Here is a 56,496-nt window from a genome sequence, read left to right as displayed (position 1 = left end):
GCTGCCCGGACGAACCCAGCGGGAAACACGGCGGAAAACACACGGCCGGGACTCCCGTCGCCTCCCCGGGCGCGTGCTCCACGGGATACGTTCTTCGCATGGCTCAGACGGACGCGTTCGGTGAGGAGCTCGCGGATTTCGTGCGCCGCGTCGCGGAGCTGAAGGCGGCCCGCTCCGTCCCGGCAAACGAGCTGCCGCCGGTCCTCGACGCGGCGATCTTCGAGCTCGACCACGTCGCCGACCAGCTGTGGCCGTGGTACGAGCGGCTCGCCGCCGGTGGTTCCGCAGGCGCTTCCGTCGGCAGCCGTCCGTCCAACGATCGTGAGGAACAGCAGTTGCTCCGGGCGGTCTTCCAGCGGTTTCCGCTGCCGGTGGCGCTCGTGGACCGGGAGACGGTCGTACGCCGGCTGAACGTCGCGGCGACGGAGTTCACGGGTGTCCGCGCCGGATACGCGACCGGCCGCCCGCTCACCGGATTCCTCGCGCAGGCCGACCGGGCCGCGTTCCGGTCCCAGGCGGCGGCCGTGGCGCGGGGCGACGGGGACCGCAGCCTCACCGTTCATCTGCAGCAGCGCCCTGCCGTACCGGTCCGTGCGTCGCTCACCGCGTTGCGGCCGAGCTCGGAACCGCGGACCGCGGTCCTCGTCGTCCTGCAACCGGCAGCCGGCGGCCGGCCTGCCAGGCCCGGCGGCTCGCCGCGCTCGGGCGCGGTGCCCGATCTCGCCGAGACGACGCGGCACGCGGCACTGATGGACCTGGTGGACGCCATGGCCACGGCCTTGCTGTCCGCCCCGCCCGGGGACCGGGCCGGGGCGCTGGAGCGGGCGGCCGGGGTCCTGAACGGACGGTTCGCCGACTGGGTGGTGGCCGACGCGGGCGCGGAGCGTCTGACGCGTACGACGGTGCTGGGCCCTCCGGGCGCGGACATCGAGGCCGTCGCGGAGCAGGACCCCGCCGCGTGCCCCCTCGTCGTCGAAGCGGCACGCGGCGGGTCCGCGGCCCTGCAGGTGCGTCCGGAGGATCCGGAGGCGTTCGGCCGGGACACGACCGGTGCCCCCGTCCTCGTACGTGCCGATGTGACGTCGCTCCTGTGCGTGCCGCTCGCCACGGGCACGGGCGGGGCGGTGCAGGGAGTGCTCACCCTCTTCAGGACAGGTGCGCGGCTGGCGTTCTCGCTGGCCGAGGCGAAGGCGATCGACATGATGTCGCGCCACATCGCCCTCGCGATGCGCCGCGAGGGGTGACGGCCTGTGCGCACCGGACGGTGCGCACAGGCCGTGCCACTCGTACGTGTACGGGTGGGCGATTACGCCGCCTCGCTCAGGACCTGGTCGCGCATCTTCTCGCAGCAGCGGCTGATCAGCCGCGACACGTGCATCTGGGAGATGCCGAGCTGCTCGGCGATGCGGCTCTGCGTCATGTCGCCGAAGAACCGCATGTAGAGGATCGTGCGCTCCCGCTCGGGCAGCTGCTGCAGACGCGGCTTGACGGCCTCGCGGTCGATCACCACGTCGAGCGCCGGGTCAGGCGCGCCGAGCGCGTCGCGCAGCGCGTATCCGTCCTCGCTGCCCGGCAGTTCGGCGTCCAGGGAGAGCGCGGTGAAGCTCTCCAGCGCCTCCAGGCCGACCAGCACGTCCTCGTGGCTCATATGGGCGTGCTCGGCGATCTCAGCGACGGTGGGCATCCGTCCGGAGACGGACTGCGACAGGTCCTGGCAGGCGAAGCGGACCCGGTTGCGGAGGTCCTGGACGCGGCGCGGCACGTGCAGGGTCCACATGTGGTCGCGGAAGTGCCGCTTGATCTCACCGGTGACGGTGGGCACGGCGTAGCTCTCGAACGCGGAGCCGCGTGCCGGGTCGTACCGGTCGACCGCCTTGACGAGCCCCAGCGCGGCGACCTGGCGCAGATCCTCCAGGGACTCGCCGCGCCCGCGGAACCGTCCGGCGAGCCGTTCGGACATGGGGAGCCAGGCCTCGACGATCTCCTGGCGCAGTGCGTCGCGCTCAGGCCCGTCGGGCAGCTCGGCGAGCTTGCGGAAGGCTTCTGTGGTGTCGGGTGCGTCGTCGTGCGGGTGCTGCTTCTTCGCTTGTGCCTGGGTTCGCATGGTTGCGTCGCGCTCCCTAGAAGGTGCGTGCCTGCGATGTAGCCGGTCACCGTGGGAGAGCATTCGAGCCGCGCGGGGCACACCCGGGGCGAATGACCATTTTCCTGATCACCGGGTCTCCCACGGACGTGCCTCCGGTCCGAAGCACTGACCTGCGCCTGCCCCTACGCGGAGGACGCAAACACGAGCCGGCGCGGAACGCCGAGGTTTCCGCGCGGACCCCGTGGTGACCCGCTGCCGTGGTCTCACCGTCCGTCCACGCCCCGTTCCGGGAGGTCTCCTCATGAGCACCACGGTCGCCGATCACATCCTCGCCAGGCTGCGCGAGTGGGGTGTGGAGCACGTCTTCGGGTATCCCGGGGACGGCATCAACGGCCTGCTCGCCGCCTGGGGCCGGGCCGAGGACCAGCCACGCTTCATCCAGTCGCGGCACGAGGAGATGTCCGCGTTCGAGGCGGTCGGCTATGCGAAGTTCGGCCACCGGCTGGGGGTGTGCGCGGCCACGTCCGGGCCGGGCGCGATCCACCTCCTCAACGGCCTGTACGACGCCAAGCTCGACCACGTGCCGGTGCTGGCGATCGTCGGGCAGACCCACCGCAGCGCGATGGGCGGCTCGTACCAGCAGGAGGTCGATCTGCACACGCTCTTCAAGGACGTCGCCTCCGATTTCGTGGAGACGGTGACGGTGCCCGAGCAGCTGCCGAACGTCCTGGACCGGGCGATCCGCACCGCATACGCGCGCCGCTGCCCCACCGCCGTGATCATCCCGGGCGATGTGCAGGAGCTGGAGTACTCGCCGCCCACGCACGAGTTCAAGATGGTGCCCTCGAGCCTCGACCGCAGCGGCTGGACGGCGCTGCCGTCCCAGACCTCGCTGGAGCGGGCCGCGGAGGTGCTGAACGCCGGCGACAAGGCGGCGATCCTGATCGGCCAGGGCGCGGCGGGGGCGCGGGCCGAGGTCGAGGAGATCGCCGAGCTGCTCGGCGCGGGCGTCGCGAAGGCTCTGCTGGGCAAGGACGCGCTGAGCGACGAACTCCCTTACGTCACGGGCGCGATCGGCCTGCTCGGCACCCGCCCCTCGTACGAGCTGATGCGCGACTGCGACACGCTCCTCACGATCGGCTCGTCGTTCCCCTACTCGCAGTTCCTGCCGGAGTTCGGCACGGCGCGCGGCGTGCAGATCGACATCGATCCGCACATGGTCGGGATGCGCTATCCGTACGAGGTGAATCTCGTCGGCGACGCGAAGGCCACGCTGCAGCGGCTGATCCCGCTCCTTGACAGGGACCGCGGACGCGAGTGGTTCGACGAGATCTGCGCGGGTGTCGCGCGGTGGCGTGAGGTGATGGAGCGGCGCGCGGGCCTGTCGGCGGACCCGGTGAATCCCGAGTACGTGGCGCGGGCCCTGGACCCGATGCTCCCGGACAACGCGATCATCACGTCCGACTCGGGGTCGGTCGCCAACTGGTACGCCCGGCATCTGACCATGCGGGGCGAGATGCGCTCGTCTCTCTCCGGGACGCTCGCCACGATGGGTTGCGGGGTGCCGTATGCGATCGGCGCGAAGTTCGCGCATCCGGACCGGCCCGCGATCGCGCTGGTCGGAGACGGTGCGATGCAGATGAACGGCCTGGCGGAGCTGATCACGGCGGCCAAGTACCGGCATCAGTGGGAGGATCCGCGGCTGGTCATCGGGGTCTGGAACAACCAGGACCTGAATCAGGTGACCTGGGAGCTGCGCGCCATGGGCGGCGCCCCGTCGTTCCTGCCGTCGCAGGAGCTGCCGGATGTGCCGTACGCGGCGTTCGCGCGGTCGATCGGGCTGACCGGCGTCCGGGTCGAGAAGCCCGGGGACGTGGAGGCGGGCTGGCGCGCGGGCCTCGAGGCCGAGGGCCCGGCGGTGATCGAGTTCCTGACGGATCCGTCGGTGCCGCCGATTCCGCCGCATGCGACGTGGGAGCAGCTGGAGGCGACGGCCGCGTCGCTCCTCAAGGGCGACGCGGGGCGGATGTCGGTGCTGCGGCAAGGGCTGAAGGCGAAGGTGCAGGAGTTTCTGCCGGGGGGCGGCAGGCCGCGCTGACCATGAACAGTTCGCTGCGCTGCTGAACTATTCAGCGCCGTTCCCGCGGCCCCGCCAGGGCCCTCTCCGTGGCCACCGCCGGGGGCCCTCGCGCCGAGGGGCCCCGGCAGCACTGCGCTTGCGAGGACCCCCGGCAGCACTGCGCACCTGCACGTCGCCGTTCGGGCTCGTCCTCAGACGCCGGACGGGCTCGATACGGCGGCGTGGGGCTGCTGCTCCGGCTCCTCGGCTGGTGGCAGGATCCACTCCTCGTACCGGCCGAGCGCCAGGACCGCCCCCAGCATCAGCACCGGAATGATCACTGTGAGCACCATCATGGCCGTGCCCCCTTCCCCGTTGGTCCCGGATGGTCCCGAGAGTGGTTGCGCGGGGTGTTTCCGTGCGTGGGGTGTTCAGGCCGGGTCTCCCAGTGGCCGCAAGGCAAACCACGGTTGCGGGAGAAGCCCGGGCGCGTGTCGACGAGGGCCGGCCGGGTACTCGTAGACGACTTCCCCGAGCAACTGGAGGGAACGATGCAGCGAGGCAGCGACCGGCTCAGCGTCCACAAGGACGAGGAGATGAAGCACGAACTACAGGGGCGGCTCAGGACGTGGCACCCCACCAGGACCGAGGAGTGGAACGACCCGGAACCGACCGCCGACGACGACCCGGAGGTCGTCAACGGACCCGTGACGCCGAGCCGTTCACCGGAGCCGGTGGCCGTCATGCGCTACGAGCTGGCACGGCATCTGGGACGCTCCGCCTTCCCGGCCGACTCCGCCCGCCTGGCGCGCATGCTGCGCAAGCGGCACGCGCCCGACGCGCTGATCGAGCCGGTGGAGCGGCTCCGCCGCGGCACCGTCTACCAAACGGTGCAGGAACTCGCCCATGCCCTGGTCCGTGAGCAGGAGGGGCCGCGGCACGCGCAGGGCCGGTGAGAGGCATGAGGCCTCGCCACAGGGGTACTGCGGGCGGGGTCACGGTCGTCGGCCGTACCCCTGCCGGCGACGCCGGCCGCGGAACGCAGAAAGGGCCCAGAGACATGGCCGATCTGGTGAGGGAAGTCATGACGCCGGGCGTCGTCGCGGTACGTCCGGACGCCTCGCTCGTCGAGGCCGCCCAGCTCATGCGGGCCCAGGACATCGGCGATGTCCTGGTCACCGACGAGCAGGGCGTGATCGGGGTGCTCACGGACCGGGACATCGCGCTGCGTGCGGTCGCCGACGGAGCGGACCCGCTGACGGTGAGCGCCCAGTCCGTGTGTACCCCGGACCCGGTCGTCATCGGGCCGGACGACGCCGTGTCGGCCGCCGTGCACCTCATGCGGGACCACGCGGTGCGCCGGCTGCCGGTCGTCGAGGACGGCCTCCCGGTGGGGGTGGTGAGCCTCGGGGACCTCGCGGTCGCGCAGGACCCGTCCTCCGCGCTCGCCGACATCAGCCGTGCCGAGCCGGGCAGTTCGCCCGCGGCACGCTCTGCGCACCCCTGAGCCTGACGGCGCGCACCCCACCGCCGTCAGGAGCGGCCACGGCCCTCTTACGGCCGCCGCCCCAGCAGGCACAGCAGCTTCGTCTGCACATCCGCGTCCGGCGGCGGCTCCACCGGTGCGGCGAACAGGCCGCTCTTCTCCAACTCCGCCGCGTACGGCGTGACTTCGCGCACTGTGAAGTCGACGAGGTGCGCCGGAAGGCGTTCGTCGGCGCCGATCGCGCGGGACAGGTCCCAGGCGTGGACCACCAGGTCCGCGATCATTTGTGAACAATAGTTCGAACCGCGGGTGTCGCCGTACGAGAGATGGACGATGCGGTCGAGGGCGCCGTGGGTGTGGAAGGCCCTGCGGGACGCCTCAGCCGCGTTCTCCCAGGACGCGACGGGCTCGTGGCCGAGCATGTCGCCGTCGAAGGTGTCTCCGATCGCCTCGATGGTGGCGCCGTGCACGACCAGCGGCGACACCCACAGCTGCTCGGCCGTGAGGTGATTGACGAGGTCACGGACCGTCCACTCCGCACACGGCGTTGGCGCGTCCCACTGGTCCGGACGGATGGCCCGTACCCGTTCGGTGCACAGGTCCAGCGCTTCGGAGTGCCGCACGAGCAGCGGATTCTCTGCCATCGCGGTCACCGCCCGCACTCCCTCTCCCGCGCGCCCTCACGGGTACGGCCCGAGGCGACGGGCCGGCGCGGGTGGCGGCGCAGATACTCGCCCTCCAGCTGCGCCATGCGCTCGTTGTGGGCGCGCAGCGCGTCGTTGGACCCGTACAGCAGCGTGTCGTGACGGGTGCGGTGGATCGTCTCCAGCTCCTTCATGAGCTGCTGGTCGTCCAAGCGGACCGGGTCGACTCCGTCCATGTCGGCGCCCCATTCGTCATCGTGTCGTTCCATACGTACCGGGTACCCGAACCGCCACGAACGGCACAGGACGGCGTCCGGGAGGAAGCCATGGATCTCGAGTTCCTCAATCCACTCTACGAACATCCCGGACCCTGGGCCTCCGTGTACGCAGACACCTCACGGCACACCGAGTCCACGCCGGACGAGCGATCACTCGAGGCCCTGTCCGTGTCCCGCAACCTGGCCGAGCAGGGGGCCGACGAGGAGACGTGCCGGGCCGTCCGCACGGCCCTCGAGGACCTGCGCCACTCCACCGAGCCGTTCGGGCGGGCCCTGTTCGCCACGGCCGGGACCGTCGTCCTGGATCCGCCGCTGACCGTGGCCCCTGGCGGCACCCAGGCGCACTGGGGGGTCCTGCCGCACACGGCTCCGCTGCTGGAGCTGGCCGGGGAGGACCCGGTGTGCCTGGTCGCGTACATCGACCGGCGGGGCGCCGACTTCGAGCTGCGCGGCGCGCGGGGGACGCAGGACGCCGGTGCGGTGGCCGGGCGGCAGTGGCCGGTGCACCGTACGGCCTCGTCGGACTGGTCCGAACGCCACTTCCAGCTGCGGGTCGAGAACACCTGGGAGCGCAACGCCGCGGAGATCGCCGACGCGCTCACCGTGTGCGAGGAGGAGACCCGGGCCGACCTGCTGATACTGGTGGGCGACGACCGCCAGCGGCGCGCGGTGCACGAACGTCTGCCGCAGCGGCTGCACCCCCAGACGGTGGAGGCCGCGCACGGGGCGCCGAGCCGGCTCCTCGACCAGGAGGTCGACCAGGCACGCGCCGACCATACGCGGCGCCGGGCGGAGGAGGACCTGGAGCGGTTCCTGGCCGCGCTCACCCCGGACGAGGAGGGCCGCACGGGCGCCGTGGAGGGGGTGCCCGCGCTGGTCGAGGCCGCGCGCGAGCACCGCATCGCCGAGCTGCTGGTCCGGCCGGGCGCGCCCGACGCCCGGCGCGAGGTCTGGGTGGGCCCGGACCCGGACCAGCTGGCCGTGACCCGTACCGAGGTCAGGGAGCCGCTCGGCGAGCCGGCGCCTCAGCCCGCCCGCGCGGACGACGCGCTGCTGCGCTCCGCGGTGGCGACGGACGCGGAGGCCCGTTCCCTGTCGACGGCCCGCCCACTGGACTCCCCGGCGGGCGGCCTGGGAGCGCTGCTGCGCTGGAGGTGAGGCCGCCGCACCCGTTGTGGGCAATCGTTCCGCTGGGCGGAACGGGTGGGCACAACACCACGACGGCGGGTACCTCGCGTATTACGTTTCCCCCCGGTCCGGGGGCCCCGGCGTCAGCGGGTGCGCTCCACCCGCCGCTCGTCCCACACCGGCTCCGCCGCCTCGCGCACGCGACCATCGCTGCCGAAGACCAGATAGCGGTCGAACGACCGAGCGAACCATCGGTCGTGGGTCACGGCGAGCACCGTCCCCTCGTACGCCTCCAGCCCCTCCTGAAGCGCCTCGGCCGACTCCAGGTCCAGGTTGTCCGTCGGCTCGTCGAGAAGGAGGGCGGTGGCGCCCGCGAGTTCGAGGAGCAGGATCTGGAAACGGGCCTGCTGCCCGCCCGACAGTTTCTCGAATCGCTGTTCCGCCTGGCCGGTCAGCTCGTAGCGGCGCAGCCGGGACATGGCGGCGCCACGGTCCTTGGCGTGCTCGCGCCACAGGATGTCGAGGAGGGTGCGGCCTTCCAGTTCCGGGTGGGCGTGCGTCTGCGCGAAGTGACCCGGCACGACGCGAGCGCCCAGCTTCCACTCCCCCGTATGGGCGACGTCGTCCCCGGCCAGGAGCCGCAGGAAGTGGGATTTGCCCGAGCCGTTCGAACCGAGCACCGCGACCCGCTCGCCGTAGAAGACCTCCAGGTCGAACGGCTTCATCAGGCCCGTGAGCTCGAGGCCCTTGCAGGTGACGGCGCGTACGCCGGTGCGGCCGCCGTGCAGACGCATCCTGATGTCCTGCTTGCGTGGCGGCTCGGGCGGCGGTCCCGCCTCCTCGAACTTCCGCAGCCGCGTCTTCGCCGCCTGGTAGCGGGATGCCATCTCGTCGCTGCGCGACGCGTACTGCTGCATGTCCAGGACGAGTTTCTTGAGCTGCGCGTGCTTCTCGTCCCAGCGCCGCCGCAGCTCCTCGAAGCGCTCGAACCGCTCGCGCCGTGCGTCGTGGTACGTGGCGAAGGAGCCGCCGTGCACCCAGACGTCGCTGCCCGCCGGGCTCGGCTCCACGCTCACGATCTTCTCGGCGGCGCGGGCGAGCAGCTCGCGGTCGTGCGAGACGAAGAGCACCGTCTTGCGGGTCTCGCCCAGCCGTTCCTCGAGCCAGCGCTTCCCGGGCACGTCGAGGTAGTTGTCGGGCTCGTCGAGGAGCAGCACCTCGTCGGTTCCGCGCAGCAGCGCCTCCAGGACGAGGCGTTTCTGCTCGCCGCCGCTGAGCGTGCGCACCTCGCGCCACTGCGCCTTCTCGTACGGGACGCCGAGCGCGGCCGTGGTGCAGATGTCCCAGAGCGTCTCGGCCTCGTAGCCGCGCACCTCGGCCCAGTCGGAGAGCGCCTGCGCGTACTGGAGCTGGGCGGCCTCGTCGTCGACCGTCATGATCGCGTGCTCGGCGGCGTCGACGGCCTTCGCGGCCTCGCGGATCCGGGGCGGCGCCACCGAGACGAGCAGGTCGCGCACGGTCGTCGTGTCGCGCACCGACCCCACGAACTGCGGCATCACGCCGAGTCCGCCGCTGACCGTGACGGTGCCGCCATGCGGCTTGAGCTCGCCGGAGATCAGCCTCAGCAGGGTCGTCTTGCCCGCGCCGTTCGGCCCCACCAGGGCGACCGCCGCGCCTTCGCCGACCCGGAACGAGACATCGCCGAGCAGCGCCCTCCCGTCCGGCAGGTAGTACTCGAGATGCGCCGCTTCCAGATGCCCCATGGTCGCGGATTGTGACGGGCCCCGAGGGGCGGCGGCAACGGCTTTTTGCACCTGGTGGCAGTCCGCGCGATGCGGGTACCCGTGCTGCATGTCTACCGGCACACCGACCGATGTCGACCTCACCGTCCCCGAGTTCCAGCGCCACACCGTCCTGAGCCGGCTGGTGGCCGTCGACTGCCGCCTCTTCGAGGCGGTCGCATCGCGGCACTGGCCGGGCGCCGACCGGCTCCTGCCCCGGTTGAGCCGCAGCGCCAACCACGGGCTGCTGTGGTTCGGCACGGCCGCCGCGATCGCCGCGACGCGGTCGCCGCGGGCCCGGCGTGCCGCGCTCCGCGGGACGGCATCGCTGGCGCTCGCCTCCGCGACCATCAACACCATCGGCAAGCGTTCCGTACGCCGGGCCAGGCCGGTGCTCGACGTGGTGCCGCTGACGCGGCAGCTGAAGCGGCAGCCGATCACCACGTCGTTCCCCTCGGGCCACTCGGCGTCCGCCGCGGCCTTCGCCACGGGTGTGGCCCTGGAGTCGCGCCGCTGGGGCTCGGCCGTCGCTCCGGTCGCGGCCGCCGTCGCCCTGTCCCGCGTCTACACCGGAGTGCACTTCCCGAGCGACGTGCTGGCCGGTATGGCCCTTGGGGCGGGCGCGGCCTTCGCGGTACGCGGCCTCGTCCCGACCCGCGACCAGCTGCAACCGGCCGCCCGCCCGGTCGCCGACGCCCCCGCGCTGCCGCGCGGACAGGGCCTGGTCGTCGTGGTCAACACGGCGGCGGGCCAGCCGGAACGCGTCCGCGCACTGCGCGACGCCCTGCCGCTCGCCGATGTCGTCGAGTGCGAACCGGAGGTCATCAAGGACGAGTTGGAGCGCGCGGCCCGTCGCGCCCTGGCCCTGGGCGTGTGCGGCGGCGACGGCACGGTGAACGCGGCCGCGCGGGTCGCGCTCACCCACGGACTGCCGCTCGCGGTGGTTCCCGGCGGCACGCTCAACCACTTCGCGCAGGACATCGGCATCGAGGACGTCCCCTCCGTCTGCGAGGCCGTGGAGCGCGGTGAGGCGATCGCGGTCGACGTCGGCCGGTTCGTCGTACGGGACGGCGTCGGAACCGAACGGTCGGGGACCAGCGAGGGCTACTTCCTCAACAACCTCAGCCTCGGGGTGTACGCCGCGCTCGTCCAAGAGCGCGAACGCTGGGCCCCGCGCATCGGCGGATGGGCGGCAGGAGTGTTCGCGGCGATACGCGTCCTGCAGGCTCACCGGCATCCGCTGCAGGCCGGGTTCGCGCTCCGCGGTCAGCCGTTATGGCTGCTGTTCGCGGGCAACGGCACCTATCACCGTACGGGCCTCGCCCCGGGCCGCCGCTTCGATCTCGCCGACGGACTGCTGGACGTGCGCCTGGTGCACGGCGGCCGCAAGCCAGGCCCGCGACTGCTGGCCGCGGCGCTCGCCGGTCCGCTGACGCGCTCGCCTTTCCACGCGGCGGTGCGCCTGCGCCGACTGCGGGTGAGCGGCATCGCGGACGGCACCCCCATGGCGTACGACGGTGAACTGACCGCGATCGGTGGCGAGTTGAGCATCGACAAGCTGCCTGAGGCGCTGGTCGCCTACCGCCCGCTCCCGCGGACCGGCTTGCCCACATAGCGAGATGGCCATCTCATTATTCGGCGCATCCGCATACGCTGATCCACAACCGCCCTGCGAGACCGCCTCGCCTGGGGCCGCCTTGCGCGCGCCTTCAGGAGGCCGGCCCGTGAGGGACCGAGCGACGCGAACGGGAGAACGCCATGCCGAAGGAGACGGCCGTCTACACGCACGGCCACCACGAGTCCGTACTGCGCTCGCACACCTGGCGGACGGCCGAGAACTCGGCGGCCTACCTGCTCGGCTCGCTCAAGCCCCATATGCGGATCCTGGACATCGGGTGCGGGCCGGGCACCATCACCGCCGACCTGGCGGCGCTGGTCCCGGACGGGCACGTCACGGGGGTGGACCACGCGCCGGGCATCCTGGACCAGGCCCGCGCCACGGCGGCGGGACGGGGCCTGGACAACGTCGACTTCGCCGTCGCCGACGTCCATGCGCTGGACTACCCCGACGACTCGTTCTGCGTCGTCCACGCGCACCAGGTGCTGCAGCACGTCGGCGACCCGGTGCAGGCGCTGCGCGAGATGCGCCGGGTCTGCAGACCGGGCGGCTTCATCGCCGTACGCGACTCGGACTACTCGGCGATGGCCTGGCATCCGTGGCCTGCGGGCCTGGACGACTGGCTGGACCTGTATCTGCGGGTGGCCCGGGCCAACGGCGGCGAACCCGACGCGGGACGCCGTCTCAAGTCCTGGGCGCTGCGGGCCGGGCTCACGGACATCACGGCCACGTCGTCCACCTGGTGTTTCTCCAGCGCGGACGAGCGCGCCTGGTGGAGCGGCCTGTGGGCGGACCGTACGACGGCATCGGCGTATGCGGACCGCGCGGTGGAGAGCGGCCACGCGACGGCCGGGCAGCTGGCCGCGATCTCGGAGGCCTGGCGGGAATGGGGGCGGCAGGAGGACGCCTGGTTCTCCGTACTGCACGGGGAGATCCTCTGCCGGAAGTGAGCGGCGCCGGAAGTGAGCGGCCCGGCCCCGGGTCACCCCCTGGGGAGCAGCGGCTCAGTCCCTGGGGAGCAGCGGTCCGAGCGGCCCGAGATCGATGTTGAGGTCCTCGGGCCGCAGGCCGTACCGCTCGCGCAGTTCGGTCATGCGCTCCTCCAGGAGCATCAGGGTCAGCCCGATCCGCTCCTCCTGCTCCTCGGTCAGCTCCCCCGTGTCGACGCGGCGCAGCGCCTGCCTCTCCATCAGCTGGCGCAGCAACTCGACGACCGTCAGGACGAGTTTGACGAGATCGCGCTCCACGGTGTCGGGCTCGAGGTCCAGCCGGTTGCGCGCCCTTTTCTGCACCGCCTTGCGCGTCCTGTCCTCTGCCACGTCAGGACACCTCCGGCAGCGCGCGGGACCCGGCCTCGGGCAGCACCTCCGGCCGCAGCATCCCCTGCCAGGGCGAGGGCACCTGCTCGTTCACCGAGCTGATGAGGGCGTTCAGGTCGATGCGTACGAGATCGACGTCCGCGATCCGCAGGGTGATGTCGCCGGTGATCACCACACCGCCGGCCAGCAGCCGGTCCAGGAGGTCCACGAGGGCGATCTCACGCCGTTCGACGACGGTCATCGACGGTCCTCCTGCTCCTCGTACGCACCCGGGTCGCCCTGGTCGTACGCGGCCCGGTCGCCCTGGTCGTCCCGGTCGTCCGCGCCCTCGACGGGCCTCTGTCCGTAGTCGTCCAGGCTGGAGAACGAGTACGCGGCCCAGGGGCCGGTCAGTTCGACACGCAGGCCCGGTTCCTCATCCTTCGTGCGGTCCACCAGCTCGACGAACTCCTCGGAACGGGAACGGTCGACGAGGTACGCGGCATTGAGCACATTGCGTCCGGGCGCCCGTGACAGCGCGGGATTCTGCGGAGGGTGCAGCCGGGTCGCCCGCGCGTGCCGGGAGAGGTGTTCGTGCAGCCGCCGGGCGAAATGCTCGGCGCGTTCCCAGATGGTGTCCTGCCGTTGGCGCTCGGCGCGCTTGTGGCGGAGATAGTCGCGCCCGGTCGCGGGTTTCACGGTCGGTTCGGCGGCGGCGGACTGGCCCTGCGGCGCGGTCTTCTCGGGGTCCACGTACACCTTGACGCCCCACTCGATCCGGCCGGCTATCCGTTCCAGCGCGGTGTGGAGACGTTCGTGCTCGGCCTCGATCATGGTGCGTACGCCGCTGTCGTCGCGGAACACGGTGGCCAGTCGCAGCGGCAGCGGGCTCGTCACGGTGGTGAGCGCCGCGATCACCTTCTCGTGGGCGCGCGCGGTGTCCGACAGCCAGTCCAGGTCCTCCAGATGCGCACGCAGCGGCTCCTCGGCGAAGTCCCGTTCCGGTACGGCACTGACGACGGCGACCAGGTCGCCGTGGTGCAGCAGCTTCGGGGGGCTGCCCGCGACGCCCGTGAGCTCGGCCTGCAGGGGCGCTTCGAAGGGCCGGCACACGGCGTACACATAGCGCAGATCGCTCATGTCGCTCATGGCCTCTCCTCGTCCGCCGTGTCCTCACCTTGGTCGCGGTCGTCGGGGTCCGCGGGCTCCTCGCGGGCGCGGCGGACGGTGCCTGACCGGTGCGGCTCGCCTGAACGGCGACGCTCGCCGGAACCGCGATCCGCGTCGGATCGGCGCACCTCGCCGGACCGGCGAGCCGTTTCGGACCCGCGAGCCGTTTCGGACCGGCGCACCTCGCCGGTCCGGCGGCCCTCGTCCGACCGTCGCACCTCGCCGGTCCTGCGGACCTCGTCGGGTGGGGGGCCCTTGTCCGAGTGGGCGCCCTTCTCCGAGGAGCGCCCTTCCCCGGACCGGTGGAGCTTCTCCGGCCTGCCCTTCTCGGCGTCCGATCGGCGAGCCCTCTCCGCTTCACGGTCCCGGACCGGATGGCGGGCCTCGACCGGATGGCGGGCCTCGCCGGACTCGCGACGGCTCTCACCGACCCGGCGGCCGCTCTCCGGCCGGTGGCCCTCGCCGGAACGGCGTGGCACCCCGGAGGCGCGGAGCTCACCTACCCGGTGCGGTTCGCCAGAGCGGCGGCGGTCCTCCTGGTCCTCCTCAGCCCGGCGAATCTCGTCGTCAGCCCACCGAACCTCATCGGCCCGGCGAATCTCGTCGTCAGCCCACCGAACCTCATCGGCCCTGCGTATCTCGTCGTCAGCCCGCCGAATCTCGTCGGGCCCCCGTATTTCGTCGATCCCGAGCACGTCCTCGTACCCGCGGCCGTCCTGGCCGTCCTCGAACTCTCGCGCCTCCTCGTATCCGCGGACCTCCCCGGGCACGCGCCGTTCCCCATACCCGCGTATCTCCTCGGGCGAGCGTCGGCCCTCGTACCCGCGGACCTCCTCGAGCCTGCGTTCCTCCTCGGGCCGGTGCCCCGCCTCCAGTGCCGCCACGCGGGCCTGGAGCTCCGCGTTCTCGCGGGCCAGTTCGTCGCGGCGGGCGCGGGACGAGAGCTCCGGGTCGCTCTCCCACCAGTCGATGCCCATCTCCTTCGCCTTGTCGACGGAGGCGATGACGAGCCGCAGTTTCACGGTGAGCAGCTCGATGTCGAGCAGGTTGATGCGGATGTCGCCGGCGATCACGATGCCCTTGTCGAGCACGCGCTCGAGGATGTCGGCCAGGTTGGCCCCGCTCCCCTGCCCGTACGGCTCGGGAAGCCTGCTTGCTGTCGTCATCGGGGTCGGCTCACTCTCCGAAGGGCCGTTGCATGTGGTACGCCTGGGCCTGCTCGAGCCGGTCGAGGAGCTCGTCCTCGAGCCGGTCGAATTCTTCGTCGTCGATCTCGCCCGCCTCCAGCTTCTGCTCGAGGCGGGCGAGTGCGCTCCGTATCACCGCCGGGTCGTAGTACTGCCGCTCGGCCTCGTCGAGCACCCGTCTGATCACCCACATGCTGCCGCGCACGGGCGCGGCGGGCAGCAGCAGGACCTCCTTCAGCAGTCCCATACGCTCACTCCGTCCGCTCACTCCGCGGTCGCGGACGCCGCGGCCTCGGCGGGCTCGGACGGTCCGGGCTCGACGAAGCTGTACGGCGGCAGTGGACCGTTGACCCGCAGCTCCAGATGCGGATGCGCCTTGCGTACCTCCTCGACAGCGGTGAGGAACTGCTCGGCGGAGTGGCGGTCGACGAGGAACGACACGTTCGCGACCCAGCCGGTGGACTCCGGGCCCACGCTGACCGCATCGGCCACCGGTTCCAGGGTGTGCTGCAGTTCGACGGCGTCCTCGGACTCGCGCGTCTGCAGGGCGGCCACCACCATCTCACCGAGCCGCAGCCGGTCCTCGTAACTCCCGCCGCCCGCCTTGCGGTTGGCCTCCGTCATGGCGCGGATCTCCGGGTTCTCGGCCATGACGCGGTGCAGCACGGCCTCCTCGTTGTGCACGGCCTTGACGTTGTACTCGACCTTGCCCTCGAGGGCCCTCAGCCGCTCGTCGTAGTGCCCGGCACGCTCCTGGAGCACATGGCGGACGGCGTCGTCGTCGGGTGCGATGCTGCCGAACCGCATGGGCAGTACAGGACCGGCGGCGCCCGCCTCGCTCAGCACCCGCTGATGGGCGAGCAGGTCGCTCCGCTTGGGCCGCAGTCCCTCGGGCGCGTCGCTGACGATCGCGGCGAGCTCGCCCTCGTCGACGATCCGCACCGGCCGCGGGGGGTCGCCGATGCCTTCCATCCCTTCCGGGAGTGCCTTGTGAGCACGGCGAGCGATGCCGTAGACGTAGGTGCTCACTCCTGCTCCTCCTCCCTCTTCACCCTCTTCTCCTGAGCCTCGGCCTTCGCCCTCCTGCTCGTGTTCCTGGCGCCGGCCGCCGCTTCCTCGGCCTTCTCACGGACCGAGCCGATGGCGTCCTGCACGGTCTGGGCGGCGCCGGACAGCGCCCCCTTGGTCTTCTGGCGCGCACCGGACTCGGTGACCTGTCCCACCATCTCGGGCAGCCCGGGCCGGGCCTTCTTGCCGGCCTCCAGGTCGAGCCGGTTGCAGGCCTCCGCGAAGCGCAGATAGGTGTCGACACTGGCGACGACGACCCTGACATCGATCTTGAGAATTTCAATGCCGACGAGCGAGACCCGTACGAAGGCGTCGATGACGAGTCCTCGGTCGAGGACCAGCTCCAGGACGTCGTACAGGCCGCTGGTGCCGCCGCCTCCGGTTTGTGTTGCCGGGACTACGGTCATGACGACCGGTCCTCCTTGTCCGTCTGTGGTTTCGGTCGCGGTGCGGGCGGCCGCCTAGCGGCCGCCGGACCTGTCGGCCCTCCCGCGTTCGTAGCGGCGGACGCGCCGGTAGCCCTGGAGCTCGCCCCACGGGTCGAGATCCACCTCGTAGCTCGCCAGCAGGCTCATCGTGTCGGGCACGCGAGGCAGCTCCAGCACCTCGATGTCCAGCTTCCAGCCGTCGTCGGTCCGCTCGAAGGACGAGACGGACTCGGCGGCCATGCCGGTGAGCTCCTCCAGCTGGGCGCGTGCGTTGCGCAGCACCTCCATCGGGCCCGGCAGGTCGTCCGCCGCCGCTCCGGGTTGCGATTGCCTCTTGTTCGGTGTGTTCCCCATGGCCACCTCTTGGGTCGAGTGGCCAGTGGGGGTTGGTCCAAACACCGACGATGTCGAAGCGTGGGCCTCCGGCGGTCTCGGGCGCGTAGCGCGCCATGACTCTCCGTGATCAGTCGGCCGCGCGTGCCAGACCGCTCAGCCTGCGCCGGGCAGGGCCGAGGGCGCGGCCGCGCCGTGGCAGCGCGGCCCACGGGTCGCTGCGGGCCTGCTCCAGGGCGTCCTCGATCGTCCAGTGGCGGGAGTCGACGGCCGGGTCGTCGAGCTGGCTCCAGGCGAGCGGCACGGCCACGGGCGCGCCGGGCCGGGCACGGACCGTGCAGGGCACGACGGCGGTCTGTGCATAACCGTTGCGCTGTACGTCGAGATACAGCCGATCGCCGCGGTCCTTCTTACGGGCGGCGGTGGTGAGCCGGTCCGGGTGGGCAGCGGTGAGAGTGTCGGCGACGTCCCTGGCGAACGCGCGCACCTCGTCGAAGTCGTGGTCGCCGCCGAGGGGCACGACGACGTGCAGGCCCCGGGATCCCGTGGTCATCAGGGCGGACGGCAGTTTCAGCTCGTCGAGCAGCTCGCCGAGCAGTCGCGCGGCCTCGCGCACCGGTGCGAAGTCGTCCTTCGGGGGGTCCAGGTCGAAGACCATGCGGTCGGGCCGGTCGATGCGGCCGGCCCGGGACTGCCACCGGTGCAGGGTGATGCAGGCCTGGTCGGCGAGGTACACCAGGGTGGCCGTGTCCTGGCACACGGTGTGCGTGACGGTGCCGCCCTCCTTGGGCACCTCGATCCGCCTGATCCACTCCGGGTAGTGGTCCGGGGTGTCCTTCTGCATGAAGCGGAAGCCGTCCAGACCGTCCGGGTGCCGTTCCAGCATCAGGGGGCGCCCGCGCAGGTGGGGCAGCATCAACGGGGCGACGGAGCGGTAGTAGTCGACGAGGTCGGCCTTGGTGTAGCCGTCCTCCGGGAAGAGGACCTTGTCCGGGCGGTGCAGCTCGACGGTGCGGCGGCCGACCCGCACGGTCCGGGTGCGGCCGGTCCGCCTGTGGTCCGTCCGTGTGCCGCTCATGGGTCTCCCTTCGTCCTGGTGATCCAGGGGGTCCGGGGGGTCCGGGGGGCGGAGCACCCCCACGCGGCGGAGCCGCATATCGGACACAGCGGGAAGGGGCGGGTTCGGGGAAGGGACTACTTCACCACAGCCTGCTCCACCAGCAACTGCACCGCCGCCGCGATCGACTGAGCGTCGATACCGGCGGCATGCAGCTGCTCCTGCGGAGCAGCAGACCCCGGCATCGTACGGACAGCGAGCCGCACCACCCGAGGAACCGGACCGCCGTCCACGAACGCGTCCATGACGGCGTCCCCGAGCCCGCCCTCCTGCCGATGGTCCTCGACGGTGAGCAGACACCCCGTGCGCTCGGCGGCAGCCCGCAACGTCTGGCGGTCGACGGGCTTGACCGAGTACAGGTCGATGACCCGCACCTGGATGCCCTCGTCCGCCAGCAGACGGGCGGCCGCCAGCGCCTCGTGGACGGTCACCCCGGCCGCGACGACCGTCAGCCGGTCCGCGTCGGACATCCGCAGCACCTTGCTGCCGCCCACGGGGAACTCCTCGCCGGGCCCGTAGATGACGGGCAGCGCACCCCGGCCCGTACGGAGATACGTCACCCCGCGCTGCTCGGCCATCGCCGCGACGAGATGCGCCGTCTGGTTGGCGTCGCAGGGATAGAGCACGGTGGAACCGTGGACGGCGCGGAACATCGCGAGGTCCTCGAGGCCCATCTGCGAGGGGCCGTCCGCTCCGATGGCGACCCCGGGGTGCGAGCCGGCCAGGTTGATGTCGGCGCCGCCGATCGAAGCCATGCGGATGAAGTCGTACGCGCGCGTGAAGAACGCCGCGAACGTCGACGCGTACGGCACCCAGCCGCGCGCCGCAAGACCGACCGCGGCGGCGACCATCTGCTGTTCGGCGATGTAGCACTCGAAGAACCGCTCGGGGTGTTCCTTGGCGAAGAGCTCGGAGCGCGTGGAGTCGCTGACCTCGCCGTCGAGCGCGACCACGTCGCCGCGGGCCGTGCCGAGCGCGGCGAGCGCCTGCCCGTAGGCGTCGCGCGGGGCCACGGCGTTCTCGCCGTCTCCGATCTCGTAGCGCGGCAGCTCGAGGTGGCCGCTGCGCACCGGGTGCAGCATCCGTGCGGGGGGCGGCGGTTGGACGTCCACGCGTACGTCGTGCACTCCGCCGAGCTCCTCGATGGCCTCGTCGGCGTCCGGCAGCGGCTTGCCGTGCAGGCCCTCCCGGTTCTGGACGGACTCCACGCCCTTGCCCTTCACCGTCCGGGCGAGGACCACGGTGGGCTGCCCCAGGGTCGAGCGGGCCTCGGCGTACGCGCGGTCGATGTCGTCGACGTCGTGGCCGTCGGCCTTGATCGTGTGCCAGCCGAAGGCCTGGAAGCGGCGTGCGTAGGCGTCGAGGTCCCATTGGTGGCGTGTCGGGCCGCGCTGGCCGAGCCGGTTGACGTCGACGATCGCGGTGAGGTTGTCCAGGTGCTCGTGTCCGGCGTGTTCGGCCGCCTCCCAGATGGAGCCCTCGGCGAGCTCGCTGTCGCCGCACAGCACCCACACCCGGTAGCCGATCCGCTCGAGCCGCTTGCCGGACAGCGCCATGCCGACGCCGACGGGCAGGCCCTGTCCGAGGGATCCGGTGGCCACCTCCACCCAGGGCAGCCGCTGCGGTGTCGGGTGCCCTTCGAGGCGGCTGCCCTGGCGGCGGAAGGTGAGCAGTTCCGTCTCGTTGATCGCCCCGGCGGCCTTGTACGCGGCGTACAGCAGAGGCGAGGCGTGGCCCTTGGAAAGGATGAAGCGGTCGTTGCCGGGGTGTTCGGGCCGCTCGAAGTCGTACTGGAGGTGGCGGGCCAGCAGGACGGCCATCAGATCGGCGGCGGACATCGACGAGGTGGGATGGCCGGAGCCCGCCGCGGCGGCGGCGCGCACCGAGTCGACACGCAACTGCCGGGCCAGAGCGGTCAGTTCACGTGTCTTCGTGGTGGTCATGCGATTCCTCCCTGGGAGGTCCGGGCAGGCGGGCGAGTTCCGGGGATGCTGTGTCGAGCGGCACCGACCAGGAGCGCACCAGGCCGAGTTGCACCGCCTGGCGCGGCAGTACGGCGTCGAGGAGCCAGTCGGCGGCGACCCGGACGCGGTTGCCGGGCATGGCGGCCAGGTGGTAGCCGCGGGTGACGGCCCCGGCGAGCGGGCCGGACAGCGGTATGCCGAACGGGTTGGCGGCGGCCTTCACGCCGCCGAGGTCGACGGTGAAGCCGACGGGGCGGTGCCGGTAGGGGCGGCGCTCGCCCATGCCGAGGGACGCGGCGACGTTGCGGCCGGCGACCTTGCCCTGCCGCCAGGCGTGCTGCGCCGTCATGGTCGTGTACTGCCCGGGGTTGTACAGGTCGGGCACCGCGGCCGCGTCTCCGCACGCGAACACGTCAAGGTGTCCCGGCACGTTGAGGAACGGATCGACGAGCAGCCGACCGCGCTCCAGCGGCCGTCCGATGTCGCCGACCAGCGGATCGGGCCGTACGCCCACGCACCAGATGAGGGTGCGGGTGTCCACGAAATCGCCGTCGTCGAGCAGGACCCCGTCCCGTGTGGCCTCCTTCACGGACGTCCGCGTGCGTACGTCGACGCCGCGGGTGCGCAGCACACGGTCGGCGGTGTCGGACAGCCGGCGGTCGAGCTCGGGCAGCACGCGGGGCGCGAGGTCGAGGAGCATCCAGCGGGGCTGTATGCCCTTGCGCAGCGGATGCCTGCGCACCAGTGCGTCGGTGAACAGCTGCCCCTGCGCGGCCACCTCGGTGCCGGTGTAGCCGGCGCCGACCACGACGAAGGTGGTGCGGGCGCGGCAGGTAGCGGGGTCCTGGGCGATCGCGGCGAGCTCCATCTGGCGGGTGATGTGGTCGCGCAGGTACAGCGCCTCGGGCAGTCCGCGGAAGCCGTGTGCGTGCTCGGCGACGCCGGGGACGGGCAGCAGCTTGTTGACGCTGCCGACGGCCAGCACGAGCCGGTCGTACGCCAGCTCGCCCCGCTCGCCCTCCGGGCCCTCGTAGCGGACGGTGCGCCGGTCCAGGTCGATGCCGTCGGCCACGCCCAGCACCAGTCGTACGTGCGGCAGGGTGCCGGAGAGCGAGACGGTGGCGCGGCGCGGTTCGAGGACGCCGGCGGCGACCTGGGGCAGCAGCGGCAGATACAGGAAGTAGTCGGTCGGGTTGAGCAGGGTGATGTCGGTCGTGCCCCGGGTCAGGCGGGACAGGGTGCGGGCGGTCCGGTAGCCGGCGAATCCGGCTCCGACGATCACGACTCGGGATCGGCTCACAGGGGCCTCCGGGACGGTCTTGTCGGGAGTGGGCGGACGGATCGGCGTGCAGGGCGCGGCTGCCGGCTCCGGCGGGCGCGGCCATCCACCGCGGCGGCCACGGGCCGACGGCCGCAGCGCTTCCCGCGTCCCCCGGCAGGGGGTCGGCAAACGTCGCGGGTGCCCGCGGCGGCCCCGGGTTTCCGTCCGTGCCGCCGTGGTTACCCGGGACGCGACCCTCGAGTGGCGCTTGTCGGAGGTGACCCGCCATGGCCGAATACGGCTACTTCATGGCATCGGAGGAGTTCGGCCCGGCGGCCCTCGTGGAGCAGGGGCGGATGGCCGAGCAGGCCGGATTCCAGTCGTTGTGGATCTCCGACCACTACCATCCGTGGAACGACGCACAGGGGCAGAGCCCCTTCGTCTGGTCGGTGATCGGCGCGCTGGCCGATGCGGTGTCGCTGCCGATCGAGACGGCGGTCACCTGCCCCACGATGCGGATCCATCCGGCGGTCGTCGCCCAGGCCGCGGCGACGAGTGCGGTCATGACGGGCGGGAACTTCCGCCTGGGCCTCGGCAGCGGCGAGGCCCTCAACGAGCACATCATCGGCGCCGCATGGCCCCCGGCGCACAAACGCCTCGAGATGCTCGAAGAGGCGATCCTCGTCATACGGGAGCTCTTCGAGGGCACCTGGGTCAACCACTACGGCAAGCACTACACCGTGGAGAACGCACGCCTGTACACCGTGCCCGACGAGCCCGTACCCATCGATGTCTCCGGCTTCGGCCCTCAGGCGACGGCCCTCGCGGCGCGGGTGGCCGACGGCTACATCACGATGATGCCGGACGAGTCGCTGGTGTCCCAGTTCCGCAAGGGCGGCGGGGGCGGCAAGCCGGTGCTAGGCGGTACGAAGGTGTGCTACGGAACGGACCGCGACGCCGCGATCGCCACGGTGCGCCGTCTCTGGTCGAACCAGCTGCTGCCCGGAGAGATGGGCCAGGTGCTGCCCAGCCCGCGCCACTTCGAGCAGCTGGAGCCGCTGATCACCGACGAGATGGTCGCGGAGAACGTGGTGTGCGGCGACGACGTCGAGCAGCACGTCCGGGCGCTGCAGGCGTTCGAGGAGGCCGGGTTCGACCGCATCTACGTGAACCAGATCGGCCCCGACCAGCAGGGATTCTTCGACTTCTACCGCACGAAGGTGCTGCCGCAGCTGCACCGTGGGTGAGTGTCCCTCTGTCCCTCGGTCCTGCCCCACGCTCTCCGCTGGGTGCCGCCGCCTGACAGGATGACGGCGGCCCTCACCCTGCGACGACCGGAGTCACCTTGGTACGCGACCTGCGCAACGTACGCCTGCTGCCGGACGACGACGCCCCGGCGCCGCTCACGCCCGACGACGACTTCCGCCGCACGCCGCTCACACCCGACGAGGAGCGCCGGGCCCGGGCCAACATCCTGCCGCTGCTGGCCCAGGACCTGGCGGACCAGGGGTGGGCACGCTTCCCCGCGTACGAGCCTGAGGAGCGCATCCGGCTGTACGCCCTCGCCCCCGCGCTCACGGAGCACTTCGGCCGCCCGGTGACGGCCGAACCGGAGGACATCACCAGAGTGCTGTTCAGGTTCAGCTAGGTTGTGGGCAGGCGTTCCGCAGGGCGGAACGGGTGGGCACAACCGGCCACGGTCCGCACCAGAACCACGAGCCGACGCCCCGCCAGTACCGCCGCACCGACGGTGAGCCCCACACCCACGCGCCCCCGGTTACGGGACAGCCACTCCTGCGGGCCGCCCGGGAGCGCCTCCCGGTCGAACCGCCCATGCGCACCGTAGTCGTGGCCGTGCGGCCCATCCGCCGGCGCCCACAGGTTGGCCGTTTCGGGCGGCGGCAGGTCCGGAGACTGCTGTGCGTCGTAGCCGGTCCGTGCCAGATAGCGGTCGAGCAGGCCGGGTGCGAGCGCGTTCGCGACGAGGGCGGCGGCGGTGGAGCCACCCACCCAGTACTCGCGGCGCCGCGGGTGCCCGGCCGCGTGGACGATGGCGCGGGCGGCCACTTCGGGCTGATAGACGGGGGCGACGGGCCGCGCCCGGCGCGGCAGCCTGTCCAGGACCCAGTCGAACTGGGGCGTGTTGACCGCAGGCAGCTGCACCATCGTCGTGCGCACCCTGCTCCCCTGGTGCAGCAGTTCACAGCGCAGTGACTCGTTGAAGCCCTGGATGGCGTGCTTGGCGCCGCAGTACGCGGTCTGCAGCGGGATGCCGCGGTAGGCGAGCGCCGAGCCGACCTGGACGATCGTGCCGTGGTCGCGCGGCAGCATGTGGCGCAGGGCCGCCCGTGTGCCCGACACGTACCCCAGATACGTCACGTCAGTGACCCGGCGGAACTCGTCGGCGCTGATCTCCATGAACGGCGCGAACACGCCGGCGAACGCGTTGTTGACCCAGACGTCGATCGGCCCCAGCGTCTCCTCCACCTGCTCCGCGGCGTCCTCGACGGCTTTGGGGTCCGCCATGTCGACGGGCACGACGAGCGCTTCACCGCCGCCGCGCTGCACCTCGTCGGCGGCCGCGGCGAGCCCGTCGCGGCCGCGGGCCAGCAGAGCGACACGGTCGCCCCGGGCGGCGAAGGCGCATGCGGCGGCCCGGCCGATGCCCGCGCTGGCGCCGGTCACCACGACGGTCCTGCGGCTGCGGAGCCTCATCACTCGCCGCCCCTCATCGCTCGATCACTCGCTGAACCTCGTGGCTCTCTAGGCCCGGTGGTGCGGAGCCTCGGGCCCGGTCGCACCGCTGCCCGGGGACGGCGGCACGTCGGGAGCGGCGGGCGGTATCGGCGGCACCGGGGGCGCACCCGTGCCACCCGTGGGCGGTACCACCGGCATGGCGGTGGCGTGCATACGTGAGGAGGTGCCGGGCGTCTCACCGGCCCGCCGGGCTTCGGCGATGCGCTCGGGCGTGGGCCGGGTGGCCGAGGGCCGTGCCGTGTTCCGCAGCACGACGGCGGCAACGGCCAGCAGCGCAGCCGTGATCAGGGCGGCCGCCCAGCCGGGCAGGGCGAGGGCCAGGGCGAGCCCGACGGCCAGTGCGACGGCGGCACCCGCGTACAGCGCCGCGGCCCCGGACGCCGCGTACAGCGCGGCCGTGCGGCGCCGCTTCCTGCTCTGCTCGCGCAGTTCGTCCCGCACGGTCTCGCGGGCGACCTGGGCGAGCTCGTCGACCAGGCCCTTGTCCAGGTGTTCCAGATGATCCAGGCGATTCATGGCGCCCGGGTACCCGGGCGCCACCGCGTGTAACGCCGGCCCGCCGGGTGCCCCGGGGCGCGTGGCGATGACCGGCTCCTGAGCCGGGACGGTGCCGCCCACTAGGGCCGGCCGGAGGAGGATCATCCGAATCGATCTCGTCACCGGCCGGTCCCAACTAGGCTCGCCTGTATGGAGATCCTCGGAACGACGCTTCGCATCTGCGTCGAGGACCTGGAGGCCTCGGTCCCCTTCTATGAGCGGATAGCGGGCAGCAGAGCGCTCCGCTTCGAGCGTGGCGGCGTGTCGGTCGCCGCGGTCGGCTGCTTCCTGCTGATGAGCGGCCCCGAGCACGAGCTCGAGGTGCTGCGGAAGGTTTCGGCGACCATCGCCGTGGAGGACGTCGACGAGGCCCGCGACGTGCTGACCTCCTCGGGCGCCCGCATCCTCGCCGGCCCGCTCCCCACCCCGGCGGGCCGCAATCTGCTGGCCCTGCACCCGGACGGGGCGGTCTTCGAGTACGTGGACCGGCGCACCGTGATGTAGCCGGGGACCGTCACATCAACCGGTCGTCCTCGACGTCCTCGTCGATCTTGATCCGCACCGCGGGCTCGTCCTCGGACCCTGCTTCCGTGTCCGCGTCGAGCTCGGGTTCCTCGTCGCCGAGCGGCTCGGGGATGCCCTCGTCCTCCGGATCGACTCCCGGATCGTGCGGATCGTAGGGCCTGGTCACGGCGACCGCCCCCTTCCGAACGGTCGGGTGTACATGCGGCTCCCGGGTGCCCAGGCCGACGCGAGGTACTCACGATGCGCCCAGCCAGGGGCGCGGGGCCCCGTCGCGGGCGCCGTCGCAAAACCCCTGTGCCCCGGCCGCCCGCGTCGCCTATCGTCGACGCGCTTCCTGCCGGAAGCCCCGGCTCGGCCGGGACGACGAGAACATGACGTGGAGGATGACGGTGCGCTATCGCGAGCTGGGACGCAGTGGACTGTCCGTGTCCGAGATCGGTTACGGCGCGTGGGGTATCGGCGAGTCCAGTTGGGTGGGTGCCACGGAGGACGAGTCCGTGCGCGCGCTGCACCGCGCCATCGACCTCGGCGTGAACTTCATCGACACCGCCCGCGGTTACGGCGAAAGCGAGCGCATCGTCGGCCGCGTCGTCCGCGAGCGGGCCGGCGACGAGGTGCGGGTCGCGACCAAGGTGCCGCCGAAGAACGGCATCTGGCCGGCGCCCGACGGACTGGACCCGGCCGAGATGTTCCCGGGCGAGCACATCCGCGCAAGCCTGGAGACCAGTCTGCGCGCGAGCGGTCTGGACCACTTCGACGTCCTGCAGTTCCACGTCTGGAGCGATGAGTGGGTCGGCCGCGGCGACTGGCTGGAGACGATCGCCGAACTGAAGCAGGAGGGGAAGATCGGCCTGTTCGGCGTCTCCATCAACGACCACCAGCCCGACAACGCGCTCGCGCTCGTACGCAGCGGCGCCGTGGACAGCGTGCAGGTCATCTACAACATCTTCGACCAGGCGCCCGCCGACGCACTGCTGCCCGCCTGCGAGGAGCACGGCGTCGGTGTCATCGTGCGGGTGGCGCTGGACGAGGGCGGTCTCACCGGCCGTATCACCGCCGGCACGACGTTCCCCGAGGGCGACTGGCGCAACCACTACTTCCGCGACGACCGGCCGGCGCAGGTCGAACAGCGGGTGGCCGCGATCGTCGCCGACCTCGGCATCGCCCCCGACGAGATCGCCGAGTACGCGCTGCGGTTCGTGCTGAGTTCGCCGGCGGTCTCCACCGTCATCCCGGGCATGCGGACCGTTCGCAACGTCGAGCGCAACACGGCCCTGAGCGACGGGCGCCCGCTCACCGCCGACCAGCTCGCGGTACTGGCCAAGCACAGGTGGCAGCGCAACTTCTACGCCTGACAGCCGCACGCGCAGCAGCCCGGCGACATCACTGAGAAGGGCCCCTCGTCGCCGGGCTGCCCCGCGGCCCCCGGCGGCCCCCGCGCCCGGTCACGTCGTGCCGTCGGCCGGCAGTTCCAGGCGGAGCTCGTAGCCGCCCTCAGGCGTCGGTCCCGAGGTGACGGTGCCGCCGAGGAGGGCGGCGCGCTGCCGCAAGCCCACCAGGCCGTAGCGCGAGCTGGGCAGGGGAAGAGGGGGCCTGGTCGGTGCGGTGTTGGCGACGGTGACGCGGACGGCGCCGCCCTCGTGGGCGATACGGACCGTCGCGGTGGCGCCGGGGGCGTGCTTGCGCACGTTGGTCAGCGCTTCCTGGACGGTGCGGTAGATGGCGCGCTGAACGGTCGGCGGAAGGCTGCCGGGCAGGTCCGTCACCAGCTCGGCCTCGATGCCGCTGCTGTCGACCAGCCGCTGGAGATCGGCGAGGGACGGCTGCGGAGTCAGCTCCGTCAGGCGGCCCCCCGAGTCGCGCAGGACGCTGACCATGTGCCGCAGCTCGTCCAGGGTCTGCACGCTCAGCCGCCGGATCGTCGCCGCCGCCTGCTTGGCCTCCGCGTCCCGCGTACCGACCTGGAGCGCCCCGGCCCGCACCGCGATCAGGCTCACCTGGTGGGAGACCACGTCGTGCATTTCCCGGGCGAGCTGCGCGCGCTCCTTGGCGAGCACGGCCTGGGCGGTCAGCAGCCGCTCGTGGTCGCGGGCCTCGGAGATCTCGGCCAGCCTCAGCGACAGGTCGCGCCGGACCTGGACGAGCTGGCCCAGGAACACGGGCGCCGCCGCCGTCGCCAGTGTGTAGCCCAGGGTGATCAGAGTCGGCGGGTGGAAGAGGTCGAGGCGCGGCGACGGCCACGAGGTCATATCGCCGAACGTGAACGCCAGGGCGCACACGGCCAGCAGGATGCGGCTTCGGCTGAGCGAGGCGAGCGTGAACAGCGCCGCCAGCGCGGCGAAGATGGCGTCGGAGAGCATGACGGCGGGCAGCGTGAGCAGAAAGGTCAGCAGCGGCAGGCGCCGGCGCAGCAGCAGCGCGGAGGCGGCGGTGAGGGCGCAGCTCATGCGCAGCGACGCGGCAGGGTCGACGTTGACCCACACGTCGCCCAGCGCCGCGGCGACGAGCGTTGCGTCCAGCAGCGGGGCGGTCAGCCGGCGCGGGATCATCCCGTCTCCTCGTCCCGCGGCGGCTTGAGGAGGCCGGCCCGTTCGGCGAGCAGGGCCGCCTGCACGCGGCCGCCGACCTCCAGCTTCGTGAGGATGGCGCTCACATGGTCCTTGACCGTGCCGGTGCTCAGGTGCATCCGGGTGGCGATGTCCGTGTTGGACAGCCCCTCGGCGATGAGGACGAGGACGTCCCGTTCGCGGTCGGTCAGCTGGTCGAGGCCCCGGGCCGCGGTCTCCTGGCTGCCCGCCCCCAGATAGCCGTCCACGACCGTCCGGGTGACCTTGGACGACAGTACGGTGCCGCCGTCGGCGAGGGCGCGGACCAGGAACGGCAGCTCCTCGGGGTCGGTGTCCTTGAGCAGGAACCCGGCGGCGCCCGTGCGGAGTGCCGTCTCCACGTACTCGTCCATGTCGAAGGTCGTGAGCATGGCCACCACCGGCGGCTCGGGAAGGCAACGAAGGTCGGTCAGGACGGTAAGCCCGTCCACGTCCGGCATCCTGATGTCCAGCAGCACGACGTCGGGGTGCGTCTCCCGCACCGTCGCCACGGCCTGGCCGCCGGGCACCGCCGCGACGACCTCGATGTCGTCCGCCGCGTCGAGGATGTGCTGGAAGCCCGTACGGATCAGGGCCTCGTCGTCGACCACCACTACCCGGATCACGTGTGCTCCAGTCGCCGTCGGACCACTGTCCGATTCGTACCACGCGGGGGGCCGCTCCGCGGCTGCCCGACACCCCGGTCCGGCCGCCCGGCGGGGCCGGACCGGCCAGTCGGCGGGGGCGGTTCCGGACACTTGCCGGATGGTTGAAGCCACATGTTTCGCGGACCCTTGAGGACATGACGCACGACGCATCAAGGGCCGTGCCGTCCGGGACGACGCCCCGCCGCCCGGGCAGGCGGCCCCGCCCCGACCACCCGGCACCGTGCCGGGCTGGGAAGGAGGTCGGTCATATGGCGGTTCACCTGGTACTTCTGTGTGCGAGCACCTGGGACGCCGCGAGGGATGCGGTCTTCGGCGACGGCGCTTTGAACGAGCGTGCCCTGCTCGAGGCAGGCGCCGCCCGGGCGCTCCCCCTGTACTCACCGGCCGTCCGTGCGCCGTCGGCCCGCTGCGCGCAGCTTGCCGACGCCCTCGGTCTGGAGACCACCGTCGAGCCCGCGCTGCGCGGCCTCGACTACGGAGAGTGGACCGGCCGCACCGTCGGCGACGTCGTCGCCGACGACCCCTACGGGTACCACGCATGGCTCACCGACCCGGATGCCGTGCCCCACGGAGGCGAGTCCATACGGGGCCTGTGCCGCCGGACGGCGAACTGGCTGAACGGCATGGAACCCGACACGGGCCACGCGCTGGCCATCGTCGAAGAAGCCGCCGTCCGGGCCCTTCTCCTCCACGCTCAGGGCGCACCGGCACGTGCCTTCTGGCATGTCGACGTACCGGCCCTGTCCACGGTCCGCCTCACACCGAGCGGCCACTCCCGGACCATCAGGCTCGAACCGGTCCTGCGCTACGTGAGCGACGGGCACGGGGCGGCCGACGCGGTCGTCGGCGCGTCCTGAGGCCCATCGGCGCTCGCTGAGCCTCACAGGGGCGGAGCCTCACGGGCGCCCGCTGAGACCGAGGCTCAGCGGCGCCTGCTGAGGAAGAGGGCCGTCATCGTGCTCGTCTGCGGCACCATCGTGGCTGGTCGCGCCCACGCGGCGGAGCCGCATATGTCACAGCCCCGCGCCCCTTTGGGGCGCGTGCCCCGTACGGACGACGTCAGCCCCGGACGACCGGCAGCCTGAGGACGCCCGTGTCCTCCGGCGAGCTCCTCACCGTGACCGGCTTGATGCCCCTGTTGCCGAAGTACGCGTCGTCGCTCGCCGCGATGACGAACTCGAGGCGGTGCCCCTCCTCGTAACGGTGCACGATGCCCGGCAGGGTCACCGTGAAGCTCCTCGTGACGTCCGGGACCCGCACCGGCGCGACGAGACGGTGCACCAGCGTCTTCGTACCGTCGGGCGCGACGTCGTACAGCTTGGCGAAGAGGACGAGCTTGTCCGCCGCGTCGCCCGAGTCCTGCACACGTTCGGCCGCGGGTGAGACGACCCTGAGGGCGGCCCTGGGCGCGCCTACGACGTCGACGGGCTCCGTGAGCGGTTCGCTGGTCCAGCCGAGGTAGGTGCCCTTGATGTCGTACGGGTCCGGGTCGCTCACGCCGATGACTCCGGCCAAGGAGCTCTCGGAGTGGCTCGTGGGCGTCAGCAGGTTGGCGTAGACGCGGCTGCCGCGCGCGACCTTGCTGCGGTCGTCGACGAGCTTGCCGTCACCCGACAGATACAGCGTCCGGTTCAGTGCAGGCACCTGGGACGCCGTGCCGTACGTGGTGCCGGGGTCGTCGATCCAGTCGCGGTAGTAGGCGAGAGCCGGTCCGGTGTCGACGTCCTTCTTGTGGTGCAGATAGCGGTCGAACCACGCGAGGATGCGCCTGCCGACGTAACTCGTCTCCAAGTTCCCCTGGCTCAGGTTGAGTTCACCTGAGGCCGGGTCGGTGAGGCCGCCGCTGTGGCCCCAGGACTGCCAGATCATCTTGGTGGCGACGCCGTTCGCCTTGAGTGTGCGGTACGTCGCCTCGGCCTCGTTGAGGTTGAAGAGGCTGTCGGCCTGGCCCTGGACGAGCAGCGTCGGGGCCTTGACCTGGTTCAGATACGAGACGGGTGACACGCTGCGGGCGTATGCGAGCAACTGCCGCGTCCTGTCGGCGGGATAGCTGCCGGAGTTGAGCGTGCGGACCGTCTCGCAGGCCTCGCTGACGAAGTGCAGGCAGGTGAGGGAGTTGATCCGGGAGGGATCGAGGCTGGGGGCGAGCAGCGGCTGCCCTTCCCCGATGGCGTAGAAGCCGTTCGTCCACTGCCACTTGAACGCCCCGGGAACGCCGGCCGCGCCCACCGCGTTGTTCGGGTCGAGCGAGTACGCCAGGTCGTTCCAGGTGATCAGCGGGACGAGGGCGTCGACGCGGTGGTCCACGGCGGCGGTCGCCATCTGGATCGCGCCGCCGTAGGAGCCGCCGACCATGCCGACGCGCGGGTCGCCGCTGCCGTCCTGGGTGACGTAGTCGGCCTTCGTCCCGTCGTCCGCGGCTCGCTTGCCCGCGAGGAAGTCGACGAGCTGCGAGGCGGCCTGGCCGTCGATGCGGGGGTCGTCGAGCGAGACCAGGCAGCCGGAGTTGCCGAAGCCGAGCCCGGAGTAGACGAGACCGACATACCCGCGGGCCGCGAACGCCTTGCCGATCGCGTCCGTCGAGCCGTCCGACTTGCTGCCGCCGAAGCCGTTGGTGGCGAGGACGGCAGGCGCCGTGTGGCTGCCGTCCACCCCGGCAGGCCGGTACAGGTCGGCGTCGATGGTGCAGGTGCGCCCTCCGGCCTGCACCGTGAACTTCAGTGGCGTGACGGTGTACTGGCCTGTCGCGCTTGCGGCCGCAGGCGCCGTGAGTGCGAGCGGGGCGGCCAGGGCTGCGCTGACGGCCAAGGCGAGGGGCGCCCGGGAACGGGACCGGGACGGGGTCAGGGACGCGCGGGATCTGGGCACGGCACGGGACACGGGTTCCTCCACGCTGAGGACGACTACCGACCGGTAAGTACCGGCCCGCGTCATGCTCGGGCACGTGTCATAGACGGGTCAACGACCGGACGAAGGATTCTTGTCGGAGATTCGGTAGAGGACGGAGATTCCGTAGAGCACGAAGATTGGGTAGAGGCCGGCCGGCTACACCAGCGCCGGCACATCCAGCGTCAGAGTCCCGGCGTCCGCATTCAGTTCGGCCGCCACCCCGAACGGAACCGTCAACGCCCCCTCGCAGTGCCCGAATCCGAACTCCTCCACGACCGGCACCCCGAGCCCGCCCAGCCGGTCGGCGAGGACGGCCCGTACCTCCTCGGGCGGCCCGCACTCCACCCACGACCCGAGCGCGATCCCGGCGACGCCGTCCAGCCAGCCGGCGCGCAGCAGCTGCGTGAGGATCCGGTCGATGCGGTATGCCTCCTCACCGATGTCCTCGATCATGAGGATGCCGCCGGCCGCTGAACGGCGCGCGAACGGTGTGCCGAGGTCGGCGGCGAGCAGGCTGACGCACCCGCCGAGGGTGACGCCGTGGGCGCGGCCGGGTACCAGGGCCGTGCCGGGCGACGAGATGGTCCGGACGCTCTCGGGCTCGAAGAGCGTGGCCCGCAGATGCTCCTGCGCCCGCGTGTTCTTGAGGAAGTCGACGCCCGCGACCATCGGCCCGTGCAGCGTGACGAGCCCCGTCCGTATCGCGAACGCCTCGTGCAGCGCCGTGATGTCGCTGAACCCGAGGAACACCTTGGGGCCCGCGGCGCGCATCGCGTCCCAGTCGAGCAGGTCCACCATGCGCTGGACGCCGTAGCCGCCGCGGGCGCACAGCACGGCGTCCACGGAGCGGTCGCACCAGGCGTTCTGCAGGTCGGCGGCCCGGTTCTCGTCCGTGCCCGCGAGGTAGCCGAACTCGCGGTGCCGGCCCAGGACATGAGGACCCACGACGACGTCCAGGTCCCAGGCCCGCAGGATGTCCACACCGGCTTGCAGCCGTTCCTCGGGGACCGGCCCGCTGGGCGCGACAACGGCGACACGGGCGCCGGGGGCGAGCCGGGCGGGGCGCGTCAGAGGGATCACGCGGAGGACTCCGTATCAGGTGCTGGACGGCAGGGACGGTTCACTTGTTGAGCTCCACAACCGGTATGCCGGGCACGTCGAGGCCGAAGACCTGGGCGTACAGGGAGAGTTCGGACTCGAGGGCGCGGATCATGGTGTCGGCGCGCCGGAACCCGTGCCCCTCGCCCTCGAAGGGGATGTACGCGTGGGGGACGCGCCGCCCCTCGATCCGGGCGAGGAACCGCTCGCACTGGGCGGGCGGGCAGATCACGTCGTCCAGTCCCTGCAGCAGCAGGAAAGGCGCGGTGATCCGGTCGGCGTGCTCCAGCGGGGACCGCTCCGCGTACCGGCCGGGCACCTCGGCGAGCGGCCCGATCAGCGACTCCAGGTACCGGGACTCGAAGTCGTGGGTCTCCCCGGACGCCCATCCGGCGAGGTCCAGGACGGGATAGATGACGGTGCCGCAGGCGTAGACGTCGGTGCTGGTCAATGAGGCGGCCGCCGTCCAGCCGCCCGCGCTGCCGCCGCGGATCGCGAGCCGTTTCCGGTCGGCGGTGCCCTCGTCGGCGAGGGCGAGGGCGACGGCCGCGCAGTCCTCGACGTCGACGACGCCCCACTGTCCACGCAGCCGGTTGCGGTACGCGCGCCCGTGCCCGGTGGATCCGCCGTAGTTGACCTCCGCGACGCCGATGCCGCGGGACGTGAAGTAGGCGATCTCCAGGTCGAGGACGAGCGGGGAGCGGCCGGTGGGGCCGCCGTGCGCCCACACCACGTAGGGCGGCAGCTCGTTGCCGGGCGCGACATGGCCGGGGTGGTGGGGCGGATAGACGTGGGCGTGGATGTCGCGGCCGTCGGGCCCGGTGAAGGTGCGGATCTGCGGTTCGGGGTAGTACGCGGGATCCACCGGGTCCTTGTGCGCGGCACCGATCACCAGGGCGTGTCCGGTGCCGGTGTCCAGTTCCACGACCTCGTACGAGCTGCGGGGGCCGGCGGCGACGCCGAGGACACGGGTGTCGTGCGCGGAGAGGCTCGGTGCCCATTCGGTCCAGGGGCCTGCCGTGTCGACGATCTCGCCGGTCTCCGGGTCGAGTACGCCGAGGGCGGTGGCGCCGCGGCCGTGGACGACGGCGATGAGTCCGCTGTCGAGCGGCGCGAACCACCTGAGGCCGATCTTCCACAGTGGACCGCCGAACTCCTCGTCGCGCGGGCAGAGCGGGGTGACCCCGCCGCCGTCGGGAGCGGCCCGGTACAGGTTCCACCAGCCCGAACGGTCGCTCGCGAACAGCAGCCGCCCGTCGGCGTCCCACTCCACCTGCGGGATGGACTCCTCAGGGCCGCCCGCGACAGCGACCGGGTCCCCGAACGTGCCCTGCGCGGTGACCTCCGCGAGGAGGATATCCGTGCCGTCCCACGGCATCCGGGGGTGGTCCCAGGCCAGCCATGCGGCGCGGGTGCCGTCGGGACAGAGGCGGGGGCCGGTGACGAACCGGTGCCGGTCGTCGGAGAGTTCGCGCACGGCTACCCGGTCCTCGGCGGCCGATCCGTCGAGCGGCACCGCGGCGATGACCCGCCGCACATCGGCAGGCCCGTCCCCGGTGAACTCCTCCCGTACGCACCAGACCTCTCCCCGGTCGAGGTGCACGCTCGGATCGGCCCAGCGCAGGCCGCCGCCGACCGGCGAAACGGGCGTGAGCGGGCGCGGCCCGTCACCCGGGGCGTCGGGCTCGTACGCGTACAGCCGCTGGTCCGCGAAGTCGGCGAACACCAGCAGGGGTCCTTCGGGGCGCTCGGCGGCGGCCCAGGGCTGACCGCCGTACTCGATGACGCGGCTACGGACGTTCCAGGGGGCGGGCAGCACCGACTCCTCGCGGGCGTCCGCCCGTCGCCGCACCAGCGCGCGGCGTCCGCCCTCCTCGGGACGCGGCTCGGTCCACCATGCCTCTGCCCCGACCCAGCCCACGTACTCGGGCTGCCCGTCGTGCGCGGCGGCCAGGTCGGCGCCGATCGGCGACGGCCACGATCCGTACGGCCGGGTCTCCGCCATGTCCCCCACTCCCCTAGGCCGTTCGCAGAAAGCGGTCCAGGACGCGGACGCCGAAGTGCAGCGCATCGACAGGTACGCGCTCGTCCACGCCGTGGAAGAGGGACCAGTAGTCGAAGCCCTCGGGCAGCTTCAGCGGCGCGAAGCCGTAGCCGGTGATGCCGAGCCGGGAGAACTGCTTGGCGTCCGTGCCGCCCGGCATGCAGAACGGCACCACACGCCCCGCGGGCGCGAACTCCTCGACGGCGGACCGCATCGCGGCGAACAGCGCCGAGTCGACGGGCGCCTGGAGGGCCACCTCGCGGTGGTGGAACTCCCAGTCGACGTCGGGCCCGGTCAGCTTGTCGAGGGTGGCGCGGAACTCGTCCTCCGTACCCGGCAGATAGCGGCCGTCGATGTAGGCGGTGGCCTCGCCCGGGATGACGTTGATCTTGTAACCGGCGTCCAGCATGGTCGGGTTGGAACTGTTGCGCAGTGTCGGCTCGACGAGCCCGGCCGCCCTGCCGAGCCGTTCGACGAGGGCGTCCGCGTCGAAGGACTCGTCGTCGACGTCGAGCGGCCGGCCGTCGATCGTGTCGATGCCGTACAGGGCGGCGAGTTCGCGCAGGGCGGCCTTCACCGTCGGGGTGAGCCGCAGCGGCCACGGGTGGGCGCCGATGTCCAGGACCGCTTGCGACAGTCGCATGATCGCGTTCTCGCGGTTGGTCTTCGAGCCGTGCCCGGCGCGTCCGCGCGCGGTGAGCTTGAGCCAGGCGGTGCCCCGCTCTCCCGCCGCGATCGGGTACAGCTCATTGCCCTGACCGTCGTGGAAGGTGAACGCGCCGGACTCGCTGACGCCCTCCGTGCAGCCCTCGAAGAGGCCGGGGTGCTCGTCGGCGAGGAAGCCGGAGCCATCGGCGGCGCTGGCCTCCTCGTCTGCGGTGAAGGCGATCACGATGTCGCGCCGGGGGCGTATCCCCGCTCGCGCCCACCGGCGTACGACCGCGAGGATCATCGCGTCCATGTTCTTCATGTCGACCGCGCCGCGGCCCCAGACGACGCCGTCGCGGATCTCCCCGGAGAACGGGTGCACGCTCCAGTCCTCCGCCTGCGCGGGCACCACGTCCAGATGGCCGTGGACGAGCAGCGCGTCAGCGGACGGATCCGTGCCTTCGAGGCGCGCGACCACGTTCGTACGGCCCGGAGTGCGCTCGAGCAGCACCGGCTCCAGGCCCGCCCCGGCCAGCTGCTCCGCCGCGTACTCGGCTGCGGGCCGCTCCCGGCAGTCGCCGCCGCCCCGGTTGGTCGTGTCGATCCGGATGAGGTCGGACGTGAAGGTGACGACCTCGTCCAGCGCCTGCCGGTCCACCTGGCCGGGCACCTGGTCAGCCTGGTCTGCCACCTGCTGGTACGCCTGGTCAGCCATACTGCTCCTCCATCGCGGCCGAGACGATCGTGGTGACCGCCTTGAAGGTGCGAATCGTCTCGTACATGGTCTCGTGCGTGTAGGCCACCTTCCGCTCGCCGGAGATGGCCACGCCCGGCACCACCGTCGCCGCCATCGACAGATGATCGGCGTCGAACTCCAGCTCCACGGTGAACGGGCCGCCCTGGACCGGCTCATGGCGCGCGGCCAGCGCCGCCGCATGTTTCGCGGCGCCCCTGATCTCGGCGGCGGTACGCGCGGGCGTCCGGCACACCGCCGCGTACCGCGACACATGGTCCTTGACGGCCACCTTGAGCGCCCCCGGTGCGTACCCGAGGGCGTCCTCGCAAGTCAGGTCGTCACCAGTGACGAGCACCACCGGCACACCGAACTCGGCGACCACATGCGCGTTCAGCAGACCCTCACTCGCCCGGACCCCGTTGAGCCACACGCCGGTGATCGAGTTGGCGAGGTAGGTGTGCGCGAGGACGCCCTCCATGCCCGCCCCGGTGTGGTACCCCACGAACGCCACACCGTCGACGTCGCCGCGCTGCACGCCCTCGACCATGGACAGTTCCTTGTGCCGGCCCGTCAGCATCTGCGCCCGTTCGTCCAGCCGCTCGAGGAGCAGATTGCGCATGGTCCAGTGCGCCTCGTTGATGAGCACCTCTTCGGCTCCGCCGTCGAAGAACCCGAGCACGGCGGCGTTGACGTCCGAGGTGAACATCGAGCGGCACCGCTCCCACTGGGCGGTGCCCGGCAGCACATCGGCCGGCCAGGTCACGCCCGTGGCACCCTCCATGTCGGCGCTGATGAGGATCTTCATGTCGCGTCACGTTACGCGCCGTGAGGGAAACCGGCCAGGACACGACAGGAGGCTCCGCCCCGGTATACGAGGGGCCCGAGAACGCGTCGAACCGGCGGCGCGGAGCCGTCTGCGTGAACCGTGGAGACGCCCTCTCCGTGTCGGCCACACCGGCCCGGGCGATGCCTGTCAGATGGTTACGGTCCGCCCGCCGACCCTCGCTGTGCGCACATGGGCACATGAGCACGTGGTGAGCACCCCGGCACAAGAGGACGACGTGGTGAGCACGCCCCCTTCGGCCGCACCCCCACGCAGGCGACGGGGCGTCGCCGTCTGCCGCCGGGCCGACGGGAAGGCCGCCGGGCCACCCCGCACATACACGCCACAGAGAAGGGAACTCCATGACCAGCAACACCGAGACCGGCGAGGTCACGGGTACGAAGGACAAGGACTACAACCTGATCTGGTACGTCGAGGCGTGCCTGAACAACGCTCTGCGGCTGGAGACGTACATCAAGGACGCCGAACGCGAGAACGACACCGAGGTCGTGGAGCTGTTCCGCAAGGCCCAGTCCGACAGCCGGAAGGGCGCCGAGATGGGCAAGCAGCTGCTGCGTACCCGGCTCGGCTGACACCGCACCTCAGGGGGCAGGCCGGCCGGGACGGTGAGCCGACCGGCCTGCCCCGCCACCTGCGAGGGAGTGCCCCGTGATGAGCACGTCATCCTGGTCCACCATCGCCCAGGTCCGCATCCTCGACGGCAGCGCGCCGGCCAGGGACGCGGTACGGACCGCGATCACTCGCTCGTTCGAAACGCTCGAGGTTCCCGTGGGCGCCGCAGGGGCGGGGGCGGCAGCGCGGGCCGAGCAGCCCGCCGGAGCCGCAGCGGAACGGCCGTCCGGTGTCGCGGCCGGACGGCCCGTCGGCGCTGCCGCCGACCAGCCCTTCGGGGTCGAAACAGCGGGCAGGCGTTTCTCCGCCGGCCGTGCTCCTCTCGCGCCCGCGGGCTCCGGCCGGGCGACCGTCGAGCTCGTGGGCGACGTCGACGCGGTCGACCGCGTGGCCGCCGTGCTCAGCGCCGAGTTCGTCACGGAGCACGTCTTCGAAGACGCGACGACCTTGACTCTGCTCGTCCACGCGGACGAGCACAGGCCGGGACTGCACACCGGACCGTAGGCCGTCCGCCCGTCCGCCCGTCCCCCCGTCCGCCCGTCCGCCCGTCTGGCCGTCTGGCCGTCCGGAGGGTCGGCGGGCCCGCGGGTCCGCGGATCGGCGGGTCGGCGGGTCGCAGGAGCACGCGTCACCGGTACGGGATCGCAGATCGGACGGAACGTTCAGTCTTCGTGCCCGAGTTGCAGGTCCCGCTCCGTACGCCCGCCCGCCGCGACCCGGAGAACCGTGGCCACCGGCGGATAGCCCGCCGCGATCACCGTGTACTCGCCCGAGGACAGGTCGACGAACCGGAACGTTCCGTCGTCGCCGGTCGTCAGCGTGTCCACCACGTTGCCCGCCGCGTCGAGCAGGGTCACCCGGGCGTCCGCGACGGGACGTCCGTCACCCGCGCGCACGGTGCCGCGCAGCACCGCTCCCCCGGCGAGTTCGACGTCCTGGCGGGTTTCGCGCGACGCCTGTACGGAGACGGGCAGGGCGACCGGCCGGAAGGCGGGCGCACTCGCGGCCAGGGTGTACTCGCCGGCCACCAACTCCGTGATCACATAGCTGCCTTCACGCCCGCTGCGGGTGGTGGCGACGACCTCGCCGTGCACGTTGGTGAGCGTGACGACGGCGTCCCGCACCGGCGCGCCGTCGGCGGTCAGCACACTGCCCGCGAGCCGCCCGGCGCCGCCGAGCACCACGTCGAGCTCGACGGGCCGTTCGCCGACGGTCACCGACACGGCCTGCGGCTGGTGGCCCCCGGCCGCGGCGATCAGGACGTACGAGCCGGAGCCGGGCGTCGACAGCGCGTACCGCCCGTCGTCGCCGGTCGCGCCCCGCCCGATCTGCCGGCCACCGACGTCGATGAGGGTGAGTGCGGCGCGCGGGACGGCGGTGCCGTCGGAGTGCTGCACCAGGCCGCACACGGGCACCCCGGCGGCGTAGGCGGAGCGCGCCTGCGGGACCTGGGCGGCGGAGGACGGCTCGGCGACAGGGCTCTGAGGGGGCGGTGCACTGGACAACAGGGGTGTCTCCTTGAGGAAGCAGGCGATCAGCAGGCCGAGCACGAGCACCGGCACGAGATAGAGGAAGATCCGCGGCATGGCGTCGGCGTAGGCCTGGATGTAGCCGTCGCGCAGTGCGGCGGGCATCGCGTGGACGAGGCCCGGGGTGATGGACTGCGGGTCCGGCAGGTCCGCGCCGGACGGAAGGCGGTCGGCGAGCGCGTCGGCGAGCCGGTCGGCGAAGAGGGTGCCGAAGATGGCGGCGCCGACGCTGCCGCCGATCTGCCGGAAATAGTTGTGGGCGCTGGTGGCGGTGCCGAGGTCGGCGGCGGGCACCGCGTTCTGCACGGCGACGATCAGCACCGGCAGGACGAGCCCGATGCCCGCGCCGAGCACGGCCATCCAGACGCTGTAGTGCAGCTGAGGCGTGTCGGTCTCGAGCCGGGACAGCAGCCACATGCCGGCGACGGACAGGGCCCCGCCGAGGATGGGGTAGATCCGGTAGCGGCCCGTACGGCTGATGAGCTGTCCGGAGACGATAGACGCGCCGACGATGCCGCCCATCATCGGCAGCATCAGCAGCCCGGACTCGGTGGCGCTCACCCCGTCGACCATCTGCAGGAACGTCGGCAGATAGCTGGCCGCGCCGAAGAGCGCGACGCCGACGACCATGCCGACCAGGCTGGTGAGGGCGAACACCGGGTCGCGGAACAGCCGTAGCGGGATGAGGGGTTCGGGTGCGAAGTGCTCGGCGACGACGAACAGCAGGGCCGCACCGACGGCTCCGGCGCCGAGTCCGATGATCATGCGCGAGTCCCAGGCGTACTCGGTGCCGCCCCAACTCGTCAGCAGCACGAGGCACGTGGAGGCCCCGCTGAGGAACAGCGTGCCGAGCACGTCGAGCCGCGGCCTTGTCGCGGGCTTCGGCAGCTTCAGTACGACGGTGACGACGGCGAGCGTGACGAGCCCGAAGGGCACGTTGAAGTAGAAGCACCAGCGCCAGGAGAGGTGGTCCGTGAAGTAGCCGCCGAGCAGCGGTCCCGCGACCGATGCGAGGCCGAACGCGGCCCCGATGAGGCCCATGTAGCGGCCGCGGTCGCGGGGCGGCACGATGTCGGCGATGATCGCTTGTACGCCGATCATGAGCCCGCCGGCGCCCACGCCCTGGACGGCGCGGAACGCGATGAGCTCGTCCATGGACCGCGACCAGCCGGCCAGCGCGGAGCCGACGACGAAGACCACGATGGCGAACTGGAAGACGCCCTTGCGTCCGAAGAGGTCGCCGAGCTTGCCGTAGACGGGCAGTCCGATGGTGGCAGTGAGCAGATACGCGGTGATGGCCCAGGACATCTTGTCGAGGCCGTGCAGCTCTCCGACGATCTTCGGGAGCGCGGTGGCGACGATCATCTGCTCGAGTGCGGCTAGCAGCAGCGCGAGCATCAGCGCGAAGAAGACCGTCCGGACGCGGTGCGCGCCGAGCTCGGCAGCGGGTGCGGGATCCGGTCCCGGTGTCTGCCCGGGTGTCTCTCCGGTTAAGGGTCCCGTCGTGGCCGACGGGCCGTCCGGGGGCGCCGGCGACGGCTGGACGGCGTTCGTCCGCCCGTCCTGCTCGGCGCCCTTCGCCAGTGCCGTCCCGCCCACGTCTCCGCTCCCCTCGTCGCGCTTGCGCCGCCCATTTCTCGCATTACGCGACAACTACGAGCAAGCACGACGAGTCACCCGTGAACCGGGCACGGCGCATGTCATCGCCGGTCGGAGCCCTACGGCGTACGACTGAGCCAGACGGAAAACCACTCGAAACGGTGAGAGTCAGAGCAACTCGTACGAGCTAAGCGACGGACGGTCGGCGTTGCGGGGGGCTACTTCTCCACCTCGGCCGCGAGCTTCGCCAGCACCGCGTCGTAGATCCGGCCGAGCCCCTTGGGCGCGAACGTCTTCTCGAAGAAGCCGCCGATGCCGCCCGCACCCTGCCAGACCGTGGTCACGACGACGCGCGACTTGCCCTCACCGGCCGGGGTCACCCGCCAGGTGGTGACCATCGAGGAGTTGCGGTCCTTCTCGACGAGTTCGCCGTCAGTCGGCTCGGTCACGTCGAGCAGGCAGTCGCGGACGCGCTTGCTGGTGGCCTGGAGCTTCCAGTGGACGAGGGTGCCCGCGCCGTCCCCGCCCTCGCGCACCTCGTACTCGCTGAAGTGCTCGGGCAGGATCCTCGCGCGCGTACCGCTGTAGTCGGCCAGGGCGTCGAAGACGTCGTCCGGCTGGGCCGCGATGATGCGCTCCGTGGTGGCCTCGACCTGCGCCATTGCACTTCCTCCAGGACTCGGTGTTGCAGGGGTTGCGATCAGCCAACCACCCCTGGACCGAGTGGCCCAAATCGGGGTGGTGCATGCCGGTCCGCCACCCCTCCACCAGCCCGCCGCCCGGCCGTGCCGGCACCGGGTCGCACGATCAAGGGAACACGTGTTCTATTCTGTGCCCAGTGCTACCGAGGAGGGTTCATGCGCTGGGAGAACCTCACCGACGGCTCCGCCGGGGACCAGGCCCGCGACGCCGCGCTGTTCGGCACGGACGTGGTGACAACGCGCACCTTCGACACCCCGGAGTTCCGCGGCATCACGTTCCACGAGATCCGGGCCCGCTCGATCATCAACCGCGTCCCCGGCGCGTCCCGCATGCCCTTCGAGTGGACGGTGAACCCGTATCGGGGCTGCACGCACGCGTGCGTGTACTGCTTCGCGCGCAAGACGCACAGCTATCTCGACCTCGACACCGGAATCGGCTTCGACACCCAGATCGTGGTGAAGGTCAACGCCCCGGAGCTGCTGCGCCGCCAGCTCGCGTCGCGCCGGTGGCACGGCGACCACATCGCGATGGGCACGAACGTGGACTGCTACCAGCGTGCGGAGGGCCGCTACCGGCTGATGCCGGGCATCATCTCGGCCCTGACCGACCACGCGAACCCGTTCTCCATCCTCACCAAGGGCACGCTGATCCTGCGCGACCTGGATCTGCTGTGCCGGGCCGCCGCCGTGACCGACATCGGCGTCTCCGTCTCCGTCGGGTTCACGGACCACGAGCTGTGGCGCACTGTGGAGCCGGGTACGCCCGCGCCGGAGCGGCGCCTGGACGTCGTACGCACCCTGAGCGAGCACGGCATCGGCTGCGGGGTGCTGATGGCCCCGGTGATCCCCTTCCTCGGCGACCACCCCGACCAGCTGCGCGCGACCGTCCGGGCGATCGCCGCGTCCGGCGCGACCTCGGTGACACCGCTCGTGCTGCATCTGCGGCCGGGGGCGCGCGAGTGGTTCATGGCGTGGCTGGGGCAGCACCATCCGCATCTGGTACCGCGGTACGGGCGGCTGTACGCGGAGGGTGCGTACGCGCCCAAGTGGTACCAGCGGCGGATCACCCGTCAGGTGCACGAGTTCGCGGAGGAGTTCGGGATCGGCCCGTCACGCGCGCGTGCGGCACGCCGCATCCCCGTGCCGGAGCCGGTGCCCGAGCCCGTCGCCGGACCGACGCAGCTGACCCTCCTCTGACGTGCCCTGACAGCATGTCACCACCGGTGGTCATAAACATGACGTGAACCAAGGCGCCTGCCGATCGGGTCAATTCTTCGCTGATCACGTCATTTCTTTTCAGAACGCCTTCTTCAAGCAGGACTTTCTAGGACGATGCGGTGGGCCGTGGCGCTTACGGCCCTTAACCCCCCGCAGTCCTGGGAGGCTCGATTGAAGAAAAGAGCTGCTGCTCTGTGCGGCGTCGCCGCCGTGGCAGCTGGGATGATCACGGCGGTCCCGGCCGGCGCGACCGCGGACTCCGCCACCGCGTCCCACACCACCCAGACCACCAAGCCCCAGAGGCTCACCTGGAAGAAGTGCGGCAACGAGAACTACCCGACGCTGCAGTGTTCGTCGGTGAAGGTGCCGCTGGACCACTCACGGCCGGGCGGGCGGCAGATCACCCTCGCGCTGTCCCGTGTTCCGCACACCGCGAAGACGTCCCAGGGCCCGCTGCTGGTCAACCCGGGCGGCCCCGGCGGCAGCGGTCTGACACTGGCCGGCTTCGTCGCCAAGTCGCTGCCGGAGAAGGTGGCCGCGCAGTACGACGTCATCGGTTTTGACCCGCGTGGCGTGGGCGACAGCGAGCCCGCGCTGAACTGCCGCCCGGGCCACTTCGACGCGGTACGGCCCGACACCGTCCCGTCGACCGCGGCGATCGAACGCGCCAACCTGAACCGGGCCCGGGCCTTCGCGAAGGCGTGCGCCGACAAGTACGGCGACGTGCTGCCGTTCATGGACACGACCAGCGCGGTCAAGGACATCGACGCGATCCGCGGCGCGCTCGGGGCGTCGAAGATCAACTACTTCGGCTACTCGTACGGCACCTACCTGGGCGCGGTCTACGGAAAGCTGTTCCCGCACCGCGTACGCCGCATGGTGCTCGACTCGGTCGTCGACCCCACCGGCGTCTGGTACGAGGACAACATCCAGCAGGACTACGCCTTCGACGCCCGCCACAAGGCGTTCATGGCCTGGATCGCCAAGCACGACGCGACGTACAAGCTCGGCACCGATCCCGCGCTGATCGAGGCCAAGTGGTACGCGATGCGCACCGCCCTCGCCAAGAACCCCGCGGGCAAGAAGGTCGGGGCGTCCGAGCTCGAGGACACCTTCATCCCCGGCGGCTACTACAACGGCTACTGGCCCTATTTGGCCGAGGCGTTCGCGGCCTACGTCAACGACAAGGACCCGGAGCCGCTCGTCAAGGCGTACGAGACGTTCGGCGCGGTCGACTCCGAGGGCGACAACGGCTACAGCATCTACACGTCGGTGCAGTGCCGGGACGCGTCCTGGCCGCGCGACTGGAACCGCTGGCGCACCGACAACTGGCAGGTGTACGCGAAGGCGCCGTTCATGGCCTGGAACAACGCCTGGTACAACGCGCCGTGCGCGTTCTGGCCGACGCGTCCACTGGCCACGACCGACGTCTCCAACGACTCCCTGCCGCCGGTCCTGCTGTTCCAGGCGACGGACGACGCGGCCACCCCGTACGAGGGCGGCGTCGTCGTCCACAAGGAGCTGCGCGGCTCCAGCCTGGTGGTCGAGCAGGGCGGCGGAAACCACGGGATCACCCTGGGCGGTAACGACTGCCTGGACGGATACCTGGCGACGTACCTGTCGACCGGCAAGGTGCCGCGCGGCACCGGCGAGGCCGATGCGGTCTGCCGGCCGCTGCCGGATCCCGATCCCGCGACGGCGAAGAGCTCGCCTCCGTCGCGAGGCGGGTCACTGCACGGGCTGCGGGGCTTCCGCGGCTGACCAGCACAACAACCCGACGCCGGGGGCGTGGACGGCGGTCGACAGACCCCCTTCCACGCCCCCGGCGGCGCATTCGGCCACGCCCCTGCCGAGACGGCGAAGTGACAGGTCGGCCCGGCAGTCGGGTCAGCCCGGCAGTCGGGTCAGCCCGGTAGTCGGGCCAGCGAAGCCGAGGCCGCTGCCGACAGCCGGGGATGGGCGCTTGCCGCGGTCAGAACGGGGCGGGCTCGGCGGTCGCCCAGCGCGCCCAGTCCCTCCACGCAGGCGAGAGCGACCCGCCAGTACGGGTTCTGGGGCGACAGGAGCCGTTCGAGCGTGGCGATGAGCGCCGGCACGCTCTCGGGTGCCCGCAGTTCGGTCAGCAGGCGCACGGGGTGGAGCGCGTACGCCGTGCGCAGTTCGTTCGTCGCCAGGGCCGCCGCGGCCCGGGCCGTCCGTGGGTCCCGCAGCCGCGCCAGCGCATGGGCGGCCGAGGCGCAGCGCTCCGGGTCCCGGTGGTTGAGGAGCAGGACGAGGGCCTCGAACGCGCGCCGGTCGCCGGCGCAGCCGAGCCGGAACGCGGCGAGTTCGCGGGCCCACAGCGGCTGCCCGCCGGCGGTCAGTACGGCCGCGAGTCCGTCGAGGCTGTCGGTCGCCACCAGCCGCTCGTACGCCTCCGACCCGCCCGACTCCTTCCGTAAGCGGATCGTGAGCATTCGCAACTCTTCGTCCATGCGCTCGTCCATGGCGCCCGAGACTAGCGGCGACGCACGTCACACCCCCAGGGGGCAATGCGCTGAACGAGGGGACTGGCGCGCTCGTTACTCACCGGTTAAGCTCAGACGAGCGGGAAACACCCCCGCACCCCACTCATGGCGGCCTGGTGACGCAGCCGCCGCGAGGAAGTCGGTTCGGTACTCCACGTACCGCAGTACGACGAGGCTCCGGGACAGGGCCCGTCGGTTCTCCCTCACCGGGCGTGTGCCGTGCACTGCGGACGCGCCGCCCGGAAGCGGCAATCCACTTCCGCCCGCTGCCCGCCCCCTGGCGCACGGCACGGGCTCCTCAGTCGTCACTCCCACCTTTCAGGAGTCCTCGATGGACACTCCTCTGCCCTCCCTGAACACCATCGCGGTCGTCGGACTCGGCACCATGGGCACCGGCATCGCCGAGGTCCTGACCCGTGCCGGACGCGAGGTCATCGGCATCGACATCAGCGAGGCCGCCGCCACCCACGCCGTCGGCGCCCTGTCCGCCTCCACCGCGCGTGCCGTGGAGCGCGGGCGCCTCACCGAGCAGGAGCGCGGCGACGTGCTGGCCCGCTTCCGCACGTTCACGGATCTGCAGGCGGCGGCCCGGGCCGACCTGGTGATCGAGGTCGTCCCGGAGTCGTATGAGATCAAGCAGCAGGTCTTCCGTGAGCTGGACGGCATCGTCCGCCCCGACACGATCGTCGCCACCGGCACGAACGCCCTGTCCGTCACGCGGCTCGCCGCGGACTCCGCCCGGCCCGAGCGCGTGCTCGGCCTGCACTTCTTCAACCCGGCGCCCGCGATGAAGCTCGTCGAGGTCGTCTCCTCGGTGCTCACCGCGCCGACCGCCGTCGCGGCCGTCACCGACCTCGCGCTCGAGCTCGGCAAGGAGCCCGTCGCGGTCGGCGACCGCCCCGGCTTCGTCGCGGACGGCCTGCTGTTCGGCTACCTCAACCAGGCAGCCGCGATGTACGAGGCCAAGTACGCCTCGCGCGAGGACATCGACGCCGCGATGAAGCTCGGCTGCGGCCTGCCGATGGGGCCGCTCGCGCTGCTGGACCTCATCGGCATCGACACCGCGCGCACCGTGCTGGAGGCCATGTACGCCGCCTCGCGCGACCGGCTGCACGCGCCCGCGCCCATCCTCAAGCAACTCAGCGAGGCGGGCCTGACCGGCCGCAAGTCCGGCCGCGGCTTCTACACGTACGAGGAGCCGGGCAGCGCCACCGTCGTGCGCGACGCGCTGACCCCGCTGAAGGACCGGCAGCTCGCCCCCGGACGCACCGTGCGCTCGGTCGGCGTCGCGGGCTCGGGCACCATGGCATCCGGCATCGCCCAGGTCTTCGCCAAGGCCGGGTACGAGGTCGTGCTCGCCGCGCGCAGCCAGGAGAAGGCCGAGGCCGCCAAGTCCCGTATCGGCAAGTCGCTTTCGCGCTCTGTCGACAAGGGCCGGATGACGGCGGAGGCGGCGGCGGAGACGCTGGAGCGGATCGTTCCGGCCGGTTCGTACGACGCGTTCGCCGACGTCGATCTGGCGGTGGAGGCCGTCGCCGAGGACCTGGAGATCAAGCAGCAGCTGTTCGCCACGCTCGACAAGGTCTGCAAGCCGGGCGCCGTCCTGGCCACCACCACGTCGTCCCTGCCCGTCGTCGCCTGCGCCCGCGCTACCTCGCGCCCGCAGGACGTCATCGGCATGCACTTCTTCAACCCGGCACCGGCGATGAAGCTGGTCGAGGTCGTGCGAACGGTCCTGACAGGGGACGACGTGCACGCCACCGTCCTGGAGGTGTGCCGGAAGATCCGCAAGCACCCGGTGGACTGCGGCGACCGGGCAGGCTTCATCGTCAACGCACTGCTGTTCCCGTACCTCAACAATGCGATCAAGATGGTGCAGGAGCACTACGCCTCGCTCGACGACATCGACGCCGCGATGAAGCTGGGCGGCGGCTATCCGATGGGCCCGTTCGAACTCCTCGACGTGGTCGGCCTGGACGTCTCGCTGGCCATCGAGCGCGTGCTGCACCGCGAGTTCCGCGACCCGGGGCTCGCCCCGGCGCCGCTGCTCGAGCACCTGGTGGCCGCGGGCTGCCTCGGCCGCAAGACGGGCCGGGGTTTCCGCGAATATGCCCGGCGCTGAGGCCCGCGAGGACGGGTCCAGGGAGCGCGCCGACTGGGGCGGCCTGCTCGATCCCGCCGGAAGCGCTCCCCCCGCCCCGGGCGGGGGGAGCCCCGGTCGTGCGCGTTCCGGTGCGCGGATGCAGTACGTTCGGGGCATGTCCCAGCCCGCCAAGTCCTCCCGTACGTCGACCGCGCCCGACGCTCCGGAAAGTGCCGCCGGCAGTCGCGCCGCCGCCCAACGGCTCAAGATGCGCCGAGAACTGGCTGCCGCGGCCATGGAGCTGTTCGCGACGAAGGGGTACGAGGCGACCACCGTCGACGAGATCGCAGCCCAGGCGGGGGTCGCCCGCCGGACCTTCTTCCGGCACTTCCGCTCCAAGGAAGAGGCGATCTTCCCGGACCACGACGACACCCTGATCCGGGCGGAGGCGGTGCTGAACGCGGCGCCGCCGCACGAGCACCCGCTCGACACGGTGTGCCGCGGCATCAAGGAGGTCATGCGGATGTACGCGGCCCAGCCGGAGATCTCCGTGGCCCGCTACAAGCTCACCCGCGAGGTCCCGACGCTGCGCGAGGCGGAGATCGCCTCGGTGGCCCGTTACGAGCGCCTGTTCACCCGGTATCTGCTGGGCCACTTCGACGAGCACGCCCACGACGACGACGCCAACGACGATCCGCTGCTCGCCGAGGTCGCGGCGTCGGCCGTGGTCACGGCCCACAACCACGTACTGCGCCGCTGGCTGCGGGCGGATGGCCAGGGCGACGTCGAGGCCCAGCTGGACCACGCCTTCGCGATCGTCCGCAAGACGTTCGGGACGGGGATCGGGGCCGGGCGCATCACCGGCGCCCGCACGGCCGCGCCTGCGGCGGTGGCCGCCGGGGGCGGGGACGTCCTCGTCACGGTGGCGCGCACGGACGCGCCACTGGACGAGGTCATGCGCACGATCGAAGAGGCCCTCCGGGCCCACTAGCTCTCCCTGCTTCGGCCCTCTTGGCGCACTAGCGCCGAGAGGGCCGCTGTCATGTGTGGCGACGCGCCACTGACCGTTGCGGCGGCGCGCCGCTGACACCGTTGTGGGCAATCGTTCCGCAGGGCGGAACGAGTGGCACAACCCACGACGGCGGGCGCCCCCTCAGACGCGGGCACCCGGGGGTGGCACAGGGTGCCCTCCGTCGGACGGGTGCCGCTGTGCCCACCCGTGCCGCCCCAGCGGCACGATTGCCCACAGCGGCGGCACGCCCGCCACAGCGGCGGCGGAGGCCGCCACAGCAGCGCGGACGGCCCGCCGAAGCGGCCGACAAAGCCGCAGGTAGCGGGCCCGCAGCGGCCACATCTGATCGATCATCGCTCATCTGTTACCGGCAGATGACAAGTGAGAGAAATTGTTGGCACGCAGTGTCTTGCGGCCTGGCACGCCGTGCCATACGTTGAAGGTGTCCGGGCGGCCGGCGTGCAGAGCACCTCCGTACGTCGGCTGTCCCCGCAAGCCACCCGGCGAGCGCGCCCGGACGCCTGCGTCACAGGCAACCTCCAGCGCCACAAAGCGCCTGCCGAAGCACCACCTCCGCCGAACCGACGGCACCTCACCTCACAGCTCCACCCCAACCCCGACGTTCCCTCAGCGTTCCCCTGGACGCGCTTCGCCGGAGGCAACACCGTGATGAAGGAAATCCTGGACGCGATCCAGTCGCAGTCAGCATCGAACAGCGGCTCCGCCGCGGTCACGGCCGCCGACTTCGCGGCCCTGCCCATCCCCGAGTCGTACCGCGCGGTCACCGTGCACAAGGACGAGACGGAGATGTTCGCCGGGCTCTCCACGCGCGACAAGGACCCGCGCAAGTCGCTGCACGTCGACGACGTGCCCGTGCCCGAGCTCGGCCCGGGCGAGGCCCTGGTCGCCGTCATGGCGAGCTCGGTCAACTACAACTCGGTGTGGACCTCGATCTTCGAACCGCTCCCGACCTTCGGGTTCCTGGAGCGCTACGGCAAGCTCAGCGAGCTCACCAAGCGCCACGACCTGCCGTACCACATCATCGGCTCCGACCTGGCGGGCGTCGTCCTGCGCACCGGCCCGGGCGTCAACGCCTGGAGGCCCGGCGACGAGGTCGTCGCGCACTGCCTGTCGGTCGAACTGGAGTCCTCGGACGGCCACAACGACACGATGCTCGACCCCGAGCAGCGCATCTGGGGCTTCGAGACCAACTTCGGCGGCCTGGCCGAACTTGCCCTCGTCAAGTCCAACCAGCTCATGCCCAAGCCCGCCCACCTCAGCTGGGAGGAGGCCGCGGCACCGGGCCTGGTGAACTCCACCGCATACCGGCAGCTGGTCTCGCGCAACGGCGCCGACATGAAGCAGGGCGACAACGTCCTGATCTGGGGCGCCAGCGGCGGCCTCGGCTCGTACGCCACCCAGTTCGCGCTCGCCGGCGGCGCCAACCCCATCTGCGTGGTCTCCAGCCCGCAGAAGGCCGAGATATGCCGCTCGATGGGCGCCGAGGCGATCATCGACCGCAACGCCGAGGACTACAAGTTCTGGAAGGACGAGCACACCCAGGACCCCAAGGAGTGGAAGCGCTTCGGCAAGCGCATCCGCGAGCTCACCGGCGGCGAGGACATCGACATCGTCTTCGAGCACCCCGGCCGCGAGACCTTCGGCGCGTCCGTCTACGTCACCCGCAAGGGCGGCACCATCACCACCTGCGCCTCGACCTCGGGCTACATGCACGAGTACGACAACCGCTACCTGTGGATGTCCCTGAAGCGGATCATCGGCTCCCACTTCGCGAACTACCGTGAGGCATGGGAGGCCAACCGCCTCATCGCCAAGGGCAAGATCCACCCGACCCTCTCCAAGACGTACACGCTGGAGGAGACCGGGCAGGCCGCGTACGACGTGCACCGCAACCTCCACCAGGGCAAGGTCGGCGTGCTCTGCCTGGCCCCCGAGGAGGGCCTGGGCGTGCGCGACCACGAGATGCGCGCCAAGCACATCGACGCCATCAACCGCTTCCGGAACATCTGAGGCCGGAGGTCCACACATGACTGAGCGTCAAGCCGCCAACGCGCGGAAGGAGCGGGACCGGCCGTGGCTCATGCGGACCTACGCCGGTCACTCCACGGCCGAGGCGTCCAACGAGCTGTACCGGCGCAACCTCGCCAAGGGCCAGACCGGTCTGTCGGTCGCGTTCGACCTGCCGACGCAGACCGGCTACGACCCCGACCACATCCTCGCCCGCGGCGAGGTGGGCCGGGTCGGGGTCCCGGTCTCGCACGTCGGTGACATGCGCCGGCTGTTCCAGGACATCCCGCTGGAGCAGATGAACACCTCGATGACCATCAACGCCACCGCCATGTGGCTGCTGGCGCTCTACCAGGTCGTCGCGGAGGAGCAGGGCGCGGACATCACCAAGCTCCAGGGGACGACGCAGAACGACATCGTCAAGGAGTACCTGTCGCGCGGGACGCACGTCTTCCCGCCGGGGCCGAGCCTGCGCCTGACCACCGACATGATCGCGTACACGGTCAACCACATGCCCAAGTGGAACCCGATCAACATCTGCAGCTACCACCTGCAGGAGGCCGGGGCGACGCCGGTGCAGGAGATCGCGTACGCGATGTCGACCGCCATCGCCGTCCTCGACGCGGTGCGCGACTCCGGTCAGGTGCCGCAGGAGCGGATGGGCGATGTCGTCGCGCGTATCTCCTTCTTCGTGAACGCGGGCGTCCGCTTCATCGAGGAGATGTGCAAGATGCGGGCCTTCACCCGCATCTGGGACAAGGTCACGAAGGAGCGGTACGGGATCCAGGACCCCAAGCAGCGCCGCTTCCGCTACGGCGTGCAGGTCAACTCCCTTGGTCTGACCGAGGCCCAGCCGGAGAACAACGTCCAGCGCATCGTGCTCGAGATGCTGGCCGTGACGCTGTCGAAGGACGCACGCGCGCGTGCCGTGCAGCTTCCGGCCTGGAACGAGGCGCTGGGCCTGCCCCGGCCCTGGGACCAGCAGTGGTCGCTGCGTATCCAGCAGGTCCTCGCGCACGAGAGCGATCTGCTCGAGTACGAGGACATCTTCGACGGGTCGCACGTCATCGAGGCCAAGGTGAGCGCCCTGGTCGAGGAGTCGCTCGCCGAGATGGAGCGCATCCAGGAGATGGGCGGCACCATGGCGGCCGTCGAATCGGGGTACCTCAAGTCGCAGTTGGTCGCCTCGCACGCAGAGCGCAGGGCCCGTATCGAGGGCGGCGAGGAGAAGATCGTCGGTGTCAACTGCTTCGAGTCGACCGAGCCGAATCCGTTGACCGCCGATCTGGACACGGCGATCATGACGGTCGACCCGGCGGTCGAGGCACGCGTCGTGGCGGCCCTGCAGCACTGGCGCGACACCCGCTACCAGCCGCCCTTCAACCACCCGCGCCCCTGCAAGGCGCTGGAGAAGCTGAAGGAGGCCGCGGCCACGGATGCCAACCTGATGGAGGCCACCCTGGAGTGCGCCCGCGCCGGCGTCACGACCGGCGAGTGGGCCGGGGCGCTGCGCGAGGTGTTCGGCGAGTTCCGGGCGCCGACCGGGGTCTCGTCGGCGCCGGTGGCGATTCCCGCCGAGGAGGGCTCGGCGCTGAGTGAGGTCCGCCGCAAGGTCGACCTGACAGCGCGGGACCTGGGCGTGGGCAAACTGCGCTTCCTGGTCGGCAAGCCGGGCCTGGACGGGCACTCCAACGGCGCAGAGCAGATCGCCGTGCGGGCCCGCGACGCCGGCTTCGAGGTGGTCTATCAGGGCATCCGGCTCACGCCGGAGCAGATCGTGGACGCGGCCCTCGCCGAGGACGTGCACGCCGTCGGCCTGTCGATCCTCTCCGGCTCGCACGCCCAGCTGGTCCCGGACGTGCTGGAGCGGCTTCGTGTGGCCGGTGCCACAGATATACCTGTGATCGCCGGTGGGATCATCCCCAATGGCGACGCCGAACAGCTCAGGGCTGCGGGCGTGGCCGCGGTCTTCACCCCGAAGGACTTCGACATCACCGGAATCATCGGCCGCATCGTCGACGAGATTCGGAAAGCGAACAAGCTCGACCCCCTGGAGGTCCCCGCATGACCACGCCCGCCGCGCCGGTGAACCGGCTGCGCCCCCGCCGCTCCTGCCTCGCGGTGCCGGGAAGCAACCCCCGCTTCCTGGAGAAGGCCCAGGGCCTCCCGGCCGACCAGGTCTTCCTGGACCTGGAGGACGCCTGCGCGCCGCTCGCCAAGCCCGAGGCCCGGCACACCATCGTGAAGTTCCTGAACGAGGGCGACTGGACCGGCAAGACGCGGGTCGTGCGCGTCAACGACTGGACGACCCACTGGACGTACCGCGACGTCGTCACCGTCGTCGAGGGCGCGGGCCAGAACCTCGACTGCATCATGCTGCCGAAGGTGCAGGACGCCCAGCAGGTCGTCGCCCTCGACCTTCTCCTCACCCAGATCGAGAAGACGATGGGCTTCGAGGTCGGCAAGATCGGCATCGAGGCGCAGATCGAGAACGCCCAGGGTCTGAACAACGTCAACGAGATCGCCACGGCGTCCCCGCGCATCGAGACGATCATCTTCGGCCCGGCCGACTTCATGGCGTCGATCAACATGAAGTCGCTGGTCGTGGGTGAGCAGCCGCCCGGCTACCCGGCGGACGCCTACCACTACATCCTGATGAAGATCCTGATGGCCGCCCGCGCCAACAACCTCCAGGCGATCGACGGCCCCTACCTGCAGATCAAGAACGTGAACGGCTTCCGCGAGGTCGCAGGCCGTGCCGCCGCCCTCGGCTTCGACGGCAAGTGGGTGCTGCACCCCGGTCAGGTCGACGCGGCCAACGAGGTCTTCTCGCCGTCGCAGGAGGACTACGACCACGCGGAGCTGATCCTTGACGCGTACGAGTGGTGCACGTCCGAGGCGGGCGGCAAGAAGGGCTCGGCGATGCTCGGCGACGAGATGATCGACGAGGCGAGCCGCAAGATGGCGCTGGTCATCGCGGGCAAGGGTCGCGCGGCGGGCATGCAGCGCACCTCCAAGTTCGAGGCCCCGGAGGCGTAAGGATCATGCAGTTCGGACGCACCTACGAGGAGTTCGAGGTCGGGGCCGTCTACAAGCACTGGCCCGGGAAGACGGTCACCGAGTACGACGACCACCTCTTCTGTCTGCTCACCATGAACCACCACCCGCTCCACATGGACACGAACTATGCGGAGAAGACGACGGACTTCGGCAAGAACGTCGTCGTCGGGAACTACATCTACTCGCTCCTGCTCGGCATGTCCGTGCCGGACATCTCCGGCAAGGCGATCGCCAATCTGGAGATCGAGTCGCTGAAGCACGTGGCGCCGACCTTCCACGGCGACACGATCTACGGCGAGACCACCGTCCTCGACAAGTGGCCGTCCAAGTCCAAGGACGACCGCGGCATCGTCTACGTCGAGACCAAGGGCTACAAGCAGGACGGCACGCTCGTGTGCGTGTTCCGCCGCAAGGTGATGGTCCCCACCGAGACGTACATCAAGGAGCGCGGCGGCGAGCAGCCCGGCCGCCCGGAGCTGAAGTCACAGGAGAAGTAGTCATGGCCCGACTCGCCCAGACCGCCGGTCTGACCGACATCCAGCAGGAGATCCTCTCCACCGTCCGCGACTTCGTGGACAAGGAGATCCTTCCGGTCGCCACCGAGCTGGAGCACCGCGACGAGTACCCGCAGGCGATCGTCGACGGCCTCAAGGAGCTGGGCCTCTTCGGCCTGATGATCCCCGAGGAGTACGGGGGCCTGGGTGAGTCGCTGCTCACGTACGCGCTGTGCGTCGAGGAGATAGCGCGCGGCTGGATGTCCGTCTCGGGCATCATCAACACGCACTTCATCGTCGCGTACATGCTCAAGCAGCACGGCACGCAGGAGCAGAAGGAGTACTTCCTTCCGCGGATGGCGACGGGTGAGGTGCGCGGCGCCTTCTCGATGTCGGAGCCGGGGCTCGGCTCGGACGTCTCGGCGATCACGTCGAAGGCGACGCGGGACGGCGACGACTTCGTCCTCAACGGCCAGAAGATGTGGCTCACGAACGGCGGAACGTCGACTCTGGTGGCGGTCCTCTGCAAGAGTGACGAAGGCCACCCTGAGGGCACGGCCCCGCACAAGTCGATGACGACCTTCCTGGTCGAGAAGGAGCCCGGTTTCGGAGAGGTCCGCCCAGGCCTCACCATCCCGGGCAAGATCGACAAGATGGGCTACAAGGGCGTCGACACCACCGAGCTCATCATGGACGGCCTGCGTATTCCGGCCAATCGTGTGCTCGGCGGCACCACCGGCCGGGGTTTTTACCAAATGATGGACGGTGTCGAGGTCGGGCGCGTGAACGTCGCCGCGCGTGGCTGCGGCGTCGCTCAGCGTGCATTCGAACTGGGTGTCGCTTACGCACAGCAACGGCACACGTTCGGAAAGCCGATCGCCCAGCACCAGGCCATCCAGTTCAAGCTGGCCGAGATGGCTACCAAGGTCGAGGCGGCCCATGCCATGATGGTCAACGCAGCTCGCAAAAAGGACTCCGGGGAACGAAACGACCTTGAAGCAGGGATGGCGAAGTACCTCGCCTCCGAGTACTGCAAAGAGGTCGTGGAGGACGCCTTCCGGATCCACGGCGGCTACGGCTTCTCGAAGGAGTACGAGATCGAGCGCCTCTACCGCGAGGCACCGATGCTGCTGATCGGCGAAGGTACTGCTGAGATTCAGAAAATGATCATCGGGCGTAGGCTGCTCGAAGAGTATCGGTTCCAGGGTTAGATGTCCGAGTTCGGGGTGTTTTCTTCGAGAAGAAGATCACACCCCGTCAGCTCACTTCGGCCGTCGACTCGGCTGCACGGCTTGCCCAGTTGCGGGCCGTAACCGATACGATCCCGGAAAGCCGCCGTCCCCCGCATACAGCGCGGCATCATCCGCTACGAAGGTCATCCATGCCCCACAGCCAAACCTCTGCACCTCGCGACAGCCTCGCCGGCGTACGCCTCGCGCGCGGAGCATCGCCGTGGCTTCTGCCGACCGTCGCCACGGCTGCTCTGAGCCTGGCCCGGTCCCGCCGCTCCAGGACCGCGGCCGCCGTCGCCGTGCCCGCCACCGCTCTCGCGGCGGGCATGCTGTGGTTCTTCCGCGACCCGGAGCGTGAGATCGCTCCGGGCCGCGTCATCTCCCCGGCCGACGGCGTGGTGCAGAGCATCATGCCGTGGAAGGACGGACGCACCCGCGTCGCGATCTTCATGAGCCCGCTGAACGTCCACGTCAACCGCGCGCCCCTCGCGGGCACGGTGACGTCGGTGGAGCACATCCCCGGCGGGTTCGTGCCGGCGTTCAACAAGGAGAGCGAGAACAACGAGCGCGTCGTCTGGCACTTCGACACCGAGCTCGGCGACATCGAGATGGTGCAGATCGCCGGTGCGGTCGCCCGCCGCATCGTCCCCTACATCCCGCAGGGCACCAAGGTGGAGCAGGGCGAGCGGATCGGTCTGATCCGCTTCGGCTCGCGCGTCGACATCTACCTCCCCGAGGGCGTCGAGGTCGCGGTCGAGGTCGGCCAGAAGACCGTGGCTGGGGTGACTCGCATTGACCGTGATTGATCCGGATACGAAGGCCGGCTGGGTGCCGGAGGCGGAGGAGCGCAGCGGGCTCGCCGACGACGCGGAGGAGATGCCGCTGTCGCTGCGCCTGTCAATAGCGGACACCCTCACGCTCGGCAACGCGACCTGCGGCTTCATGGCGGTGTACTTCACCACCACCGGCATCCTGATCCCGCACCTCACGGGCAGCCAGGAGTCGGGCATGGCCCGGCACAGCGCGGCCACGGCCGTGATCCTGATGCTGTGCGCGGCGGTCTTCGACCTGTTCGACGGACTGGTCGCCCGCAAGCTCCGCTCCTCCCCGATGGGCGCGGAGCTGGACAACCTGTCCGACTTGATCAGCTTCGGCCTGGCGCCCGCGTACTTCGTCCTCGTCTACGGCATGGTCGCGGACGACGCGCACCAGCGGGTGGCGGCGGTCGGCGCGATCGTCGTGCTCCTGGCGGTCGTCCTGCGGCTCGCGAGATTCTCGTGCGTGACGATGAAGGACGGCATGTTCCAGGGCATGCCCTCGCCCTTCGGCGCGCTGACGGTCGTCTCGATCGTGCTGCTCGAGCTGCCGTTCTTCGCCACGCTGCTGGCGATCATCGGCACGGCGTGGCTGATGGTGAGCCGGGTCGAGTACCCGAAACCGCGGGGGCGGCTCGCGGTGGCGATGCTCTCCTGGATCGTGCTCAGCATGGGCCTGCTGACGGCCTGGGCGTTCGACGCGCCCGGTGGGCAGCTGCTCCTGCAGACCGGGTGCTCGCTGCAGCTGGTCCTCGGAGCGGTGATTCCCCTCTTCGCCACGGCTCGGAGGGTGAACAACTTCCGGGACAACCGTCGCGAGGCTAGGGCAGCGCAGCTGCCGTAGCCTCCGGCGGTACGCAGACGGGTGGTGGCCCGAGCCTTCTGGCTCGGGCCACCACCCGTTTCTGAACGCGAGCTGCGCTCGAGCCGTCTGAGGACGCACCGTACGTCGTGGTGTTGTGCCCACCCGTTCCGCCCTGCGGAGCGATTGCCCACAACAGTTGCGGCGCAGCCGCCCACAACGGTGACGGCGTGGCCGCCCACCCTGCCCGCCGCAGGAAGCGGGAACCGGCCACCGGCCGGAAGCCGCAAGCGGACCGAAGGGGACGTGGCGGGATGTGCGCCCGCAGCGGCTGGCGCTACGTATGGGCTCACCTCCTCGACGAGGACGGGTATCTCTTCCTCCGCGACCGCAACCAGTTCGCGGGCTCGTCCCTGCACATCGGGCACCAGCTGGTGCTGATGGACAAGTGGACGCCGGAGGAGATGCTCCGCCTCATCGCCACAAGGACGAGTCCAAGACGAAGAAGAACCGACCGCTACCGGTGCACCCACACGCACATGGTCCCCACCCAGTTCCACCGCCTGC

General features: G+C 71.1%; 53 protein-coding genes and 2 pseudogenes. 26 read left to right on the top strand and 29 right to left on the bottom strand.

What is annotated here, in order from left to right:
• Window positions 1-98: 98 nt before the first annotated feature.
• Window positions 99-1,244, top strand: coding sequence for a PAS domain-containing protein (locus tag STSP_RS22745; RefSeq protein WP_067281212.1), 1,146 nt, complete (start codon window positions 99-101; stop codon window positions 1,242-1,244).
• Between the two features lie 62 nt (window positions 1,245-1,306).
• On the opposite strand, the gene STSP_RS22740 is transcribed toward STSP_RS22745, so the two are convergent.
• On the bottom strand, window positions 1,307-2,104 hold the full coding sequence (locus STSP_RS22740; protein WP_067281210.1) for an RNA polymerase sigma factor SigF: 798 nt from the start codon (window positions 2,102-2,104) through the stop codon (window positions 1,307-1,309).
• A 283-nt stretch (window positions 2,105-2,387) separates the two neighbouring features.
• On the opposite strand from STSP_RS22740, the gene STSP_RS22735 reads away from it, so the two are divergent.
• Window positions 2,388-4,184, top strand: a complete 1,797-nt coding sequence (locus STSP_RS22735; RefSeq protein ID WP_067281209.1) for a thiamine pyrophosphate-requiring protein — start codon at window positions 2,388-2,390, stop codon at window positions 4,182-4,184.
• A gap of 173 nt (window positions 4,185-4,357) precedes the next feature.
• On the opposite strand, the gene STSP_RS39735 is transcribed toward STSP_RS22735, so the two are convergent.
• Window positions 4,358-4,501, bottom strand: a complete 144-nt coding sequence (locus STSP_RS39735; protein ID WP_198547411.1) for a hypothetical protein — start codon at window positions 4,499-4,501, stop codon at window positions 4,358-4,360.
• 195 nt (window positions 4,502-4,696) lie between these two features.
• On the opposite strand from STSP_RS39735, the gene STSP_RS22730 reads away from it, so the two are divergent.
• Entirely contained in the window at window positions 4,697-5,101 is a 405-nt protein-coding gene (locus tag STSP_RS22730; protein ID WP_067281207.1) for a DUF2795 domain-containing protein, read from the top strand.
• A 104-nt stretch (window positions 5,102-5,205) separates the two neighbouring features.
• The gene (locus STSP_RS22725) at window positions 5,206-5,652 is read left to right on the top strand and encodes a CBS domain-containing protein (RefSeq protein ID WP_067281205.1); all 447 of its coding nucleotides are present in this window, start codon (window positions 5,206-5,208) and stop codon (window positions 5,650-5,652) included.
• 47 nt (window positions 5,653-5,699) lie between these two features.
• Here the strand turns inward: STSP_RS22725 and STSP_RS22720 are convergent, their stop codons facing one another.
• A complete protein-coding gene (locus tag STSP_RS22720; protein ID WP_067281232.1) occupies window positions 5,700-6,275 on the bottom strand; it encodes a TIGR03086 family metal-binding protein in 576 nt (191 codons plus the stop codon).
• Window positions 6,276-6,280: 5 nt separating this feature from the next.
• Entirely contained in the window at window positions 6,281-6,544 is a 264-nt protein-coding gene (locus STSP_RS22715; RefSeq protein ID WP_067281202.1) for a DUF6158 family protein, read from the bottom strand.
• 57 nt (window positions 6,545-6,601) lie between these two features.
• Between STSP_RS22715 and STSP_RS22710 the strand changes: the two genes are divergently transcribed.
• Entirely contained in the window at window positions 6,602-7,711 is a 1,110-nt protein-coding gene (locus STSP_RS22710) for a baeRF2 domain-containing protein (protein ID WP_067281199.1), read from the top strand.
• A gap of 113 nt (window positions 7,712-7,824) precedes the next feature.
• On the opposite strand, the gene STSP_RS22705 is transcribed toward STSP_RS22710, so the two are convergent.
• A complete protein-coding gene (locus STSP_RS22705; protein ID WP_067281197.1) occupies window positions 7,825-9,444 on the bottom strand; it encodes an ABC-F family ATP-binding cassette domain-containing protein in 1,620 nt (539 codons plus the stop codon).
• An 88-nt stretch (window positions 9,445-9,532) separates the two neighbouring features.
• Here STSP_RS22705 and STSP_RS22700 point away from each other — a divergent pair, with 88 nt between their 5' ends.
• Together STSP_RS22700 and STSP_RS22695 are read left to right on the top strand one after the other, a co-directional pair.
• Complete coding sequence (locus tag STSP_RS22700) at window positions 9,533-11,077, top strand: bifunctional phosphatase PAP2/diacylglycerol kinase family protein (protein ID WP_067281195.1); 1,545 nt, start codon at window positions 9,533-9,535, stop codon at window positions 11,075-11,077.
• Between the two features lie 143 nt (window positions 11,078-11,220).
• Window positions 11,221-12,030, top strand: a complete 810-nt coding sequence (locus STSP_RS22695; RefSeq protein WP_067281192.1) for a class I SAM-dependent methyltransferase — start codon at window positions 11,221-11,223, stop codon at window positions 12,028-12,030.
• 54 nt (window positions 12,031-12,084) lie between these two features.
• On the opposite strand, the gene STSP_RS22690 is transcribed toward STSP_RS22695, so the two are convergent.
• The 11 genes and pseudogenes from STSP_RS22690 to STSP_RS22640 all read right to left on the bottom strand — a co-directional run bounded on the left by STSP_RS22690 (window position 12,085) and on the right by STSP_RS22640 (window position 20,945).
• Window positions 12,085-12,399 carry a gas vesicle protein K gene (locus STSP_RS22690; RefSeq protein ID WP_232789751.1) on the bottom strand — a complete coding sequence of 105 codons (315 nt, stop codon included), beginning with the start codon at window positions 12,397-12,399 and terminating at the stop codon, window positions 12,085-12,087.
• Window positions 12,400-12,457: 58 nt separating this feature from the next.
• A pseudogene (locus STSP_RS22685) lies at window positions 12,458-12,640 on the bottom strand (gas vesicle protein); the annotation flags it as partial.
• On the bottom strand, window positions 12,637-13,518 hold the full coding sequence (locus tag STSP_RS22680; RefSeq protein WP_078067412.1) for a GvpL/GvpF family gas vesicle protein: 882 nt from the start codon (window positions 13,516-13,518) through the stop codon (window positions 12,637-12,639). The gene STSP_RS22680 and the pseudogene STSP_RS22685, both read right to left, overlap by 4 nt.
• A gap of 878 nt (window positions 13,519-14,396) precedes the next feature.
• A pseudogene (locus STSP_RS22675) lies at window positions 14,397-14,714 on the bottom strand (gas vesicle protein); the annotation flags it as partial.
• 10 nt (window positions 14,715-14,724) lie between these two features.
• The gene (locus STSP_RS22670) at window positions 14,725-14,982 is read right to left on the bottom strand and encodes a gas vesicle protein GvpG (RefSeq protein ID WP_067281179.1); all 258 of its coding nucleotides are present in this window, start codon (window positions 14,980-14,982) and stop codon (window positions 14,725-14,727) included.
• A 17-nt stretch (window positions 14,983-14,999) separates the two neighbouring features.
• Window positions 15,000-15,764, bottom strand: coding sequence for a GvpL/GvpF family gas vesicle protein (locus STSP_RS22665; protein WP_067281172.1), 765 nt, complete (start codon window positions 15,762-15,764; stop codon window positions 15,000-15,002).
• A complete protein-coding gene (gene gvpJ, locus STSP_RS22660; protein ID WP_067281161.1) occupies window positions 15,761-16,210 on the bottom strand; it encodes a gas vesicle protein GvpJ in 450 nt (149 codons plus the stop codon). Before gvpJ ends, STSP_RS22665 begins: the two co-directional genes overlap by 4 nt.
• A gap of 54 nt (window positions 16,211-16,264) precedes the next feature.
• A complete protein-coding gene (locus STSP_RS22655; RefSeq protein WP_067281151.1) occupies window positions 16,265-16,585 on the bottom strand; it encodes a gas vesicle protein GvpO in 321 nt (106 codons plus the stop codon).
• Between the two features lie 109 nt (window positions 16,586-16,694).
• A complete protein-coding gene (ligD, locus tag STSP_RS22650; protein ID WP_067281150.1) occupies window positions 16,695-17,642 on the bottom strand; it encodes a non-homologous end-joining DNA ligase in 948 nt (315 codons plus the stop codon).
• 116 nt (window positions 17,643-17,758) lie between these two features.
• Window positions 17,759-19,624: a transketolase gene (locus STSP_RS22645; protein WP_067281148.1), complete on the bottom strand. Its 1,866-nt coding sequence runs from the start codon at window positions 19,622-19,624 to the stop codon at window positions 17,759-17,761.
• Entirely contained in the window at window positions 19,602-20,945 is a 1,344-nt protein-coding gene (locus tag STSP_RS22640; protein WP_067281147.1) for an NAD(P)/FAD-dependent oxidoreductase, read from the bottom strand. The genes STSP_RS22645 and STSP_RS22640 overlap by 23 nt, the downstream gene beginning before the upstream one ends.
• A gap of 248 nt (window positions 20,946-21,193) precedes the next feature.
• Here STSP_RS22640 and STSP_RS22635 point away from each other — a divergent pair, with 248 nt between their 5' ends.
• Window positions 21,194-22,153, top strand: coding sequence for a TIGR03557 family F420-dependent LLM class oxidoreductase (locus STSP_RS22635; protein WP_067281144.1), 960 nt, complete (start codon window positions 21,194-21,196; stop codon window positions 22,151-22,153).
• A 98-nt stretch (window positions 22,154-22,251) separates the two neighbouring features.
• The gene (locus tag STSP_RS22630) at window positions 22,252-22,554 is read left to right on the top strand and encodes a hypothetical protein (RefSeq protein WP_067281142.1); all 303 of its coding nucleotides are present in this window, start codon (window positions 22,252-22,254) and stop codon (window positions 22,552-22,554) included.
• On the opposite strand, the gene STSP_RS22625 is transcribed toward STSP_RS22630, so the two are convergent.
• Together STSP_RS22625 and STSP_RS22620 are read right to left on the bottom strand one after the other, a co-directional pair.
• Entirely contained in the window at window positions 22,551-23,621 is a 1,071-nt protein-coding gene (locus STSP_RS22625) for an SDR family oxidoreductase (protein ID WP_067281140.1), read from the bottom strand. The genes STSP_RS22630 and STSP_RS22625 overlap by 4 nt on opposite strands.
• A 48-nt stretch (window positions 23,622-23,669) precedes the next feature.
• Window positions 23,670-24,179, bottom strand: coding sequence for a phage holin family protein (locus tag STSP_RS22620; RefSeq protein WP_067281228.1), 510 nt, complete (start codon window positions 24,177-24,179; stop codon window positions 23,670-23,672).
• A 171-nt stretch (window positions 24,180-24,350) separates the two neighbouring features.
• Between STSP_RS22620 and STSP_RS22615 the strand changes: the two genes are divergently transcribed.
• Window positions 24,351-24,704, top strand: coding sequence for a VOC family protein (locus tag STSP_RS22615; protein WP_067281137.1), 354 nt, complete (start codon window positions 24,351-24,353; stop codon window positions 24,702-24,704).
• A gap of 10 nt (window positions 24,705-24,714) precedes the next feature.
• Here STSP_RS22615 and STSP_RS39255 read toward each other — a convergent pair whose 3' ends face one another.
• Window positions 24,715-24,891, bottom strand: coding sequence for a hypothetical protein (locus STSP_RS39255; protein WP_157902885.1), 177 nt, complete (start codon window positions 24,889-24,891; stop codon window positions 24,715-24,717).
• A gap of 223 nt (window positions 24,892-25,114) precedes the next feature.
• Here STSP_RS39255 and STSP_RS22610 point away from each other — a divergent pair, with 223 nt between their 5' ends.
• Complete coding sequence (locus STSP_RS22610) at window positions 25,115-26,080, top strand: aldo/keto reductase (protein ID WP_067281225.1); 966 nt, start codon at window positions 25,115-25,117, stop codon at window positions 26,078-26,080.
• A gap of 90 nt (window positions 26,081-26,170) precedes the next feature.
• Here STSP_RS22610 and STSP_RS22605 read toward each other — a convergent pair whose 3' ends face one another.
• Both STSP_RS22605 and STSP_RS22600 read right to left on the bottom strand, forming a co-directional pair.
• Window positions 26,171-27,274 carry a sensor histidine kinase gene (locus STSP_RS22605; protein WP_067281131.1) on the bottom strand — a complete coding sequence of 368 codons (1,104 nt, stop codon included), beginning with the start codon at window positions 27,272-27,274 and terminating at the stop codon, window positions 26,171-26,173.
• Window positions 27,271-27,936, bottom strand: a complete 666-nt coding sequence (locus tag STSP_RS22600) for a response regulator (protein WP_067281118.1) — start codon at window positions 27,934-27,936, stop codon at window positions 27,271-27,273. The genes STSP_RS22605 and STSP_RS22600 overlap by 4 nt, the downstream gene beginning before the upstream one ends.
• Window positions 27,937-28,226: 290 nt before the next feature.
• Between STSP_RS22600 and STSP_RS22595 the strand changes: the two genes are divergently transcribed.
• Window positions 28,227-28,835, top strand: coding sequence for a histidine phosphatase family protein (locus tag STSP_RS22595; RefSeq protein WP_067281111.1), 609 nt, complete (start codon window positions 28,227-28,229; stop codon window positions 28,833-28,835).
• 202 nt (window positions 28,836-29,037) lie between these two features.
• On the opposite strand, the gene STSP_RS22590 is transcribed toward STSP_RS22595, so the two are convergent.
• The 5 genes from STSP_RS22590 to STSP_RS22570 form a co-directional block, all read right to left on the bottom strand.
• Window positions 29,038-30,912, bottom strand: coding sequence for a CocE/NonD family hydrolase (locus STSP_RS22590; protein WP_078067411.1), 1,875 nt, complete (start codon window positions 30,910-30,912; stop codon window positions 29,038-29,040).
• Between the two features lie 111 nt (window positions 30,913-31,023).
• The gene (locus STSP_RS22585; protein WP_067281108.1) at window positions 31,024-31,947 is read right to left on the bottom strand and encodes a S66 peptidase family protein; all 924 of its coding nucleotides are present in this window, start codon (window positions 31,945-31,947) and stop codon (window positions 31,024-31,026) included.
• 40 nt (window positions 31,948-31,987) lie between these two features.
• A complete protein-coding gene (locus STSP_RS22580) occupies window positions 31,988-33,970 on the bottom strand; it encodes a S9 family peptidase (RefSeq protein WP_067281105.1) in 1,983 nt (660 codons plus the stop codon).
• A gap of 13 nt (window positions 33,971-33,983) precedes the next feature.
• On the bottom strand, window positions 33,984-35,372 hold the full coding sequence (locus STSP_RS22575) for a M20/M25/M40 family metallo-hydrolase (protein WP_067281102.1): 1,389 nt from the start codon (window positions 35,370-35,372) through the stop codon (window positions 33,984-33,986).
• On the bottom strand, window positions 35,365-36,198 hold the full coding sequence (locus STSP_RS22570) for a M55 family metallopeptidase (RefSeq protein WP_067281100.1): 834 nt from the start codon (window positions 36,196-36,198) through the stop codon (window positions 35,365-35,367). Before STSP_RS22570 ends, STSP_RS22575 begins: the two co-directional genes overlap by 8 nt.
• 380 nt (window positions 36,199-36,578) lie before the next feature.
• Between STSP_RS22570 and STSP_RS22565 the strand changes: the two genes are divergently transcribed.
• Window positions 36,579-36,809, top strand: a complete 231-nt coding sequence (locus STSP_RS22565; protein ID WP_067281097.1) for a hypothetical protein — start codon at window positions 36,579-36,581, stop codon at window positions 36,807-36,809.
• Window positions 36,810-36,888: 79 nt separating this feature from the next.
• Window positions 36,889-37,353, top strand: a complete 465-nt coding sequence (locus tag STSP_RS39250; protein ID WP_067281095.1) for a hypothetical protein — start codon at window positions 36,889-36,891, stop codon at window positions 37,351-37,353.
• A 158-nt stretch (window positions 37,354-37,511) separates the two neighbouring features.
• Here STSP_RS39250 and STSP_RS22555 read toward each other — a convergent pair whose 3' ends face one another.
• Both STSP_RS22555 and STSP_RS22550 read right to left on the bottom strand, forming a co-directional pair.
• Window positions 37,512-39,977 (bottom strand): MFS transporter, encoded by a 2,466-nt coding sequence (locus STSP_RS22555; RefSeq protein WP_067281092.1) that lies wholly within the window; start codon window positions 39,975-39,977, stop codon window positions 37,512-37,514.
• A gap of 218 nt (window positions 39,978-40,195) precedes the next feature.
• A complete protein-coding gene (locus STSP_RS22550) occupies window positions 40,196-40,639 on the bottom strand; it encodes an SRPBCC family protein (protein WP_067281089.1) in 444 nt (147 codons plus the stop codon).
• 195 nt (window positions 40,640-40,834) lie between these two features.
• Here STSP_RS22550 and STSP_RS22545 point away from each other — a divergent pair, with 195 nt between their 5' ends.
• The gene (locus STSP_RS22545; RefSeq protein WP_067281086.1) at window positions 40,835-41,875 is read left to right on the top strand and encodes an Rv2578c family radical SAM protein; all 1,041 of its coding nucleotides are present in this window, start codon (window positions 40,835-40,837) and stop codon (window positions 41,873-41,875) included.
• Between the two features lie 192 nt (window positions 41,876-42,067).
• Window positions 42,068-43,657: an alpha/beta hydrolase gene (locus tag STSP_RS22540; RefSeq protein WP_067281085.1), complete on the top strand. Its 1,590-nt coding sequence runs from the start codon at window positions 42,068-42,070 to the stop codon at window positions 43,655-43,657.
• A 143-nt stretch (window positions 43,658-43,800) separates the two neighbouring features.
• Here the strand turns inward: STSP_RS22540 and STSP_RS22535 are convergent, their stop codons facing one another.
• The gene (locus STSP_RS22535; RefSeq protein WP_067281082.1) at window positions 43,801-44,370 is read right to left on the bottom strand and encodes an adenylosuccinate lyase; all 570 of its coding nucleotides are present in this window, start codon (window positions 44,368-44,370) and stop codon (window positions 43,801-43,803) included.
• Between the two features lie 364 nt (window positions 44,371-44,734).
• On the opposite strand from STSP_RS22535, the gene STSP_RS22530 reads away from it, so the two are divergent.
• From STSP_RS22530 to STSP_RS22485, 10 genes are all read left to right on the top strand, one after another.
• Window positions 44,735-46,525, top strand: coding sequence for a 3-hydroxyacyl-CoA dehydrogenase family protein (locus STSP_RS22530; RefSeq protein ID WP_067281080.1), 1,791 nt, complete (start codon window positions 44,735-44,737; stop codon window positions 46,523-46,525).
• A gap of 136 nt (window positions 46,526-46,661) precedes the next feature.
• On the top strand, window positions 46,662-47,477 hold the full coding sequence (locus STSP_RS22525) for a TetR family transcriptional regulator (protein ID WP_067281223.1): 816 nt from the start codon (window positions 46,662-46,664) through the stop codon (window positions 47,475-47,477).
• 690 nt (window positions 47,478-48,167) lie between these two features.
• Window positions 48,168-49,529, top strand: coding sequence for a crotonyl-CoA carboxylase/reductase (gene ccrA, locus STSP_RS22520; RefSeq protein WP_067281077.1), 1,362 nt, complete (start codon window positions 48,168-48,170; stop codon window positions 49,527-49,529).
• Window positions 49,530-49,545: 16 nt separating this feature from the next.
• Entirely contained in the window at window positions 49,546-51,594 is a 2,049-nt protein-coding gene (locus tag STSP_RS22515; protein ID WP_067281075.1) for a protein meaA, read from the top strand.
• Entirely contained in the window at window positions 51,591-52,565 is a 975-nt protein-coding gene (locus tag STSP_RS22510; RefSeq protein ID WP_067281073.1) for an HpcH/HpaI aldolase/citrate lyase family protein, read from the top strand. Before STSP_RS22515 ends, STSP_RS22510 begins: the two co-directional genes overlap by 4 nt.
• Window positions 52,566-52,570: 5 nt before the next feature.
• Window positions 52,571-53,083 (top strand): MaoC family dehydratase, encoded by a 513-nt coding sequence (locus STSP_RS22505; protein ID WP_067281072.1) that lies wholly within the window; start codon window positions 52,571-52,573, stop codon window positions 53,081-53,083.
• Between the two features lie 2 nt (window positions 53,084-53,085).
• Window positions 53,086-54,291 carry an acyl-CoA dehydrogenase family protein gene (locus STSP_RS22500; RefSeq protein ID WP_067281070.1) on the top strand — a complete coding sequence of 402 codons (1,206 nt, stop codon included), beginning with the start codon at window positions 53,086-53,088 and terminating at the stop codon, window positions 54,289-54,291.
• Between the two features lie 170 nt (window positions 54,292-54,461).
• On the top strand, window positions 54,462-55,118 hold the full coding sequence (locus STSP_RS22495; protein ID WP_078067409.1) for a phosphatidylserine decarboxylase: 657 nt from the start codon (window positions 54,462-54,464) through the stop codon (window positions 55,116-55,118).
• Window positions 55,105-55,971, top strand: a complete 867-nt coding sequence (pssA, locus tag STSP_RS22490) for a CDP-diacylglycerol--serine O-phosphatidyltransferase (protein ID WP_078067408.1) — start codon at window positions 55,105-55,107, stop codon at window positions 55,969-55,971. Before STSP_RS22495 ends, pssA begins: the two co-directional genes overlap by 14 nt.
• A gap of 272 nt (window positions 55,972-56,243) precedes the next feature.
• On the top strand, window positions 56,244-56,496 hold a 253-nt coding region (locus STSP_RS22485), incomplete at its 3' end, for a hypothetical protein (RefSeq protein ID WP_157902884.1).

This window comes from Streptomyces jeddahensis (assembly GCF_001642995.1).
GTDB lineage: Bacteria > Actinomycetota > Actinomycetes > Streptomycetales > Streptomycetaceae > Streptomyces > Streptomyces jeddahensis.
This window is presented reverse-complemented; position numbering and strand designations above follow the sequence as displayed.

Bases quoted from the DNA above. Each gene is read 5' to 3' on its own strand.
- STSP_RS22745 (WP_067281212.1), top strand. From the start codon at position 99: ATGGCTCAGACGGACGCGTTCGGTGAGGAGCTCGCGGATTTCGTGCGC.
- STSP_RS22605 (WP_067281131.1), bottom strand. From the start codon at position 27,274: ATGATCCCGCGCCGGCTGACCGCCCCGCTGCTGGACGCAACGCTCGTC.
- STSP_RS22530 (WP_067281080.1), top strand. From the start codon at position 44,735: ATGGACACTCCTCTGCCCTCCCTGAACACCATCGCGGTCGTCGGACTC.
- STSP_RS22680 (WP_078067412.1), bottom strand. From the start codon at position 13,518: ATGAGCGATCTGCGCTATGTGTACGCCGTGTGCCGGCCCTTCGAAGCG.
- STSP_RS22720 (WP_067281232.1), bottom strand. From the start codon at position 6,275: ATGGCAGAGAATCCGCTGCTCGTGCGGCACTCCGAAGCGCTGGACCTG.
- STSP_RS22700 (WP_067281195.1), top strand. From the start codon at position 9,533: ATGTCTACCGGCACACCGACCGATGTCGACCTCACCGTCCCCGAGTTC.
- STSP_RS22535 (WP_067281082.1), bottom strand. From the start codon at position 44,370: ATGGACGAAGAGTTGCGAATGCTCACGATCCGCTTACGGAAGGAGTCG.
- STSP_RS22725 (WP_067281205.1), top strand. From the start codon at position 5,206: ATGGCCGATCTGGTGAGGGAAGTCATGACGCCGGGCGTCGTCGCGGTA.
- STSP_RS22500 (WP_067281070.1), top strand. From the start codon at position 53,086: ATGGCCCGACTCGCCCAGACCGCCGGTCTGACCGACATCCAGCAGGAG.
- ligD (WP_067281150.1), bottom strand. From the start codon at position 17,642: ATGAGCGGCACACGGACGGACCACAGGCGGACCGGCCGCACCCGGACC.
- STSP_RS22625 (WP_067281140.1), bottom strand. From the start codon at position 23,621: ATGAGGCTCCGCAGCCGCAGGACCGTCGTGGTGACCGGCGCCAGCGCG.
- STSP_RS22545 (WP_067281086.1), top strand. From the start codon at position 40,835: ATGCGCTGGGAGAACCTCACCGACGGCTCCGCCGGGGACCAGGCCCGC.
- gvpJ (WP_067281161.1), bottom strand. From the start codon at position 16,210: ATGACCGTAGTCCCGGCAACACAAACCGGAGGCGGCGGCACCAGCGGC.
- STSP_RS22655 (WP_067281151.1), bottom strand. From the start codon at position 16,585: ATGGGGAACACACCGAACAAGAGGCAATCGCAACCCGGAGCGGCGGCG.
- STSP_RS22515 (WP_067281075.1), top strand. From the start codon at position 49,546: ATGACTGAGCGTCAAGCCGCCAACGCGCGGAAGGAGCGGGACCGGCCG.
- STSP_RS22730 (WP_067281207.1), top strand. From the start codon at position 4,697: ATGCAGCGAGGCAGCGACCGGCTCAGCGTCCACAAGGACGAGGAGATG.
- STSP_RS22550 (WP_067281089.1), bottom strand. From the start codon at position 40,639: ATGGCGCAGGTCGAGGCCACCACGGAGCGCATCATCGCGGCCCAGCCG.
- STSP_RS22505 (WP_067281072.1), top strand. From the start codon at position 52,571: ATGCAGTTCGGACGCACCTACGAGGAGTTCGAGGTCGGGGCCGTCTAC.
- STSP_RS22580 (WP_067281105.1), bottom strand. From the start codon at position 33,970: ATGGCGGAGACCCGGCCGTACGGATCGTGGCCGTCGCCGATCGGCGCC.
- STSP_RS39735 (WP_198547411.1), bottom strand. From the start codon at position 4,501: ATGATGGTGCTCACAGTGATCATTCCGGTGCTGATGCTGGGGGCGGTC.
- STSP_RS22590 (WP_078067411.1), bottom strand. From the start codon at position 30,912: ATGACGCGGGCCGGTACTTACCGGTCGGTAGTCGTCCTCAGCGTGGAG.
- STSP_RS22705 (WP_067281197.1), bottom strand. From the start codon at position 9,444: ATGGGGCATCTGGAAGCGGCGCATCTCGAGTACTACCTGCCGGACGGG.
- STSP_RS22740 (WP_067281210.1), bottom strand. From the start codon at position 2,104: ATGCGAACCCAGGCACAAGCGAAGAAGCAGCACCCGCACGACGACGCA.
- STSP_RS22570 (WP_067281100.1), bottom strand. From the start codon at position 36,198: ATGAAGATCCTCATCAGCGCCGACATGGAGGGTGCCACGGGCGTGACC.
- STSP_RS22595 (WP_067281111.1), top strand. From the start codon at position 28,227: ATGGCGGTTCACCTGGTACTTCTGTGTGCGAGCACCTGGGACGCCGCG.
- STSP_RS22645 (WP_067281148.1), bottom strand. From the start codon at position 19,624: ATGACCACCACGAAGACACGTGAACTGACCGCTCTGGCCCGGCAGTTG.
- STSP_RS22715 (WP_067281202.1), bottom strand. From the start codon at position 6,544: ATGGAACGACACGATGACGAATGGGGCGCCGACATGGACGGAGTCGAC.
- STSP_RS22565 (WP_067281097.1), top strand. From the start codon at position 36,579: ATGACCAGCAACACCGAGACCGGCGAGGTCACGGGTACGAAGGACAAG.
- STSP_RS22735 (WP_067281209.1), top strand. From the start codon at position 2,388: ATGAGCACCACGGTCGCCGATCACATCCTCGCCAGGCTGCGCGAGTGG.
- STSP_RS39250 (WP_067281095.1), top strand. From the start codon at position 36,889: ATGAGCACGTCATCCTGGTCCACCATCGCCCAGGTCCGCATCCTCGAC.
- STSP_RS22510 (WP_067281073.1), top strand. From the start codon at position 51,591: ATGACCACGCCCGCCGCGCCGGTGAACCGGCTGCGCCCCCGCCGCTCC.
- STSP_RS22495 (WP_078067409.1), top strand. From the start codon at position 54,462: ATGCCCCACAGCCAAACCTCTGCACCTCGCGACAGCCTCGCCGGCGTA.
- STSP_RS22615 (WP_067281137.1), top strand. From the start codon at position 24,351: ATGGAGATCCTCGGAACGACGCTTCGCATCTGCGTCGAGGACCTGGAG.
- STSP_RS22575 (WP_067281102.1), bottom strand. From the start codon at position 35,372: ATGGCTGACCAGGCGTACCAGCAGGTGGCAGACCAGGCTGACCAGGTG.
- STSP_RS22710 (WP_067281199.1), top strand. From the start codon at position 6,602: ATGGATCTCGAGTTCCTCAATCCACTCTACGAACATCCCGGACCCTGG.
- STSP_RS22635 (WP_067281144.1), top strand. From the start codon at position 21,194: ATGGCCGAATACGGCTACTTCATGGCATCGGAGGAGTTCGGCCCGGCG.
- STSP_RS22670 (WP_067281179.1), bottom strand. From the start codon at position 14,982: ATGGGACTGCTGAAGGAGGTCCTGCTGCTGCCCGCCGCGCCCGTGCGC.
- STSP_RS22695 (WP_067281192.1), top strand. From the start codon at position 11,221: ATGCCGAAGGAGACGGCCGTCTACACGCACGGCCACCACGAGTCCGTA.
- ccrA (WP_067281077.1), top strand. From the start codon at position 48,168: ATGAAGGAAATCCTGGACGCGATCCAGTCGCAGTCAGCATCGAACAGC.
- STSP_RS22525 (WP_067281223.1), top strand. From the start codon at position 46,662: ATGTCCCAGCCCGCCAAGTCCTCCCGTACGTCGACCGCGCCCGACGCT.
- STSP_RS22620 (WP_067281228.1), bottom strand. From the start codon at position 24,179: ATGAATCGCCTGGATCATCTGGAACACCTGGACAAGGGCCTGGTCGAC.